The organism is Streptomyces sp. YGL11-2 (assembly GCF_050054615.1).
GTDB lineage: Bacteria > Actinomycetota > Actinomycetes > Streptomycetales > Streptomycetaceae > Streptomyces.
This window is the reverse complement of sequence record NZ_JBNHIN010000016.1, coordinates 113,155-168,426: the sequence shown is the minus strand read 5'-3', so window position 1 is coordinate 168,426 and position 55,272 is coordinate 113,155. Positions and strand designations below refer to the sequence as shown.

The window sequence follows — 55,272 nt, the reverse complement described above, 5'->3', positions numbered from 1 at the left end:
TCGGGCCCAGGGCGTCGCGCAGCGCCTGGTGGGTGAGGTGGGTGGCGCTGTGGGCACGGGCGATGGCACGCCGGCGGGTGACGTCGATGGCGGCGTACGCGGCGGCGCCGAGCACCACCTCGCCGACCTGGACGACGCCCTTGTGGACGGTCACGCCCGGCACCGGCTGCTGGACGTCGCGGACCTCGACGACGGCGCCGGAGTCCAGCTTGATCCGGCCGGTGTCGGCGAGCTGCCCGCCGCCCTCGGCGTAGAAGGGGGTGCGGTCCAGGACGACCTCGACCTCGTCGCCTTCATGGGCGGCGGGAGCCGGGACGCCGTTGACCAGCAGGCCGACCACGGAGGACTCGCCCTCGGTGGCGCTGTAGCCGGTGAACTCGGTGGTGCCGGCGGCGTCGGCGACCTCGCGGTAGGCGGACAGGTCGGCGTGGCCGTGCTTCTTGGCCTGGGCGTCGGCCTTGGCGCGCTCCCGCTGCTCCTTCATCAGGCGGCGGAAGCCGTCCTCGTCGACCGAGAGGCCCTGCTCGGCGGCCATTTCGAGGGTGAGGTCGATCGGGAAGCCCCAGGTGTCGTGGAGCAGGAACGCCTTGTCGCCGGGCAGGACCGTGCCGCCGGCGGACTTGGTCTCCGTGACGGCGCTGTCGAGGATGTTGGTGCCGGCCTTCAGCGTCTTGACGAAGGCGGCCTCCTCGGCGAGGGCGACCGTCTCGATGCGGCGGCGGTCCTCCAGCAGCTCCGGGTACTGCTGGCCCATCGTCTTGATGACGACGTCCAGCAGCTCGCCGACGACCAGCCCGTCGGCCCCGAGCAGCCGCATGTTGCGGATGGCGCGGCGCATGATGCGGCGCAGGACGTAGCCGCGGCCCTCGTTGCCGGGGGTGACGCCGTCGCCGATGAGCATCGTGGACGTCCGCATGTGGTCGGCGACCACCCGCAGGGAGACGTCGGAGGCGTCCGCGGCGCCGTAGCGGACGCCGGAGAGCTCGGTGGCCTTGTCGATGACGACGCGGAGGGTGTCCGTCTCGTACATGTTGCGCACGTCCTGAAGGATCATCGCCAGCCGCTCCAGACCGAGGCCGGTGTCGATGTTCTTGCTGGGCAGGTCGCCGAGGATCTCGAAGTCCTCCTTGCCGATGCCCGCTCCGCGCTCGTACTGCATGAAGACCAGGTTCCAGATCTCCACGTACCGCTCGTCGTTGACGGCCGGGCCGCCCTCGACGCCGAAGGCCGGACCGCGGTCGTAGTTGATCTCGGAGCACGGACCGCACGGGCCCGGGACGCCCATGGACCAGTAGTTCTCCTTCTTGCCCAGCCGCTGGATGCGCTCCTTGGGCACGCCGATGACCTCGTGCCAGATGCGCTCGGCCTCGTCGTCGTCCAGGTAGACGGTGATCCAGAGCCGCTCCGGGTCGAGGCCGTAGCCGCCGTCCGCATGGGAGCCGGTCAGCAGCTCCCAGGCGTACTTGATGGCGCCTTCCTTGAAGTAGTCGCCGAAGGAGAAGTTGCCGCACATCTGGAAGAACGTGCCGTGCCGGGTGGTCTTGCCGACCTCTTCGATGTCCGGCGTACGCACGCACTTCTGGACGCTGGTGGCGGTCTTGTAGGGCGGCTTGACCTCGCCGAGGAAGTACGGCTTGAAGGGGACCATGCCCGCGGGGACCAGCAGCAGCGTCGGGTCGTCCGCGATGAGCGACGCCGACGGCACGACGGTGTGCCCGCGCTCCTCGAAGAAGCGCAGCCAGCGGCGGCGGATTTCAGCCGACTCCATCAGTGGTCCTCTTTTCCAGTCGGTCCGGTCAGACCGTTCGGTCCGGTTGTTCTCGTGGTGCGGTACGGCGTTTCGAGCACCGCGCGGCGCGGTGCGGGCAGCTCGGGCACGTCGGCCGACGAGCTGAGACCGAGGGCGTCGTGCAGCTGCTCTTCACGGTCCGCCATTCCGGTCCGTACGTCCAATGCAAATTGGCGCAACCGGTGTCCGGTCTCGACGGCCTTGTCCGCGGCCTGCGCGGCGAGGCTGTCGGGCTGCAGCTTGCGCAGCTTTTGGTGGACCTTGTTGGTGGCCCACACTCCGGCGGCGGCGCCGGTGGTGAACCAGAATGCGCGGCGGAACATCGCTGTGATCAGTCCTTGGAGCGACGGTTGCGGCGCCCGCCGCGGCGGGCGCCGGGCAGGGTACGGCCGACGACGACGGTGCGCTGGGCGCGCCCGGCGGCAGGGGCCGCCTCGCCCTTCTTGCCGATCGCGCGGCGCACGCCGTAGCCGAACGCGGCCACCTTGACCAGTGGCCCGCCGAAGGCGGAGGAGACGGTCGAGGAGAGCGCCGAGGCGTTGGCGGTGACCTCCTGGACGTCGGCGGCGATGGCGTCGACGCGGGCGAGCTGGGTGTGCGCGGAGCGGACGGTCGCGGACGCGTCGGCGAGCAGCGGCACGGCCTGCTCGGACACCTCGGCCACCATCTTGGTCGTCGCCTTGAGGGTCTGTGCGAGCCTCACCAGCACGAGGGCGAGGAACGACACGAGGATTGCCCAGAAGACGGCCACGAGGATCCCGGCCACCTCTCCACCGGACACGCTGGCACCACTCTCCGACTGGTTCTTGGGTCTGGTCTCGTCCTGCTCGAACGGCAACCTTGACCTTATCGCGCCGTGACTGTCCGTCCGTACCCCGTTCCCGGTGCCGAGAGCGGCACCGGAAGGGGTGATTGTACGGTCCGCATCCCCCCGAGTACGCTCCGTGTGCCATGCGACGCTTCTCGCGCCCCGGTCCCGCTTCCCACCACTCCCCCGCCCGGGGGCGGGCGCCGGGCAACGTACCCGTGGAGCTCGACCGGTTCGTCGGCCGCGCGGACGAACTGGCCGCGCTGGAGCGGCAGCTGGCCGCCGCCCGGCTCGTCACCCTCACCGGTCTCGGCGGCGTGGGGAAGTCCCGGCTCGCCCTCCACAGCGCAGCGATCTTGCAGGATCGCTTCTGCGACGGGGTGTGGCTGGTCGAGCTGTCCGCACTGCGCGAACCGCATCTCCTGGACCACGCGGTCGCCGAGGCGCTGGCACTGGCCGACCACACCGGCCGCCCGCCCCGCGCCGCGCTCCGCGACCACCTCGCCGACCGCGAACTGCTGCTCGTCGTGGACGGCTACGAGCACCTGGTGGAAGCCTGCGCCGAGCTGACCGCCGAGCTGCTGTGCCACGCCCCCGGGCTGCGCGTGCTGGCCGCCGGCCGCCGGCCGCTCGGGCTGCCCGGTGAGTACAACCTGCCGGTGCCCCCGATGAACACCGCCGACGCCACCGCCCTCTTCACCGCTCGCGCCGTGTCCGTGCTCCCCGGTTTCACGACGGCCGAGGCGGCGGTCACCGCACTCTGCGACCGCCTCGACGGCATCCCGCTGGCCTTGGAGCTGGCCGCCGGGCGGCTGCGCGCGCTCTCCGTCGACCAGGTGGTGCACCGGCTCGACGACCGCTTCCGGCTGCTGACCGGCACGGTCCGCGGGGGGCTGCCGCGCCACCGGACGCTGCGCTGCGCCATCGGCTGGAGCCATGAGCTGTGCACCCCGGAGGAGCGGCTGCTGTGGGCCCGACTGACCGTCTTCGCCGGGCAGTTCGACCTGGACGCGGTGGAGTACGTCTGCTCGGGCCCGGAGCTGCCGGCCGATGAACTCCTCGATGTCGTCGGGGAGTTGGTCGCCCAGTCGGTGCTCGTACGGGAGGACACCGCGGCCGGGGTGCGCTACCGGATGCTGGACACCGTGCGGGACTACGGCGCGGGCTGGCTGGCGGCGACGCCGGACGGCGAGCGGCTGCGCCGCCGGCACCGCGACTGGTACGTGGGCCTGGCGACCTGGTGCGAGCTGGACTGGTTCAGCCCCCGGCAGGCGGAGATCGCGGCCCGGATCGACGCCGAGCTGCCCAATCTGCGCATCGCGCTGGAGCAGAGCCTGGAGAGCACGGACGACGTCCACCTCGGCCAGTACCTGGCCGGCACCCTGTGGTTCTACTGGGTGGGCTGCGGGCGGCTCTCGGAGGGCCGGCACTGGCTCGACCGGGCGCTGGAGCTGGAGAGCGGCCATGACGACGCCCGGCTGAAGGCGCTGTGGGTGACCGGCCATGTGGCCGTCCTCCAGGGCGACACGGTCGGCGCGCTCGGGGCGCTCCAGGAATGCCGCGAGGAGGCCGAGCGGACCGGCAACGCCACGGCCGCCGCCTACGCGCTGCACCGCACCGGCTGCCTCGCGCTGGTCTGCGACGACATGCCGCGCGCCGAGACGCTGCTGCGCGGGGCGCTCGCCCGCTACCGGGAGATGGGCGAGCTCAACAGCAATGTGCTGATGGGCCAGGTCGAGCTGGCGCTGGCGGTGGCCTTCCAGGGGCAGTTGGAGGACGCGGTTCGGCTGTGCGAGGACGTCCGGCAGGTGTGCGGGGACCACGGCGAGCGCTGGACGCTGGCGTACGCGCAGTTCGTGCTGGCCTTCGCGGCCTGGTCGCGCGGGGAGGATGGGCGGGCGCGGGCGCTGCTGGAGGAGTGCCTGGCCATCGACCACTCCTTCCACGACCTGCTGGGCGCGGTGCTGGCGATCGAGCTGCTGGCCCTGGTGACGCTCGGCGAGGGCGATGCGGAGGAGGCGGCCGTGCTCCAGGGCGCGGCCGGCCGGATCTGGCCTTCGGTGGGGCTGCCGCTCTTCGGCTCGCGCTACTACAACCAGCCGCACGAACTGTGCGAGCAGCAGGCCCGGGCCCGGCTCGGGGCGGCGCGCTACGAGCACTGCCTGCGGACCGGCGGGCGGCTGGACCTGGACGCGACGGTGGCCCGGATCCTCCAGCCCGGGAGCCCCGAAGGCACCGCCCCCGGGCCGCGCGGGGTGGTGCGGATCGCCGCGCCCCCGACGAACCAGCCCGCCGCCTCCCCCTCCGCGAGCGGCGGGGAGACGGCGGGCTGAGCGGTGCGTGCTGCGCCGGCCGGAGATCAGCGGGCGTAGTACTCGACGACGAGCTGCTCGTCGCAGATCACCGGGATCTCCTTGCGGTTCGGGTCCCGGTCCAGGCGGAACGCCAGCGCCTGGAGGTTGACCTCCAGGTAGCGCGGGGTCTCGCCGTCGGTGGCGTAGCCACCCTCGCGGGCAACCTGGAAGGGGTGCTTCTCGCGGCTGCGCTCGCGGACCATCACGACGTCGCCGGGGCGGACGCGGAAGGACGGCTTGTCGACCTTGCGGTCGTTCACCGAGATGTGGCCGTGGACGACCATCTGGCGGGCCTGGTAGATCGTCCGGGCCAGACCCGAACGCAGGACGAGCGCGTCCAGACGGCGCTCCAGCTCGACGATGAGGGCCTCGCCCGTCTTGCCTTCGACCTTCCGAGCGCGGTCGTAGGCACGGACCATCTGGCGCTCGCTGATGTCGTACTGGGCGCGCAGACGCTGCTTCTCCAGCAGCCGGACCTTGTAGTCGCTGCTCTGCTTGCGGCCACGGCCGTGCTCGCCGGGCGGGTAGGGACGGGCCTCGAAGTACTTGACCGCCTTCGGCGTCAGCGCGATGCCGAGCGCGCGCGACTTCTTGACCTTGGGACGCGACTGGTTCACGTGGAACGTTCCTCCATGTAAGTTAGGTGAGGCTTACCTTACCGCGAGGAGAACGCATGTTTCGACCTGGGATCCCCCTGCCCGGCGCGCACAGCACCAAGGCGGGTCAGCCGCGTCCCGTGGAAGACGCCCAGCGGCCCTCGGCGGCTGAGCGCATACGAACTCTCGTCGAATCCCATGGTATGGCGTCGCTGAACGTCCCCGGAGTCGAGGACCTCGACGAGACCGGCCTCTCCGCACCGGCCTGCCGGACCGTCACGGACGAGGGAGACGTGCTGTTGCTGGTTCCCGGCGACTCCGCGGCGGCCCGGGCGGCGGCCCACGCGCAGGACGACGACCTGGCGGCCGTGATGGAGATCACGGACGTGGCACCGGTCTCGGTGCCCCATCGCATCCGCGGACGCGCCTGGGTGGCCGGCTGGCTGACCCCCGTACGCAACGACGACCGCTCGGCGGCGGCGCTGCTGCTCGCCGAGCGGCACCCCGTCGGCGAACTGCTCGGCATCGGGGAGGCGCTGCGGCCCGACGCCGTGCCGGGACTCCACGGGCGGGCCGCCTGGATGATGCTGCGCCTGGAGGTCGGCGAGGGCGCGGTGGACGACCTGTGGGGCGCGGAGTCCGTGGAGCCCGACGCCTTCGCCGCGGCCGCGCCCGATCCGCTGGTCTCCCACGAGGCGGAGCTGCTCCAGCATCTGCACGCGGCGCACGGCGAGCAGGTCCGCGGACTGTGCGCGCTGCTGGGCGACCGGGGCGCGGTCTGCGGGCAGCGCGACCGGGCCGTGCCGCTGGGCCTGGACCGCTTCGGGCTGCGGGTCCGCTTCACCGACGAGGCGCAGCGGTCCTTCGACGCCCGCTTCGACTTCCCCGAGCCGGTCCGCGACATCGCGGAGCTGCGCCGGGCGATGCACACCCTCTTCGAGGCCGCGGCGCAGTGACACCGGGCCCCGGCGGACGGCGCCGCCCGCGCCCGCGTCAGTCGCCGCTCTCGCCGCGCAGCCGGGCGCGAACCCGCTCGGCGACATCGGCGTAACGCGCCTCGACGCCGTGCCGGGTCGGGGCGTAGTAGCGCTTGCCGTGCACCTCGTCCGGGGCGTACTGCTGGGCCGCGATACCGCCCGGCAGGTCGTGCGGATACTGATACCCCTGGCCGTGGCCGAGCTTCTGGGCGCCCTTGTAGTGGCTGTCGCGCAGATGCGGGGGGACCGCGCCGGCGTGCCCGGCCCGCACATCCGCCAGGGCCGCGTCTATCGCCATGTAGGCGGCGTTGGACTTGGGTGCCAGGGCGAGCGCGATGGTGGCCTGGCTCAGCGTGATCCGGGCTTCCGGGAAGCCGATCAGCGCCACCGCCTGGGCAGCCGCCACCGCGGTCTGCAGCGCCGTCGGATCGGCCAGCCCGATGTCCTCGCTCGCCGAGATCATCAGCCGGCGGGCGATGAACCGCGGGTCCTCCCCCGCCGCGATCATCCGCGCGAGATAGTGCAGCGCGGCGTCGACGTCGGAGCCCCGGATCGACTTGATCAGCGCGCTGGCGACGTCGTAGTGCTGGTCGCCGTCCCGGTCGTACTTCACGGCCGCGCGGTCGACCGACTCCTCCATCGTCTGAAGGGTGATCTCCGGCTCCCCCTTGGCCAGCGCGGCCCCGGCGCCGGCCTCCAGTGCCGTCAGCGCCCGCCGGGCGTCGCCGCCGGCGACCCGCAGCAGATGCGCCTCGGTGTCCGCGGGGAGCGTGACGGTCCCGGCGAGCCCGCGCTCGTCGGTCAGCGCGCGCTGCAGCAGCCGCCGCAGGTCGTCGTCGGTGAGCGGCTCCAGCGTCAGCAGCAGCGAACGGGAGAGCAGCGGGGAGATCACCGAGAAATACGGGTTCTCGGTGGTCGCGGCGATCAGCGTCACCCAGCGGTTCTCCACCGCGGGCAGCAGGGAGTCCTGCTGGGCCTTGCTGAAGCGGTGGATCTCGTCGAGGAAGAGGACGGTCTCCTTGCCGTAGCCCCCCGAGGCACGGCGGGCGCCGTCGATGACCGCCCGGACCTCCTTGACGCCGGCGGTGATCGCGGAGAGCTCGACGAAGCGCTTGTTCGTCGCCTGGCTGACGACATACGCCAGGGTCGTCTTGCCGATCCCGGGCGGCCCCCACAGGAACACCGACGACGGCCCGGCCGGCCCCCCGTGCCCCTCGCCCACCAGCCGGCGCAGCGGCGAACCGGGCTTGAGCAGATGCTGCTGGCCGACGACCTCGTCGAGGGTGCGCGGGCGCATGCGGACGGCGAGAGGGGCCCCCACGGGGTCCCTCTCCTGACGGTCTTCCGCGGCGGCGGTGAACAGGTCGGGCTCCACGGTCAGGAGCCTATGCCACACCACTGACAACGCCCCGGCCCGCCGTGATCGGCGGACCGGGGCGCGGTGCGGTTCCGTACGGGTCTCAGAGCAGGCTGCTCCAGTACGACCACCACCGGGTGAGGATCAGCAGCGCGATCACCCCGTACCAGAGCACCGGGACGACCCAGTGGAACTCCAGGACCGCGTTGCGCAGTCCCCGGGGGGCCGGGATGATGCCGTGCTTGATGTTGTGCACCGTCGTGTACCAGAACATCAGGATGGTGACGCACCAGGTCAGGGTGCACCACAGGCACAGCGCGTTGATCTCGTACAGCGACTGGGACATCAGCCACATGCAGAAGACGGCGGCGAGCAGCGTGCCGATGTTCAGGCCGATCCAGTACCAGCGGCGGAAGCGGGCGCCCGCCAGCAGGGCCATGCCGATCGCGATGACCACGCCGAACCCGACGAGCCCGGCCATCGGGTTGGGGAAGCCGAAGACGGCCGCCTGCTTGCTCTGCATGACGCTGCCGCAAGAGATGATCGGGTTGAAGCTGCAGGCCGGTTTGAAGTTCGGGTCCTTCAGCAGCTCGAACTTGTCCAGGGTGATCACCCAGGCCGCCAGGCCGCCGAGCGCACCGGTGATCACCAGCAGCAGGGCCAGGGCGCGCCCCGAGCCGATGGGGCCCGTGCCGCTCGCGTGATCGTCGTCGGTGGACACGTCGTCAAGCGCTGTCGTCGTCATATCGCCGTTCCGTCGGTCCCTTGGGGGATGAGACTCGGCCGGTGGACCCGGCCCGGTCCTTCATTGTGCCGCACCTCCCTGTGAGCCCGGGGTGTCCTGCGCGGATCCGGAGTGATTCCGCGTACCCGCCGTTGACGCGAGGGGCCCGGACGGCATTCCGTCCGGGCCCCTCGAAGTCGTCTCGCCGACGCGGTCAGCTCAGCGCGCGCCGGACCTCGTCGACCACCGCGTCCAGTGCGACGGCGGTCTGCTCGCCGCTCGTCAGGTCCTTGAGCTGGACGACGCCCTCGGCCAGGTCCCGCTCGCCGGCCACCAGCGCCAGCCGTGCGCCGGAGCGGTTGGCGGACTTCATGGCGTTCTTCAGGCCCTTGCCGCCGAACGCGAAGTCGGTGGCGACCCCGGCCCGGCGCAGCTCGGTGACCGCGCGGAACAGCACCCGGCGGGCCTCCTCGCCGAGCGGCACGGCGTACACCGCGGTGGCGGCCGGGATGTCGAGGGTGATGCCCTCGGCCTCCAGCGCCAGCACCGTGCGGTCGACGCCCAGCGCCCAGCCGACCGACGGCAGCGCGGGGCCGCCGATCATCTCGGAGAGGCCGTCGTAGCGGCCCCCGCCGCCCACCGCGGACTGCGAGCCGAGGCCGTCGTGGACGAACTCGAAGGTGGTACGGGTGTAGTAGTCCAGCCCGCGGACCAGCTTCTCGTCGTCCTCGAAGGCCACACCCGCCGCGGTCAGCAGCTCGCGGACCTGCTCGTGGTACGCCTTGCACGCCTCGCAGAGGTAGTCGCGGAGCAGGGGCGCCCCGGCGAGCTGCTTCTGGACCGCCTCGCGCTTGTCGTCCAGGACGCGCAGCGGGTTGATGTCGACCCGGCGGCGGGTGTCCTCGTCCAGGTCCAGCCCGCGCAGGAAGTCCTGGAGCGCGGCGCGGTAGACGGGGCGGCACTCCTTGTCGCCCAGGGAGTTGAGCAGGATCCGGAAGTCGCGCAGGCCCAGCGCGCGGTAGGACTGGTCGGCCAGGATGATCAGCTCGGCGTCCAGCGCCGGGTCCTCCGCACCGATCGCCTCGGCGCCGACCTGCGAGAAGTGGCGGTAGCGGCCCTTCTGCGGGCGCTCGTAGCGGTAGTACGAGCCGGAGTACCAGAGCTTGACCGGGAGGTTGCCCGCCTTGTGGAGGTTCGCCTCCAGCGCCGCGCGCAGCACGGACGCGGTGCCCTCGGGGCGCAGCGCGAGCCGGTCGCCGCCCTTGGTCTCGAAGGCGTACATCTCCTTGGTGACGATGTCGGTGGACTCACCGACACCGCGCGCGAACAGCTCGACGTTCTCGAAGCCGGGCGTCTCGATGTAGCCGTACCCGGAGTTCTTCAGGGGCGCGGCGATCGCCTCGCGCACCGCGAGGTACGTCGCGGAGTGCGGCGGGATCAGGTCGTAGGTGCCCTTGGGTGCCTGAAAGGTGCTCACGGAAGGTCTCGTCACATTCCTCGTCGCGGAGCGGCGTTCGGGATGCCGTCTCCAAGGCCGGCGGCCACCTGCCTCAGGAAGGGGTTGGTGGCGCGCTCACGGCCGATGGTGGTCTGGGGGCCGTGGCCGGAGAGGACCACGGTCGAGTCGTCCAGCGGGAGGCATACGCGCTCCAGCGACCGGAGGATCTCGGCGTGGTCGCCGCCCGGCATGTCGGTGCGTCCGATGGAGCCGGCGAACAGCAGGTCGCCCGAGAAGAAGACCGGCGGCACGTCCGCCTGCTCGGGCATCCGGAAGGTCACCGACCCCTTGGTATGGCCCGGGGCGTGCGCGACGGAGAACTCCATCCCGGCGAGTTCCAGGGCGGCGCCGTCGGTCAGCTCCTTGACGTCGTCCGGCTCCCCCACGGTCAGCTCGCCCATGAGCTGCTGCCCGATGGAGCGGCCCAGGGCCTTCTCCGGGTCGCTCATCATGTAGCGGTCGGCGGGGTGGATCCAGGCGGGGACGTCGTGCGCGCCGCACACCGGGACGACCGAGGCGACATGGTCGATGTGCCCGTGGGTGAGGACGACCGCGACGGGCTTGAGCCGATGCTTCCTGACCGCGTCCTCGACTCCCTGGGCCGCCTGATGGCCCGGGTCGATGATCACGCACTCCTCGCCGGCGGCGGGGGCGACCAAGTAGCAGTTGGTCCCCCAGGCCCCGGCGGGGAACCCGGCAATCAGCACGTTCGTCCTTAAAAATCGGTGGGGGCCGGTCCGCGGGACCGCGCCCGGAACATCCCGGCAGCTCCAGAGCCTACCGGCGCGACTCCCGACAGGGCGAACCCGTATACGGTACGGCCACGGCAGACGGCAGCGATCGATGCTCAGGACAAGGAGACGACCGGTGGTCAGCAACGATCAGCGGCGGCGGCAGCTCGCCCGGCAGAAGTACGAGCGCCAGCAGGAGCGCCGGGCCGAGAAGTCCCGCAGGCACCGGCGCCGCAACGTGATCATCGCGTCGTCCCTGGCCGTCGTGCTCGCCGCGGGCGTCGCCGCGTACGCCTCGGTGTCGCTGACCGGCAGCGTGCGCCAGGGGGCCTACAACGACGCGGTGTCCCCGGCGCCCTCCCAGGCCGCCGACCCGTGCGGCCGGCCCGCGAAGAGCGCGCCGTCGACGAAGACCTGGCCCAAGGAACCGGCGATGGACATCGACACCTCGGCGTCGTACACCGCGCGGCTGGACACCACCTGCGGCCGGATCACGTTCACGCTGGACGCCGGCAAGGCGCCGCACACCGTCAACTCCTTCGCCTTCCTGGCCGGTCAGGGCTTCTTCGACCACAGCCGGTGCCACCGCCTGGTCGACTCGCAGATCTACGTCCTCCAGTGCGGCGACCCGAAGGGCACCGGCGAGGGGACGCCCGGCTACACCATCCCGGACGAGAATCTCAAGGACCCCCGGATCAAGGGCGATGTCTATCCGGCGGGCACGGTCGCGATGGCCAACCGCTACGACGGCAAGGACGACAAGACCCGTAATTCCGGCGGCAGTCAGTTCTTCCTCGTCTATCAGGACAGCCAGTTGCCGCCGAACTACACGCCGTTCGGGAGGATCACCGGCGGTATGGACGTCCTGAAGAAGATCGCCGCCGCCGGTTCGCGACCCGATCCGGCGAACGGCAACACCGCGCCCAACGCCACCGTCGTGATCGACAAGGCGGCCGTCACCAAGTCCTGACCGCCGGCCGGAAGGGGCGGCGCCCGTCGTCCCATCTGGAATTTCGGTCGTGCTGGATGCGGACAGCCGACCGCCGGTCGCCTAGATTGGCGTTGTGTAGGGTGCCTGCTCCGACGGCCTGACCACCCTCACCCGCAAGACAGCCCGTCGGACCGGCCAGGGCGCTGCCCGGCCGGACAGAAACTGTGGACGATGCCGGGGGGCCGCACGCCCCGTCGGCATCATGTGGAGGAGGCGCTGTGAGCAGCGACCCATGGGGCCGCGTCGATGAGACGGGGACCGTGTACGTGCGTACCGCCGACGGCGAGCAGGTCGTCGGATCGTGGCAGGCGGGAACTCCCGAGGAGGCCCTTGCCTACTTCGAGCGCAAGTATGAGGGCCTGGTCGTCGAGATCGGCCTCCTGGAGCGGCGGGTCAAGACCACCGACCTCTCGGCGAAGGACGCCATGACCGCGATCGACCACCTGCGCGTGCAGGTGGACGAGCACCACGCGGTGGGCGATCTGGAGGCGCTGAGAAAGCGGCTGGACGCGCTCGTCGGCACGGTCGAGTCGCGCCGCGAGGAGCGCAAGGCCCAGAAGGCCAAGCAGAGCGACGAGGCCCGGCAGTCCAAGGAGAAGCTGGTCGTCGAGGCGGAGGAGCTGGCGGCCAGCGAGCAGTGGCGGGCGGCCGGTGAGCGGCTGCGGGCGCTGGTCGACATCTGGAAGGGCCTGCCGCGGCTGGACCGCAAGACCGACGACGAGCTGTGGCACCGCTTCTCGCACGCCCGCTCGGCGTTCTCCAAGCGGCGCAAGGCGCACTTCGCCTCGTTGGACGCGCAGCGCGAGGAGTCCCGCAAGGCCAAGGAGAAGCTGGTCGCCGAGGCCGAGGCGCTGTCCGGCTCGACGGACTGGGGCGCCACCGCCGCCCGCTACCGCGAGCTGATGACGGACTGGAAGGCCGCGGGCCGCGCGCAGCGCGAGCACGAGGACGACCTGTGGAACCGCTTCCGCGGCGCCCAGGACGTGTTCTTCCAGGCGCGCGGCGAGGTCTTCGCGGAGCGGGACACCGAGCAGCGGGAGAACCTGACCCGCAAGGAGGAGCTGGCCGTCGAGGCGGAGAAGCTGCTCCCGGTGACCGACCTGAAGGCGGCACGGTCCGCGTTCCGGGCGATCAACGAGCGGTGGGAGGCCATCGGCCATGTGCCGCGGGACGCCCGCCCGAAGATCGAGGGCCGGATGCACGCCGTCGAGCGCGCCATCCAGGACGCCGAGGAAGCCGAGTGGCGGCGTACCAACCCCGAGGCCCGGGCGCGGGCCGCGGGGCTGACCGGCCAGCTGCAGGACGCCGTCGACAAGCTCCAGAAGCAGATCGACGCGGCGCGGGCGGCAGGCAACGACGCCAAGGCCGACAAGCTCGGCCGCGAGCTGGAGGGCCGCAAGGCGCTGCTGGACCAGGCGCTCAAGGGCCTGGAGGAGTTCGGCGGCTGAGCACGCCGTGTCCGTACGCGACGGCCCGCCGGGGTTTCCCGGCGGGCCGTCGCCGTGCCGGGCCCGGCTCACCGCCGGCTGTGCCGCGCCGTCTCCATCAGGTCGAGAGCGTGCTTGAGGACCTCGCACGCCTGGATGTGGTTGCCGGACTCCTGGAGCAGATCGGCCAGCCGCCGGCAGACCAGCACGGCTTCCGGGCCGTAGACCTGGTGGGTCTGGTGGAACGCCTGCTCCAGGACCTCGATGGCCTCCTTGATCTGCCCGGTCTCGGCGAGGAGTTCGGAGAGTTCCAGCTGGACGGCGGGGAGGCTGCCCCGGCCGTCCGGTCCGCGCTCCCGGAGGGCGAGCCGCAGCACCGGGAGCGCGTCCCGGCTGTTGCCGGTCGCCCGCAGCATCCGCGCCAGGCTCAGGCCGGACGCCACCATGGCGGCGCGGACCTCGGCGTCGAGCACCGGCCCGGCTGGCGCGCGGCGCCGCGCCAGGGCCCGGTTGCGGGCCAGTGGCAGCCGTCCGACGCCGTTCTCCTGGGAGCGCTGCGGCAGCGGCCGGTTCTTGGCCCGCAGCCGCTCGTCCAGGGCCCGGTAGAGGGTGTCGAGGTCGATCAGCTCCGGGCCGTCGGTGATGCCGTGCCGCAGGATGCCGAGCAGTTCGCCGGTGAAGGCGGTGTGCGGCTCGCCGTCCGGTGCCAGGGCGACCCGGTCCCGCGGGGAGGCGGTCAGGACGTAGGCGCCGTCCACCGCGGCCTGGGCGGCCAGCACATCGGCGCGCCCGGCGAGCGTACGGGCGGCCCGGCCGCTGAAGCAGCAGTCCAGGACGATCACCTTGCGGCGGGCGCGGGCGGCGCGGATGGCGCCGCGCAGATGCTGGTAGGCGACCGCGGTGTAGCCGACGCCGTCCCGCGAACCGGTCAGGCCGAGATAGAGGTCGGCCGACTCGGAGTCCCGCATGCCGTGGCCCGCGTAGTAGACGACGAGGGTGTCGGTGGCCTCGTCGCCGGCGCGGTGCACGGGGTCGAGCATGGCGGCGGCGCTCCCCGGGTCGAGGACCACCTCGCAGTGCGGTGCGGGCAGTCCCCAGACCGTGGCGTCGCCGAGGGTCCCCGCGAGGTCCCGGAGGTTGGCCTCGACGGCCGGGAGCGCGTCGAGGTGGTGGTAGGAGGCGGTGCCGAGCAGCACGGCCCGGGAGGCGGCCGGATCAGGCAGTCCGGTCATCGCCCCCGGGCTCCTGGGGTTCGTCGAGCAGTGCGGCGATCCGGCGCAGCGTCTCCGGGTCGCCGGCCGCACCACGCGGGATCCTGACCTCCATCTCCCCCGAGCGCAGGGTGAGTTCGGGGGCGCGGCGGCGCGAGTCGCGCCACTGGAGGACCGAGACCGCGAGCGAGCCGCCGGACACCGCGGTGCCGATCGCCAGCTGGAGCAGGTCGAAGCCGGTGCCCATCTCGCCGGGCCGGGGCCCGCGGGCGGCGCCGAGCCGGCCGCGTACCCGGCGGCTCAGTTCCTCGTCGTCGTGCAGCCACCGCATCAGGGACCGGAGTTCGTCCTCCGCGTCGCCTCCCGGCTCCGTCGTCACCCGTACGTCGAGATCAGTCATGATCCCGCCCCCTCCTCTGCTCGGTCCGTGTGTTGACCCGTGAGAACAGTTCCAGTGCTTCCGCCCCGGCGCCCAGCCGCGCCAGGCACACCGCCTGCCAGTACTGGCTGGTCAAGGTGGTCGGATGGTCCGGTCCCAGGGCCGAGGCGCAGACCTGGGCGACCGCGGTGAGCATCCGCACCGCCTCCTGGAGGTCGCCGCGCAGGACCAGGTTGACCGCCTCGCGCTGCCGGGACCGGGCGTTGTCCGCCGTCATGCCGCTGAGCATCATCTGCAGGGTGCCGTCGCTCAGGGTCAGCGGCCGGTGGGCGTCCGGGGTGGCGGGCACCGGGCCGGGAATCGCCGCCCAGTCCAGCACTTCCGGCACCGAGGAGTCCTGGGCCGGCGGACTGTAGACGAACTCCACGGCCTGCTCGCGGACGCAGCGGGCCACCAGCTCGCGTAACGCGCGCTGGTCGTCCGCGGTCGGCAGCCCGGCCAACAGCCCCTCGACATCGGCGGCGGCCGGCCGGCGGTCGGCTTCCTGCCCGCACAGCGTGTCCACGAGGTGCGCCAGGGCATGCGGAATGCCGCTGCCGTGCCGCTCGGCCAGCCGCGGGATACCCGGCCCCACCGCCCGTTCCACCAGCACGCCGACGTCGACGGCGTCCGCGCCCAGCGGCAGCGTGCCGGTGAGCATCAGGTACAGGCAGGCGCCGAGCCCGTACAAGTCGACTTCCGGGCCCGGGAGTTCACCACGGATCAGCTCCGGGGCCATGTACTGCGGGGTGCCGAGCAGCGCGCCGGCCTGGGTGATGGCCTGTTCCTCGGCGAGCCGGGCCAGGCCGAAGTCCTGGAGCACCACCCGGCCGGCACGGGTGACGGTGACATTGGTCGGTTTGACGTCGCGGTGCAGGACGCCAGCGGTGTGCGCGGCGGCCAGCGCCCGGCACATGCCCAGCCCGATCTCGGCGGCCAGCGCCGGCGGCAGCGGTCCGTGGCCCTCCACCAGCGCCGCCGGCCCCACCCCGTCCAGCAGCTCCATCACGATGTACGGCGTGCCCTCGTGGACGCCGCTGTCGTAGACGTGCACCACTCCCGGGTGGCTGATCCGGGCCAGCGCCTGGGCCTCCCGCTGGAAGCGCCGCAGGGCCGTCGAGCCGGAGTCCGGACCGCCGGCGGCCAGCAGCCGCTTGACCGCCACCCGGCGGTCCAGCCCGGTGTCCACCGCCTCGTGGACGGCGCCCATCCCGCCGCGGCCGATCAGCCGGACGAGGCGGTACCGCCCGCCGAGCAGTTCCTCCCCCATCGTGTCCCCCGCCGCTCTCTCAGGGCCTGCGTGCCGAGGTCACCCGGTAGACGTCGTAGACGCCCTCAACTCCCCTGACGGCCTTGAGGACATGGCCCAGATGCTTGGGGTCGCCCATCTCGAAGGTGAAGCGCGAGGTGGCGACCCGGTCGCGGGAGGTCTGGACCGCCGCGGAGAGGATGTTGACGTGCTGGTCGGACAGCACCCGGGTGACGTCCGACAGCAGCCGGGAGCGGTCCAGCGCCTCGACCTGGATGGCGACCAGGAAGACCGAGGACTGGGTGGGCGCCCACTCGACGTCCAGGATCCGCTCGGGCTGACGGGACAGCGAGTCGACGTTGACGCAGTCCGCGCGGTGCACCGAGACGCCGCTGCCGCGGGTGACGAACCCGATGATGGGGTCGCCCGGCACCGGCGTACAGCAGCGGGCCAGCTTGACCCAGACATCGTCGACGCCCTTGACGACGACGCCCGGATCGGTGCTGGACCGGCGCTTGGAACGCGGCCGGATCGGCGTCGACTCGGCGATGTCCTCGGTGGCCTCGTCCTGCCCGCCGAGCGCCTGCACCAGCTTCTGGACGACGCTCTGCGCGGCGACATGGCCCTCGCCGATGGCGGCGTAGAGCGAGGAGATGTCCGGGTAGCGCATCTCGTGCGCGAGGGTGACCAGGGAGTCGCCGGTCAGGATCCGCTGGATCGGCAGGTTCTGCTTGCGCATGGCGCGCGCGATGGCGTCCTTGCCCTGCTCGATGGCCTCGTCGCGGCGCTCCTTGGAGAACCACGCGCGGATCTTGTTGCGGGCCCGCGGGGACTTGACGAAGCTGAGCCAGTCGCGGGACGGCCCCGCCCCGGCCGCCTTGGAGGTGAAGACCTCCACCAAGTCGCCGTTGTCCAGCGTCGATTCGAGCGGTACGAGCCGCCCGTTGACCCGCGCTCCTATCGTGCGGTGGCCGACCTCGGTGTGCACCGCGTACGCGAAGTCGACCGGGGTGGCGCCGGCCGGCAGCGCTATCACATCGCCCTTCGGCGTGAAGACGAAGACCTCGTTGCGCGAGAGGTCGAAGCGCAGCGACTCCAGGAACTCGCCCGGGTCCTCGGTCTCCTTCTGCCAGTCCAGCAACTGCCGCAGCCAGGCCATGTCGTTGACGGTGTCCTGGCCGGCGCCCTTGCCGGTGCCCTTGGGCACGTCGGTACGCACCTTGGAGGCCCCGGCGACCGCCTCCTGCTTGTACTTCCAGTGCGCGGCGATGCCGTACTCGGCGCGGCGGTGCATGTCGAAGGTGCGGATCTGGAGTTCGACGGGCTTGCCGCTGGGGCCGATCACGGTCGTGTGCAGCGACTGGTACATGTTGAACTTGGGCATCGCGATGTAGTCCTTGAACCGGCCGGGGACCGGATTCCACCGCGCGTGGATGGTGCCCAGGGCCGCGTAGCAGTCCCGGACCGTGTCGACGAGGACGCGGATGCCCACCAGGTCGTAGATCTCGGCGAAGTCGCGCCCGCGCACGATCATCTTCTGGTAGACGCTGTAGTAGTGCTTGGGGCGGCCGGTGACGGTGGCCTTGATGCGGGCGGCCCGGAGGTCGGCCTGGACCTCGTCGGTCACTATCGCCAGATACTCGTCCCGTTTGGGGGCGCGCTCGGCGACCAGCCGGACGATCTCGTCGTACATCTTGGGGTAGAGGATCGCGAACGCGAGGTCCTCCAGCTCCCACTTGATGGTGTTCATACCCAGCCGGTGCGCCAGCGGGGCGTAGATCTCCAGCGTCTCGCGGGCCTTCTTCTCCTGCTTCTCCCGCTTGAGGTAGCGCATGGTGCGCATGTTGTGCAGCCGGTCGGCGAGCTTGATGACCAGCACCCGCGGGTCCTTGGCCATCGCGACGACCATCTTGCGGACCGTCTCCGCCTGCGCGGCCTCGCCGAACTTGACCTTGTCCAGCTTGGTGACGCCGTCGACGAGCAGCGCGACCTGGTCGCCGAAGTCCCGGCGCAGGGTGTCGAGTCCGTACTCGGTGTCCTCGACGGTGTCGTGCAGCAGCCCCGCCATCAGGGTCGCCGGGTCCATGCCCAGCTCGGCGAGGATGGTCGTGACCGCGAGCGGGTGGGTGATGTACGGGTCGCCGCTCTTGCGCTTCTGGCCGCGGTGCCAGCGCTCGGCGACCTGGTAGGCCCGCTCGACCTGGCGCAGCGTGGCGGTCTCGATCTTGGGGTCGTTGCCGCGCACGGCCCGCAGCAGCGGTTCGAGGACCGGGTTGTACGGGCTGGAGCGCTGTACGCCCAGACGGGCGAGGCGGGCCCGGACGCGGTTGGGCGAGCCGGAGCGGCCCAGGGAGGCGGGCGGCAGCGGCTTGCCCCCGGCCGGCGGCTGCGCCGCTGGGGCCGGGCGGGGCCGGTCGGCGGGTGCCTGGGGCCCGGCGGGCCGGTCTGCGGTCGGCCGGGGCTTGGCGGTGCCGCCGGCCGCGCTCTGCCGCTCGGGCTTCGGCGCGGCGGAGGAAGCCGTGTCCGTCGGCTTCGGCTCGTCCGGGCGCGCGGCAGGGGTTCCCGCCGGACGCAGTCCGGGGGAGAGCGGCTGGGCCTCGTCTGGCAAGAGCACTCCTCATGCGGGTACGGACCCCAGGACCTCGAAGCGGCCGGGGTGCCATGGTATCGAGCCCATGGCCACGGCCGCCGCGCGGCCATGGCTCCGTACATGACACAGCAGCAGGGGCACCCGGAATGTTCCGGATGCCCCTGTCGCTCGTACCGTGCCGAAGACCGGCTCAGATCGTGATCAGCGCCTCCAGCGGAGCGCCCTTCAGGCCCGGCTCCAGCCGCTGCCGCCCGGCCAGGAAGCCCAGCTCCAGCAGCACCGCCAGACCCGCGACCTCGGCACCCGCACGCCGGATGAGCTGCATCGACGCGTCCGCGGTGCCGCCGGTGGCGAGGACGTCGTCGATCACCAGCACCCGGTCGCCTGGCGCCAGCGCGTCGGCGTGCATCTCGATCTCGGCGGTGCCGTACTCCAGCTCGTACGCCTGGCCGAGCGTCGTGCCGGGCAGCTTGCCCGCCTTGCGCACCGGTACGAAACCGATACCGGCGGAGACCGCGACCGGGGCGGCGAGGATGAAGCCCCGGGCCTCCAGGCCGACGACCTTGTCGGCGCGGTGGCGCTCGCACAGGTCGACGAAGGCGCCGGTCAGCGCGGCGAACGCGGCCGGGTCGGCGAGCAGCGGGGTGATGTCCTTGAACATCACGCCCGGCTTCGGGTAGTCCGGGACGTCGGAGATCCGGCTCAGCAGGAGCTCGCGCAGCTCCGGGGAAGCGGTCATCGGCGCTTCCCCGACGGGCCGCCGCGCCCCCGGCTGCGGGAGGTGGGCTGCTGCCGCGGGCCGACAACCGCGGCGTCCTCGGAGTCGTCGTCGGCCGGGGCGGTGGCCGGCTGCCCGTCCTCGCCCGCCTCCTTGGCCTCCGACGCGGCACGCTTCGCGAGGACCCGCCTGGCGAGCGCCTGCATCTGCGGCTCGCGGCCCTTGAAGTCGGCGACCAGCGGCGTCGCGATGAAGATCGAGGAGTAGGCACCGGCGGCCAGACCCACGAAGAGGGCCAGCGAGATGTCGTTGAGCATGCCGGCGCCGAGCACCCCGCCGCCGACGAACAGCAGACCCGCGACCGGGAGCAGCGCCACGACCGTGGTGTTGATCGACCGCACCAGGGTGCCGTTGATGCTGCGGTTGGCGATCTCGCCGTACGTGAAGCGGCTCTGCTTGGTGATGTCCTTGGAGGCTTCCTTCAGGCTGTCGAAGACGACGACCGTGTCGTAGAGGGAGTAACCGAGGATCGTCAGCAGACCGATGACCGTGCCCGGGGTGACCTCGAAGCCGACCAGGGCGTAGACGCCGACCGTGATCGTCAGGTCGTGGACCAGCGCGATCAGCGCGGCCAGCGCCATCCGCCACTCGAAGGCGATGGCCAGGTAGAGCACCACGAGGACCATGAAGATCCCCAGGCCCAGCCATGCCTTGTCGGCGATCTGCTGGCCCCAACTCGGGCCGACCAGCTGGGTGTTGACGTCCTTGGCCGGGACGTTGAGCTCCTTGGCGAGCTCTTCCTGGACGGGCAGCGCCTGCTTGGTGTCCAGACCGCTGATCTGGATGCGCAGCGCGCCGCCGCCGAGCTTCTGTGCCGTGGCCTGGTGGCCACCCGCCGCCGACTCGGCCCGGTGCCGGGCCTCCTCCGTCGTCACCGAGGTCTTGGGGGTGGTGAAGACCGCACCGCCGGAGAACTCGATGCCCATGTTCAGACCGCGCACCGACAGGCCGACGATGGCCGTGATGGTGATGAGGATCGAGACGCCGTACCAGATCATCCGCTTGCCGATGAAGTCGTAGCCGACCTCACCGCGGTAGAGCCGGGCGCCGATGTTGCCGAGCTTGGACATCTCACGCCTCCTTCGTCTGGGTGGGGGCGGTGCGACGGCGGCGCAGCGGTGGCTTGGCGCCCAGGCGCTTGGGATCGAGGCCGGACCAGGGGTGTCCCTCGGAGAAGAACTTCCGCCGGGCCAGCAGCGTCATCAGCGGCTTGGTGAAGAGGAAGACCACGACGACGTCGAGCAGGGTGGTCAGGCCCAGCGTGAACGCGAAGCCCTGCACCTTGCCGACGGTGACGATGAACAGCACCGCGGCGGCCAGGAACGACACGAAGTCGGAGACCAGGATCGTCCGGCGGGCCCGCGGCCAGCCGCGCTCGACGGCCGGGCGCAGCGTGCGCCCCTCGCGGATCTCGTCCCGGATGCGTTCGAAGTAGACGATGAACGAGTCGGCGGTGATACCGATCGCCACGATGGCGCCGCAGACCGCCGGGAGGTTCAGCGCGAACCCGATGGCCGGACCGAGCAGCGTCATGATCGTGTACGTCAGGATCGCCGAGACGACCAGGCTCGCCAGCGCGACCAGCGCCAGCCCCCGGTAGTAGGCGACCAGGTAGACGATGACCAGCGCCAGGCCGATGGCACCGGCGATCAGACCGGCGTGCAGTTGCTCGCCGCCGAGCGCCGCGGTGACCGTGGTCTCGTCGTCGATCTTGAAGGACAGCGGCAGCGCACCGTACGACAGCATGTTGCCCAGGTCCTGCGCCGACTGCTGGGTGAAGCCGCCGGAGATCGTGGCGTTGCCGCCGTTGAGCCGCTCGCTGACGCGCGGGTCGGAGACCACCGCGCCGTCCAGCACGATCGCGAACTGGTTCTGCGGCGGCGTCTTGGTGGCGAGCTTGCCGGTGATGTCCGCGAACTTCTTGCCGCCGCCGGAGGTGAAGTCCATCTGGACGATCCAGCCCTGGCCCTGCTGGCTGTCGAAGACCGCCTTGGCGTCCTTGACGTCCGTGCCCTCGACGCCGACCGGGCCGAGCACGTACTTCTGCGAACCGTCGTCCTTGCAGGCCACGACCGGGTCGGTCGGCTTGGCGCCCGCGGCCTGCTCACCGGCGGTCGCCCGGCTCTGCTTCGTGGAGCAGTCCAGCGCGCCGAGCTGCTTCTGCAGGGCCGGCGGGATGTCCGCGCCACCGGGAGCGGGCGGCGTCGGCTGGGCGGAGGGCTGGGTCGTCCCGGAGGCGGACGGCGGCGCGGACGGCTTCTTCAGGGCGTCCGTGACGGCGCGGCCCTGGGCCGTGGAGCTCGCACTGGGCGACGGCGAGGCGCTCTTTCCGCTGTCCTTGCCGGTGGCCTGCTCGCCGCTGCCCTTGCCGTTCTTGCCGCCCTGGGAGGGGCTGGGCTTGGGTGCCGGGGTCTTGGTGCCGGCGGTGGTGGTCAGCACCGGCCGGAAGCCGAGCTGAGCGGTGGTGCCGACCTGCTGGCGCGCCTGCTTCGCGTCCGTCCCCTTGGGGATGTTCACGATGATGTGGTCGCTGCCCTGCTTCTGGACCTCGGCCTCGGTCACACCGAGACCGTTGACCCGCCGCTCCATGATGTTCACGGCGGTGTTCATGTTGGTCTCGTTGATCGCGTTGGGCTTGCCCGGCTGGTTCTGCGCCGCCAGCGTGAAGCTGGTGCCGCCCGCCAGGTCGATGCCCAGTCGGGGGGTCAGCGTCCCGGTGGAGAACATGCCTCCGACCAGTCCCGCCATCGCGATCAGGACCAGGATCAGGGTGCGCCCTGGATGCCCCTGGTTAGCGGGCGCCCTGCGGCCCTTTTTCGGTGCTGCCACCTTGTCGTTTCTCCCTGTCCAACCCCTCGGCCTGGGATGTCTGCCGAGCGGCCACGAAGTCTTGTGGGGACGTGCCCCCGCCGGAGCCTAGACCGTCGGGGAACCGCGGTGCCGCCGATCGGGGGCGTGCCGCGGTTCCCGGAGAACGGACTACTTCGCGTCGGCGCCGCCGGCCTTCTTGTCTTCCTTGGCGGTGTCGGCCTCGGCCTTGGCGGGCTCCTCGGCCTTGTCGGCCTTGTCCGCCGTGTCCTCGTCGGCCTTCGCGGCCTCGTCGGCGGCGGGCTTGGCCTCGGCCTCGGTCTTGCCCAGGTCGATCTTGTCGGCCTTGTCACCCTTTTCGGTGGCCTCATCGGCACCGGCACCGGTCAGCGACGAGACATCGTCCGGGACGACCGGCTGCTCGTCGCCGACGATCGGATCGGCACCGTCCAGAATGCGGTTGTACTCCTCATCCGCGAGCACCGCGCCGATGGCGTTCTTGGCATAGATGGCGTGCACGCCGGGGGCGACCTCCAGGAGGACGGTTTCCTCGTGGATTTCCTTGACGGTGGCGTACATGCCGCCGATCGTCCGGACGCCGGTGCCGGGCTGCATTTCATCGCGCATCTGCTGGGCCGCCTGCTGCTTCTTCTTGGCGGACCGCGTCATCAGGAACATGGCCCCGATGAGGACGATGAACGGGAGGAGAGTCACGATACTCACGGGACGGAAATCCTTCGCACGACCGCGGCTCCGCGGTCTCATATACGGGGGTGGATACACCGCCCATACGGACGGCATCGGCGGAGTCTAAGCGAGTCTCCACCAGTGGAACAACGCCCAGCATCGCACCGCAGTTCCTCACCGGGCGAGTCTCCGCGCCGTCATGCCCCGAACAAGCCCTGCTGCCCGCTTCCACCCGTCTGCTGCTGCGGCGGGACCAGCCCCATGTGCGTCCAGGCGGCCGGGGTCGCGATCCGGCCACGCGGCGTACGGGCCAGCAGCCCCTCCCGTACGAGGAACGGCTCGGCGACCTCCTCGACCGTCTCGCGCTCCTCCCCCACCGCGACCGCCAGGGTGGACAGGCCCACCGGGCCGCCGCCGAACAGCTTGAGCAGGGCGGTGAGCACCGCCCGGTCGAGCCGGTCCAGACCGCGGCCGTCGACCTCGTAGACCCCCAGGGCCTGCGAGGCGATCTCGCGGGTGATCACCCCGTCCGCCTTGACCTGGGCGTAGTCGCGCACCCGGCGCAGCAGGCGGTTGGCGATCCGGGGCGTGCCCCGGGAGCGGCCGGCGATCTCGGCGGCGCCCTCGGTTTCTATGGCGACGTCGAGCAGACCGGCGGAGCGGTGGATCACGCGCTGGAGTTCGGCGGGGGCGTAGAACTCCATGTGGCCGGTGAAGCCGAAGCGGTCGCGCAGCGGCGGCGGCAGCAGGCCCGCCCGGGTCGTGGCGCCGACGAGCGTGAACGGGGGCAGCTCCAGAGGGATGGCGGTGGCGCCCGGGCCCTTGCCGACGATCACATCGACCCGGAAGTCCTCCATGGCCATGTAGAGCATTTCCTCGGCGGGCCGGGACATCCGGTGGATCTCGTCGAGGAAGAGGACCTCGCCCTCCTGGAGGGAGGAGAGGATCGCCGCGAGGTCGCCGGCGTGCTGGATGGCCGGGCCGGAGGTGATCCGGATCGGGGCGCCCATCTCGGCCGCGATGATCATCGAGAGGGTCGTCTTGCCCAGCCCGGGCGCCCCGGAGAGCAGCACGTGGTCGGCGGTGGCGCCGCGGGCGCGGGCCGCCTTCAGCACCAGGTCGAGCTGTTCGCGGACCCGCTCCTGGCCGACGAACTCCTCCAGGTCCTTGGGCCGGAGCGCGGCCTCGACGGCGGTGTCCTCGCCATCGGCGTCGGCCGCCACCAGCCGGTCGGCCGCGACGCCGGCGGCGTCCTCGGCGGTGGGCGGTGCGGTGTCGTCCCAGTTCACTGCGGATTGCCTCGCGGGGTCGGGGCGGCCGGGCCGCCTGCGTGGTCGTACGGTCGGGGGCGCGGGGCCCGGACGGCGGCGCGCCGGCCGCCGCCGGGGGCCGCCGGAGGCCGGGGCGTGCCGGTCATCGCGCCCGGTTCAGGGTCTGCAGCGCGGCCTTCAGCAGCTGCGGCACCTGCGGCTGACCGCCGGCGGCTGCCGCCGCCTCTGCCTGCGGGGTGACCGCGGCGACCGCCTCGTCCGCCTCGCGGGTGGCGTACCCCAGGCCGATCAGCGCGGCCTGGAGCTGATCGCGCCAGCCGGCGGTCACGGCGCTTCCGACGGCCGCCCGGCCGCCGCCGACCGGTGCGCCGAGCCGGTCCTTGAATTCCAGCAGCAGCTTCTGCGCGCCCTTCTTGCCGATGCCGGGCACGGCGGTCAGCGCCTTCTCGTCGCCCGTGGACACCGCGAGCCGCAGCGCGTCCGGGGAGTGCACGGCGAGCATGGCCTGGGCCAGCCGGGGGCCGACGCCGCTGGCGGTCTGCAGCAGCTCGAAGGTCTGCCGCTCGTCCTCGTCGGCGAAACCGTAGAGGGTGAGCGAGTCCTCGCGGACGACGAGGGAGGTGGCGAGCTTGGCCCGCGCTCCGACCCGCAGTCCGGACAGGGTGTTGGGCGTGCACTGGACGGCCATGCCGATACCGCCGACCTCGACGACGGCGGCGTCCGGAGCGAGGGCCGCGACCGGGCCGGAGACAAAGGCGATCATCGGGTGCCCTTCAGCGTGCGTACGGGTGCGGCGGCGCGGCGGGCCGCGGCGTGCGCCTGCTGGAGGCGGTTGACCGCGGGGGCGCGCCAGATGTGGCAGATGGCGAGCGCGAGGGCGTCGGCGGCGTCGGCCGGCTTGGGCGGTGCGTCCAGCCGCAGCAGGCGGGTGACCATCGCGCCGACCTGCGCCTTGTCGGCCCGGCCGGAGCCGGTCACCGCCGCCTTGACCTCGCTCGGGGTGTGCAGCGCGACCGGCAGCCCGCGGCGGGCGGCGCACAGCATGGCGACCGCGCTGGCCTGGGCGGTGCCCATGACCGTACGGACGTTGTGCTGGCTGAACACCCGCTCCACGGCGACGAATTCGGGGCGGTGCGCGTCGAGCCACTCGTCTATGCCACGCTCGATCAGCACGAGGCGGTGCGCGACATCCGCGTCCGCCGGGGTCCGTACGACGCCGACGCCGGCCATGGTGAGCGGCCGTCCCGCGACCCCGTCCACCACGCCGACCCCGCACCGCGTCAGCCCCGGGTCCACCCCCAGCACCTTCATCGGGCCCCGCCCCTCGCCGTTTTCGGTCGCCTGTTCCTGTGTTCCTGCAGGTTAGTGGCTGCCACTGACAAACGGACGGGCCGGCGGGGTGTGTCCCCGCCGGCCCGTCGTACGACCGTGAGTCGGCCCGCGCGTCAGGCGTCGACCTTCGCCATGACGTCATCGGACACGTCGAAGTTGGCGAAGACGTTCTGCACGTCGTCGCTGTCCTCCAGCGCGTCGATCAGCTTGAAGATCTTGCGTGCGCCCTCTTCCTCCAGCTCGACCTGCATGGTCGGGACGAAATTGGCGTCGGCCGAGTCGTAGTCGATGCCGGCCTCCTGGAGAGCGGTGCGCACCGCGACCAGGTCGGTGGCCTCGCTGAGCACCTCAAAGGACTCGCCGAGGTCGTTGACCTCCTCGGCACCGGCGTCCAGGACCGCGCCCAGCACGTCGTCCTCGGTCAGCTCGCCCTTGGGGACGATCACCACGCCCTTGCGGTTGAACAGGTACGACACCGAGCCCGGGTCGGCCATCGAGCCGCCGTTGCGGGTCATCGCGACGCGGACGTCGGACGCGGCACGGTTGCGGTTGTCGGTCAGGCACTCGATGAGCACCGCGACACCGTTGGGACCGTAGCCCTCGTACATGATCGTCTCGTAGTCGGCGCCACCGGCTTCGAGGCCGGCACCGCGCTTGAGCGCGGAGTCGATGTTCTTGTTCGGGACCGACTGCTTCTTGGCCTTCTGAATGGCGTCGTAGAGCGTCGGGTTGCCCTCAATGTCGGCGCCGCCCATGCGCGCCGCGACCTCGATGTTTTTGATCAGCTTCGCGAAGAGCTTGCCGCGCTTGGCATCGATCACGGCCTTCTTGTGCTTGGTCGTAGCCCATTTAGAGTGGCCGGACATCTGCCTGTCTCCTTCGCGTAACCCATGTCAGAAACGATCGCCTGAGATCCTACCGGGGATGCGTCAGGCCGCCGCACGCACCATGTCCACGAACAGCGCGTGGATCCGGTGGTCGCCGGTGAGTTCAGGGTGGAACGACGTGGCAAGGACGTTACCCTGCCGGACGGCCACCGTATGTCCACCGTACGTCGCCAGGACATCGACGGACGCCCCGATCGACTCGACCCACGGCGCCCGGATGAAGACGCCCTCGACCGGCCCGCCGGGGATGCCGGCGACCTCGACCGCGGCCTCGAAGGACTCGTTCTGCCGCCCGAAGGCGTTACGGCGCACGATCATGTCGACGCCGCCGAGCGTCTCCTGGTCGTCGCGGGCGTCCAGCAGCTTGTCGGCGACCATGATCATGCCGGCGCAGGTGCCGTAGACCGGCCGGCCCGCCTTCACGAACGCACGCAGCGGCTCCAACATGCCGAAGACGACGGCCAGTTTGGACATGGTGGTGGACTCGCCGCCGGGGATGACCAGGCCGTCGACCTCGGCCAGCTCCTCGGGGCGGCGGACCGGGCGTGCCTGGGCGCCGGCGTCCGCGAGCGCCTTGACGTGCTCGCGGACGTCGCCCTGGAGCGCCAGCACACCGATGGTGGGGGTGGTGCTCATCTCGGTAGGGGTCCTTACCAGCCGCGGTTGGCGTAGCGCTCGGCCTCGGGGAGGGTGTCGCAGTTGATGCCGACCATGGCCTCGCCCAGGTTGCGGGAGACGTCCGCGATGACCTTGGGGTCGTCGTAGAAGGTGGTGGCCTTCACGATCGCGGCGGCGCGCTTGGCCGGGTCGCCGGACTTGAAGATGCCGGAGCCGACGAAGACGCCCTCGGCACCGAGCTGACGCATCAGCGCGGCGTCGGCGGGGGTGGCGACACCACCGGCGGAGAACAGCACGACGGGCAGCTTGCCGAGCTCGGCGACCTCCTTGACCAGCTCGAACGGGGCGCGCAGCTCCTTGGCGGCGGCGTACAGCTCGTTGTTGTCGCAGCCGCGCAGCTTGGCGATCTCGCCCTTGATCTGGCGCAGGTGGCGGACCGCCTCGACGACGTTGCCGGTGCCGGCCTCGCCCTTGGAGCGGATCATGGCCGCGCCCTCGGCGATACGGCGCAGGGCCTCGCCGAGGTTGGTGGCACCGCAGACGAAGGGGGTGGTGAAGGCCCACTTGTCGGAGTGGTTGACCTCGTCGGCGGGGGTGAGGACCTCGGACTCGTCGATGTAGTCCACGCCGAGCGACTGGAGGACCTGGGCCTCGACGAAGTGGCCGATACGGGACTTGGCCATGACCGGGATCGAGACGGCTTCGATGATGCCGTCGATCATGTCCGGGTCGGACATACGGGCCACGCCCCCGTCCTTGCGGATGTCGGCCGGCACCCGCTCCAGGGCCATGACGGCGACGGCGCCGGCGTCCTCGGCGATCTTCGCCTCTTCCGGCGTGACGACGTCCATGATCACGCCGCCCTTGAGCTGCTCCGCCATGCCGCGCTTGACGCGCGCGGTTCCGGTCTCGGGGTTCTGGGGCGTGTTGGGCGTGCTGGACACGGTAGACCTCACTCAGTGCGGGTGGTTGCGCTTCGGCGCCCACACAACCGTTGGCCAGGGACCTGGGAAAAGGGCCAATTAGAGGCCGGTGGCTTGTCACGGGCCGGCGCACCGCGGTCCAGGCACACCGGCTCCCCGCCGCGCGGTGCCGGACCGGGCCGTCTCTTGGCCGGTCAGCTCCCCGCCGGCCGGCCGTCCATTACGGCCGGCGGCTCGTCGTCCATCTCGAAGGCCAGCGGGAACGGCGCGTGGCCGGCCAGCCGGAAATAGCGGACCACCCGGTGGCGGCGGACCGCGCGCGCGGCCCGTACGGCGTCGTTGTGGAACCGCCGCGCCATCGGGACCCGCCGGACCGCGGCGGTCAGCTCGGTGACCGTCCGCTCCCCGCCCGGCGCCTCCCGTACGGCCTCCAGCTGCGTCTCCTCCTCGAAGACGGCGCGCAGCGCCTGGCTCAGCTCGCTCTCCGCGACCTCGCGGTGGTCCTCCTCGGCCTGCCGGGCCTCGTGCGCGGCCTGGTAGAGCACGATCGACGCGGCCGGATCCAGCACGCCCGAGGTCCCGACCTCCTGCGCCACGGAGGCCCGCCGGAGCAGCTGGGCGTCCAGTGCCGCCCGGGCCGCGTCGATCCGCGCGTGCAGGCGGTCCAGGCGGCCCGCCGTCCAGCTCAGGTAGACGCCGATGAGGACGATCGCGGCGGCGATCCAGATCATGGTGGTCACGCCCCGTCACGTTACCCGCACGACGGCGCCCCGCCGTCCGCCCCCACCCGCCGAGGGACGCTCAGTCCTTGGCGAGCCACCTCCGGGCGCGCAGCCCGACCCGCTCGTCGGTGGCCACCGCGGACGCCCCCGTCGTCACCGTCTCGTACACCGCGAGGATGTCCGCGCCGACCGTCGTCCAGTCGAAGCGCCGCACGTGCTTGCTGCCGCGCTCGCGGAGTTCGGCCAGCCGCTCGGGACTGCCCAGCAGCCGCACCGCCGCGTCGGCCAGCGCCCGGGCGTCCTCGTTGGCGAACAGCTCGCCCGCCTCGCCCTGGTCCAGGACCTGGGAGAACGCGTCGAGGTCGCTGGCGAGCACCGGCGCGCCCGCGGACATCGCCTCCACGAGGATGATGCCGAAGGACTCGCCGCCCGTATTGGGGGCAACGTAGACGTCCACGCTGCGCAGCAGGCGCGCCTTGTCCTCGTCGCTGACCATGCCCAGGAACTCGACCCGGGAGCGCAGCTCGGCGGGCAGGCCGGCGACCGCCTCCTCCTCGTCGCCGCGGCCGGCGACCAGCAGCCGGGCGTCCGGGACCGCGTCGAGGATCGCCGGGAGCGCCTTCATCAGGACCGGCAGGCCCTTGCGGGGCTCGTCGATCCGGCCGATGAAGCCGAGGGTCCGGCCCTGCCACTCGGCCTTGGGCTCGGCCCGGGCGAAGAAGTCGACGTCCACGCCGTTGGGGATGACCACCGCGTCGCCGCCGAGGTGTTCGACGAGGGTGCGGCGGGCGTACTCGCTGACCGCGATGCGCGCGCTGATCTTCTCCAGGGCGGGCTGGAGGATCGGATACGCGGCGATCATGGCCCGGGAGCGCGGGTTGGAGGTGTGGAAGGTCGCCACGATCGGGCCCTGGGCCGCCCAGCAGGCGAGCAGGCCGAGGGACGGGGACGCCGGTTCGTGGATGTGGATGACGTCGAAGGCGCCGTTCTGGAGCCAGCGGCGGACCCGGGCGGCGGACAGGAAGCCGAAGTTGAGGCGGGCCACCGAGCCGTTGTACGGAACGGGGACGGCGCGGCCGGCCGAGACGACGTACGACGGCAGCGGGGTCTCGTCGTCCGCGGGGGCGAGGACCGAGACCTGGTGGCCGCGCCGGATCAGGTGCTCGGCCAGGTCCCGGATGTGGAACTGGACGCCACCGGGGACGTCCCAGGCGTAGGGGCAGACGATGCCGATTCTCACGGCGTCTCCGTTCCGGACGGCTCGGCCGCACGCGGCTCCAGGTCGGCGAGCCAGAGGCGCTGGAGCATGTGCCAGTCCTCGGGGTGGTCGGCGATACCGGAGGCGAAGGCGTCGGCGAGCTGCTGGGTCATCTGGGCGGCCTTCTCGGTACGGGTGCCGTTCTCCGGCACCTCGATCTCCGGGTGGACCCGGCCGCGCATGACGGGGGTGTCGTCGTACCAGAGGGTGACCGGCAGCAGCATCGCGCCGGTCTGGACGGCGAGCATCGCGGGACCGACCGGCATCTTCGTCGGCTCGCCGAAGAACTTCACCGGCATCCCGGAGCTGGACAGGTCACGGTCGGCGACCAGGCAGACCAGCCCGCCGGCCCGCAGCCGCCGGGCCAGGGTGCCGAAGGCGGCGCCGCCGGTGTGCGGCAGCACCTCCATGCCCAGGCCCTCCCGGTAGGCGACGAACCGGTCGTAGAGGCTCTCCGGCTTGAGGCGCTCGGCGACGGTGGTGAACGGGACGCCGAGCTTGGTGGTGACCCAGACGCCCGCGAGGTCGTAGTTGCCCATGTGGGGCAGCGCCAGGATCACGCCGCGCCCGCTCTTGAGCCCGTCCTCCAGGTAGTGCACGTCCTGGGGGGTGAATCCGGCCTTTATCCGCTCCTTGCTCCACGCCGGCAGCCGGAACGACTCCATCCAGTACCGCATGTACGAGCGCATCCCGGCCCGGGAGAGGGCGGCCAACCGCTGCGGGGAGGCGTCCGGGACGACCCGCGCGAGGTTCGCCTCAAGGCGCAGGACGCCCTTGCCGCGGCGCTTCCAGACCGCGTCGGCGATCTGCTGCCCCAGCCGTACGGCGACGCCTTCCGGCAGCTTCTTGACCGTGCTCCAGCCCAGGCCGTACAGCCCGTCGGTCAGCTTCCCGGTGTCGATCAGCGGTCCGCGTCCCATCAACCGTTCCCCCCTTGAGCGATGGCGTCGGCCTCGGCCGACTCCCGGCGTACCGTCACCACGCGCTGGCCGAGGGTGACCGCACTGCCGGCGGCGACGATCCACAGGGCGACCGGCAGCAGGACCTCCACGCCGGGCACCCCGAACTTGTGCAGCCCGGACAGACCGCAGGCGACCAGCGAGATGACCAGCCGCTCGGCGCGCTCCACCAGGCCGTTGACGTTCACCGGCAGCCCGATCGCCTCGCCGCGCGCCTTGGTGTACGACACGACCTGGCCGCTGGCCAGGCAGAAGATCGCGATCGCGCAGAGCGTCAGGTTGTCACCGCGTCCGGCGTACCACAGGGCCAGCCCGCCGAAGATCGCCGAGTCGGCGACCCGGTCGAGGGTGGAGTCCAGGAAGGCGCCCCACCGGCTGGACCGGCCCAGCTGTCGCGCCATGTTGCCGTCGACCAGGTCGGAGAAGACGAACAGCGTGATCACGACCGTGCCCCAGAAGAACTCGCCCTGGGGGTAGAAGATCAGGGCACCGGCCACCACACCGCCGGTCCCGACGAGGGTGACCGCGTCCGGGCTGACCCCGAGACGGATGAGCAGGGCGGCGAACGGTGTGAGAACACGCGTGAAGAACGCACGCGCGTACTTGTTCAGCATGACCTTCCCGGAGGGTCGATACGGGCCGCGCGGTCAAGGGGCCACCGGCTGGCCCATCGTAGCCAGGAGGCAACGGGGCACCGCGAACGCATCGCGGCGCGAGGTGCATGCCACGGCTCGGGCCCGCCGCCGCGCGCCGCGGCACGCACCCGCGGGCCCCGCAGGACGGCCGGACCGCCTCCTTGGAACGACGCGTCCGGTGTGCCATCTATGGACGCATCATGACCACGGTGGAAAGCTCGAATCACCGCAAAGTGTCGACCTGGAGGCGAGACACATGAGCGAGAAGTCGGGTACCAACCCAGGAGCCGCCGGAAGGGCGCCGGCGGCCGACCGGCCCACGGCCCTGCGCAATGTGGTGCTGGTCGGCCACAGCGGATCGGGGAAGACCACCCTCGTCGAGGCGCTCGCGCTGGCGTCCGGCGCGGTCAACCGAGCGGGACGCGTCGAGGACGGCGGCTGTCTCTCGGACTACGACGAGATCGAGCACCGCCAGCAGCGCTCCGTACAGCTCTCCCTCGTCCCGGTGGACTGGGGCGGGATCAAGATCAATCTGTTGGACACCCCCGGATACGCGGATTTCGTCGGGGAGCTCAGGGCCGGTCTGCGCGCGGCGGACGCGGCCCTCTTCGTTGTCTCGGCGGCCGACGGTGTGGCCGGCGCGACCCGGATGGTGTGGGACGAGTGCGCCGCGGTCGGGATGCCGCGCGCCCTGGTCGTCACGCATCTGGAAGCCGCCCGCTCCGACTTCGACGAGATGACCCGGCGCTGCGCCGCCACCCTCGGCGGCGAGGACCCGGACGCCGTACTCCCCCTCTACCTCCCCCTGTACGGCACACCGGGCGCCGACGGCCACGCCCCCGTACACGGCCTGATCGGCCTGCTCTCCCAGCGGGTCTTCGACTACTCCTCCGGCGAACGCACCGAGCGCGCGCCCACCGACGACGAGCTCCCGCTCATCGCGGCGGCCCGCAACCGCCTCATCGAGGGGATCATCGCCGAGAGCGAGGACGAATCCCTCATGGACCGCTATCTGGGCGGCGAGGAGATCGACATCAAGACGCTGATCGGCGACCTGGAGACGGCGGTCGCCCGCGGCTCCTTCCATCCCGTACTGGCCGCCGCCCCGGCCGCCGACGGCGCCAGGCAGGGGCTCGGCACCGTGGAGCTGCTGGAGCTGATCACCGGCGGCTTCCCCACCCCCGCCGAACGCGAGGCCCCCGCCGTCACCGGCACCGACGGCGCCCCGCGGCAGGCCCTGCGCTGCGACCCCGAGGGCCCGCTCGCCGCCGAGGTGGTCAAGACCTCCTCCGACCCGTACGTGGGCCGACTCTCCCTCGTCCGGGTCTTCTCCGGCACCCTGCGCCCCGACGAGACGGTGCACGTCTCCGGCCACGGCCTCCAGGACCGCGGCCACGAGGACCACGACGTGGACGAGCGGATCGGCGCGCTGTCCGGACCCTTCGGCAAGCAGCAGCGCCCGGTGTCCCAGGCGATCGCCGGCGATCTGGCGTGCGTGGCCAAGCTGACCCGTGCCGAGACCGGCGACACCCTCTCCGGCAGGGACGACCCGCTCCTGATGGAGCCCTGGACGATGCCGGACCCACTGCTGCCGGTCGCTATCGAGGCGCACAGCAAGGCCGACGAGGACAAGCTCTCCCAGGGCCTGGCCCGGCTCGTCGCGGAGGATCCCACGATGCGCCTGGAGCACAACCAGGACACCCGCCAGGTGGTCCTGTGGTGCCTGGGCGAGGCGCACGCCGATGTGGCGCTGGAGCGGCTGCGCTCCCGTTACGGCGTCCAGGTCGACACCGTCGCCCACCGGGTCCCGCTCCGGGAGACCTTCGGCGCGCCCGCCGCGGGCCGCGGCCGGCACGTCAAACAGTCCGGCGGGCACGGCCAGTTCGCGATCTGCGAGATCCAGGTCGACCCGCTACCCGGCGGCTCCGGCATCGAGTTCGTCGACAAGGTCGTGGGCGGCGCGGTCCCCCGGCAGTTCATCCCGTCCGTCGAGAAGGGCGTCCGCGCCCAGGCGGCACGCGGGCTCGCGGTCGGGCACCCGCTCGTCGACATCCGCGTCACGCTCCTCGACGGCAAGGCGCACTCGGTCGACTCCTCGGACGCCGCGTTCCAGGTGGCGGGCGCGCTGGCGCTGCGCGAAGCCGCCGCGGAGACCCGGATCGACCTCCTCGAACCGGTCGCCGAGGTACGCGTCCTGGTACCGGACGACTTCGTCGGCCCGGTGATGAGCGATCTGTCGGGCCGCCGCGGCCGGGTGGTGGGCACCGAGCAGTCCGGGCCCGGGCGCACTCTCATCCGCGCCGAGGTGCCCGAGATCGAGATCGGGCGCTACGCCGTCGATCTGCGCTCCCTCTCGCACGGCACCGGACGCTTCGGCCGCGGCTACCTGCGGCACGAGCCGATGCCCCCGCAGCTGGCCGCCAGGATGCGCGAACAAGCCGAGAACGGCGCGTAGTTAACGGTCAATCAGCCGCTGTCCGGCGCCACCCCCCTGGGCTGGACGGCGGCTGTACGCTGGGACTCTGCCGTAGAGCGCCGCGTTCCGCGACGGGAGCGTGCGGTCCGCGGCTCAGCAGGTGTGCCGTTAGCGGTAGTCGGGTAAAGAGCCGCATCACGGATGCGCGCGGTGAGGGGGGCGGTAGTGGCAGACGGCTATGACTTCAGTCCGGGGGCGCAGGTGCCGATCTCGGGCGGCGCCGGCCAGACGGCGGCGACCCAGGCACTGGCCTCGGCCGCCTACCGGGACAGCCCGCTCGCCGACATCTCCAAGGCCGACTCCGACTCCGGCGCCTCCGGCATCAAGAAGCCCAAGCTCTCGCTGTTCGCGCCGAACCTCGGCGAGGCGTTCTCCCGCGCCGTCCAGGTCCGGATGCTCGGCGGCGGGCGCAAAGCGCTCATCCAGTCCTTCGGGACGGAGCCGCAGACCATCGTCGAGCACTGCCTCTCGGCCACCCGCGTCCGCAAGCAGCGCGACACCCGGCTGACGCTCCTGATGGTGCTGTTCGGCCTGCTCTTCCTGCCCGGTGTGCTGCTGTGGCTGGGCGCCTTCCAGCTCCGCAAGATGTTCTCCAAGGACGGCGAGGGCAACGGCATCTCGCTCCTCGGCGGCGCCCTGCTGGTCCTGCTCGCCGGCGCCGCCCTCTTCTTCATGGTCAAGCTGCCGTTCACCGGCTTCTGGCCGCTGTACGCCCGCGGCATGATCGTCGCCCCGGTGGTCGGCTGGTGGTGGGCCAAGCAGATCTGCGAGAAGACCGCGGTGGACATGCGGGAGGCGTGGAAGGGGCTGCTCGAAGGCGGCGGCGTCGCCGCCAAGATCCCCGAGGCGGTGCCGCAGGACCCGAACCACACCTCCGCCGAGACCCTCCGGCACAATCTCGCCAAAGTCTCCGCCGAGCAGCGCAGCAACGTCGTCTTCTACGCCGGCCCCAAGGGCATACTCGGCATGGGTACCCGCTGGGGCAGCTGGCAGCTCGCCGAGGAGCTCCGGCCGGCCGAGGAGGGTACCGAGATCCACCCCTTCCGCAGCTGGGACGTCATCCGCGCGATCCACGACCGGCTGCGCCTCCTGGAACGCAGCCCGCTGCACACCGGCGGCTTCCAGCAGCCGCCCTCCGTGCGCCACTGGATCGTCGTCCCCGTGGGCGAGAAGGCCGGGGCGGTCGCCCGCCCGGAGGGCAGCCACGTCGAGGGGTACGAGGTCCGCGGCCACGAGATCGAGCGGATCTGCAACGAGCAGCAGTTCGGCGCCGGCAACCGCCACTACCTCGGCGTCCAGTTCGTCCTGTGGGACGGCCAGCTGGTGCTCACGCTCCTGATCACCGTCACCGTGCTGCACGAGACGCTGCGCATCGAGGTCAGCGGTCACGCCCTCGGTCCGGTCAACTCGCTCTTCACCAGCAAGCCGGAGCCCAAGACCAAGGACGTCGCCAAGGTCGTCCGGTTCTGGGAGACCAAGACCCAGACGCTGCCGCTGATCGAGCCGTTGGAGGTGGTCCGGCTCGCCGCCCGCGCCCCGCTGACGTGGTTCCCGCCCGTCCTGGACTTCCTCGGCGGCAAGCTCACCCTCCCCGAGCCGTTCGGCCTGCGCCATGTCTGGGCCGACAAGCCCTGGCGGCACCGCTTCATGGCGGACGACGCGCTGCGTGCCGCGACCCCGGTCCTGCGGGCGGTGCACGCCGCGGCCATGAGCGTCCTCAGGGAGAACGGCGTCGACACCGAGCGCTTCGACAACCGCTCGCTGGTCCTGAGCGGCATGGTGCAGGGCGTCGAACCGAGGAAGGCCGACGAGTACAACGCCTAGCGGAGCAGCCCCCCGCACGGACGGGCGCGGGCACGGCGGTGAACCGCCGTGCCCGCGCCCGTCCGGCGTTCGCCCCCTCGCCTAGCGGAAGATCCCGGTGTGCCCGAGNCCCCCCCCCCCCCCCCCCCCCCCCCCCCCCCCCCCCCCCCCCCCCCCCCCCCCCCCCCCCCCCCCCCCCCCCCCCCCCCCCCCCCCCCCCCCCCCCCCGTCCGGCGTTCGCCCCCTCGCCTAGCGGAAGATCCCGGTGTGCCCGAGCGAGTACCGCCCCGGCTGCGGGTACACCGCCAGTCCGTGCGGCCCCAGCCCCACCTTGATCTTCGCCAGGGTCTTCCCGGTGTGGGTGTCGAGCGCGTACACCTCGGAGTTGTAACGCCCGGACAGCCACAGCACGTTGCCGTCCGCCGAGACGCCGCCCATGTCCGGGCTGCCGCCGCCGCGGATGTGCCACTTGTCGACCAGCTCGCCGGTCCTGAAGTCCAGCAGCGAGATGGACCCCTCACCCCGGTTGGAGATGTACATGGAGCGCGAATCCCGGCTGACGTAGAGGCCGTGCGTCCCCTTGCCGGTCGGCAGCAGCTTCGGGCGGCCGAAGGTGTCGCCGTTCAGGACCCAGACGCCGTCGGCCATCATGTCGGCGACGTACCAGGTCTTGCCGTCCGGCGAGATCTTCACGTCCTGCGGCATCGCCCCCTCGAACGGCAGCTTCTGCTGGCCGACCACCTCCATCTTCGCGGTGTCGACCTTGAGCAGCTCACCGGAGAACTCGCAGGAGACGATGAAGTACTTGCCGTCCGGCGAGAAGTCGGCGTGGTTGACACCCGCGCAGCTGACCGGGAGGGCCTTGCGGACCTTCATGGTGTGCGGGTCCCGGAAGACCAGCTGCCTGTCCATCGAGGCCATCACGACCGCGTACTTCCCGTCGGGCGTGAAGTACAGGTTGTACGGGTCGTGGACCTTCACCGGCTTGCCGGCCTTGCCGGTCGCCGGGTCGATCGGGGTCAGGTCGTGCCCCCGGTCGTTGTTGACCCACAGCGTCTTCATGTCCCAGGACGGCACCACGTGCTGCGGTTGCACCCCCACCGGGATCGTCTCGATGACCTTGTACGTCTTCGGATCGATCACGCTGACCGTGTCCGAGCCGGTGTTGGGCACGTACACCCGCGAGGGGAAGTCCTTGACCTGCGGTGCCAGCCGGTTGGGCCGGTCCGCCGCGTACAGGTCGCGCGCGTCCAGCGGCGGCGGCATCCCCGGCAGCCCCTGCTGGACGGCCTGGCGCGGCGCCTGCCCGGCGGACTGCGGGGTTTCGCCGGCGGACCCCTCGCCGCCGCTGCCGCAGCCCGCCGCCAGCAGCGCGCAGGCCACGGCGAACAGTGCGGCCCGGCGCACGGGGCGGGCCGCCCGGGAGCCGGTCGTGCGGACGGGGATACGGTTCCGGTCAGCCATCAGGTCACTAGCTCCGTTGTCGTCACCGCGCGCAGACCGCGCCGGCGGAGGCCGTCGAGGATCGGGGGCAGCGCGGCCACCGTGCCGGCGTGCCCGAGATGGAGACTCACGATCGAGCCCGGCCGCACGCCGTCCAGGACCGTGCGCCGGACCGCCGCGGCACCGGGGTCGTTCGCGTCGAGGGAGTCCAGGTCGTACGACAGGACGTGCGGATAGCCCACCTTGCGGGCCAGCCGGATCACCTGCTGGGTGGCCCGCTGGGTCTGCGAGGGGCGGAACCAGCTGCCGATGCTGCCGGTGAGCTTGCGCAGCCGTTCGGCGCACTGACTGATCTCGGCGTAGGCGGCGGCCTCCGGCAGCGCACAGATCGCGCGGTGGTGCATCGTGTGGTTGCCCAGCTCATGGCCGCCGTCCAGAATCCGGCGGGCCATCGCCGGCTGCTCGTCGAGCCAGTCGCCGACGACCAGCACGGTGACCTTGGCGCCGGCTCGTTCGACCTCGCCCAGCAGCGCGTTCGCCAGCTTGGGGTCGCCTCTGCCGTGGAAGGTCAGGGCCACGGCGCGGCCGTCCCGCGGCCCGTTCTCGATCTCGACGGGCCGGCCCGGCGCGCGGGTCGGCGGCCGGGCGGCGGGTACCCGGGCGGATCCGGACCGGCCCGCTCCGGAGGGTCCCGGTCCGGCGGAGGACCGGGGGGCGGACGACGAGGTGTCCGTCCCCCGGTGCGGGTCACAGCCCGACGCGAGCGCACCGGCGGCCGCGGCGGAGGCGGCCGCGCGCAGCACGGAGCGACGATCTAGGGAAGTCACCACCCCATTAGAGAGGCAAATTTTCCCAATCGGGGCGATCTATAGGATTCATCCGGGTGCGTGTCGCCTCGTTCACCCGGCGCGCACGGCGCCTACGCCGGCCAGGCCGCGGCGAGCATCGCGCGGGTGTCGGCGAGGAGTTGGGGCAGTACCTTGGTGTGCCCGACCACCGGCATGAAGTTGGTGTCTCCGCCCCAGCGGGGGACGACGTGCTGGTGCAGGTGGGCCGCGATCCCGGCGCCCGCGACCGCCCCCTGGTTCATGCCGATGTTGAAACCGTGCGCCCCGGACGCCGTGCGCAGCGCGGTCATCGCCCGCTTGGTGAACTCGGCCAGCTCCGCGGTCTCGGCGCCGTCCAGCTCGGTGAAGTCGGCGACGTGCCGGAACGGGACGACCATGAGGTGCCCGCCGTTGTACGGATACAGGTTCAGCACCGCGTAGACCCGCTCGCCGCGCGCGACCACGAGCCCGTCCTCGTCCGACTTCGCCGGAATCGCGCAGAACGGACAGCCGTCGTCGGCCCCCGGGCCGCTCGGCTTGTTCTCCCCCTGGATGTACGCCATCCGGTGGGGCGTCCACAGGCGCTGAAAGGCGTCCTGCGTCCCGACTCCGATCTGCTGCTCCGGCTCACTCGTCATGTTGGGAAGCATATTCTCCCGCGGCCAGGGGGGAAGCGGCGAGGGGCGGTCCCGACCGGGACCGCCCCTCGTGAAGACCGCTGCGTCACACCTGGACGCGACGCTCCACCACGTCCAGGAGCTTGGCCAGCGCCTCGTCCTTGGGGATGCCGTTCTCCTGCGACCCGTCGCGGTAGCGGAACGACACCGCCCCGGCGGCCAGGTCCTCGTCACCGGCCAGGATCATGAACGGCACCTTGGCCTTCTGCGCGTTCCTGATCTTCTTCTGCATCCGGTCCGAGGAGGAGTCCACCTCGACCCGCAGCCCCTTGGCCTTCGCCTCTGCGGCGAACTCCTCCAGGTACGGGACGTGGGCGTCGCCGATCGGGATGCAGGTGGCCTGCACCGGCGCCAGCCACGCCGGGAAGGCGCCCGCGTAGTGCTCCAGGAGCACGCCGAAGAACCGCTCGATCGAACCGAACAGCGCGCGGTGCAGCATGACCGGCTGCTGCTTGGAGCCGTCGGCCGCCGTGTACTCCAGACCGAACCGCTTCGGCTGGTTGAAGTCGACCTGGAGGGTCGACATCTGCCAGGACCGGCCGATCGCGTCCTTGGCCTGCACGGAGATCTTCGGCCCGTAGTACGCGGCGCCGCCCGGGTCGGGGACCAGCGGCAGGCCCTGCTTCTCGGCCGCCTGGCGCAGCGCCTCGGTGGCCTCCTCCCAGTCCTCGTCCGAGCCGATGAACTTGTCCGAGTCGTCGCGGGTGGACAGCTCCAGCTCGAACTCGGTCAGGCCGTAGTCACGCAGCAGATCGAGCACGAAGGTCAGGAGCGTGTCGAGCTCCTGCGGCATCTGCTCCTTGGTGCAGTAAATGTGCGAGTCGTCCTGGGTGAAGCCACGCGAGCGGGTCAGGCCGTGCACGACGCCGGACTTCTCGTAGCGGTAGACCGTGCCGAACTCGAAGAGGCGCAGGGGCAGTTCACGGTAGGAACGGCCACGGGACTTGAAGATCAGGTTGTGCATCGGGCAGTTCATCGCCTTGAGGCGGTAGTGCTGCTCGTCGAACTCGATGGCCGGGAACATCGAGTCGCCGTAGTGCGGCAGATGCCCGGAGATCTCGAAGAGGCGCTCCTTCGAGAGGTGCGGGGTGTTCACGAACTCGTAGCCGGAGACCTCGTGCCGCCTGCGGGAGTAGTCCTCCATCACCTTGCGGACGACGCCGCCCTTGGGGTGGAAGACGGCGAGACCGGGGCCCAGCTCCTCCGGGAAGGAGAACAGGTCCAGCTCGGCGCCGAGCTTGCGGTGGTCGCGCTTCTCGGCCTCGGCGAGGAACTCCAGGTACGCCTTGAGCTCGTCTTTGGTCGGCCACGCGGTGCCGTAGATCCGCTGCAGCTGCTTGTTCTTCTCGCTGCCCCGCCAGTACGCGGCGGCCGAGCGCATCAGCTTGAACGCGGGGATGGCGCGGGTGCTGGGCAGGTGCGGACCGCGGCAGAGGTCCTTCCAGCACAGCTCGCCGCTCTTGGCGTCCAGGTTGTCGTAGATGGTCAGCTGGCCGGCGCCGACCTCGGCGGAGGCGCCCTCTGCGGCGTCCGCGGCGGAGCCCTTGAGCCCGATCAGTTCGAGCTTGTAGGGCTCGTCGGCCAGCTCCTCGCGCGCGGCCTCGTCGCTGACCGCCCGGCGCGCGAACTTCTGCCCACGCTTCTGGATCTCCTGCATCTTCTTCTCGATGCGCTTGAGATCGTCCGGGTGGAAGGGGGTCTCGACGTCGAAGTCGTAGTAGAAGCCGTCCTTGATGGGCGGGCCGATGCCGAGCTTGGCCTCGGGGAAGAGCTCCTGCACGGCCTGCGCCATCACGTGCGCGGTGGAGTGCCGGAGGATGTTGAGACCGTCCTCGGAGGTGATCTCGACGGCCTCGACGACATCGCCCTCGGCGAGTTCGTAGGCCAGGTCCTTGAGCTCGCCGGCCACCCGCGCGGCGACGACGCTGCGCTCGCCCTGGAAGAGGTCGGCGGCCGTAGTGCCCGTGGTCACCACGCGTTCGTCCCGCTCGGAATCGCGTTGGATGGTCACACGGACGTCTGACACCGGTCGCTCCTGACTCATGTCTCTCTCGCGGCAGCGATTGCTGCGCCCACGAATCGTACCGAGCCGGTGGACCACACCGCGAAACGGTTTCCCCGCCGCCCGTTCACCCGTCGGCCGACGGACCGCCGCACGCCTCCTCGAAGGTGTCGAAGTTCTCCTGGAGGGACTTCAGCAGCCGGTCCCGATCGGCCTCGTCGACCTGGACGGGCGTGACGTCCCGGCCGCCGGTGATCCGGCGGAAGCCGCCCCGGCTCTCCAGCCGCCCGCTGACCCGGATCGGCAGCCCCACCAGATGCGCATGCGCCGCGATCCGGTAGTCCTCCTCCCCCAGGGCGACCCGCACCTGCCCCACGTCCGCCCCGTTGACCACGCGCAGCCGCACCGCGCCCGGACCGCCCGGCCGCTCCCTGCGCAGCCGTACGACGGCGCCGGTCACCTGCACCGGCAGCGACGGCTCCTCTCGGACATAGCGCCGCGCGGCCTGCTGGAGCGCGGGCAGGTCGCCGGGGGAGAACTCGACCGGTTCGGGGTGTGCCGGGCAGCCGGCCGGGGCGCCGGCCGCCGGCGACCACTCGACCGTGATCCGCACCCCCTCCGCGTCCCGCACCAGCGCGATCAGCGCCTGCGCCAGCTCGTGGCAGACGCCCAGTCCCACGGCCGCGTCGAACGCCTCCATGCCGCCGGTCGCGCGCTGGTAGTCGGTGGCGTCACGGGCCGCGTGCAGCGCCCGCTGGAGGCCGGCCACCGCTCCGCGGCCGGCCTCCACGGGGACGAACGCGGCCAGGTGCCGCCCGGCCGGCGCCGGACCGACCAGCACCTGGCCCAGGAACCCCTCGGCCTGCCGCTTGTGCCGCGCGCCGTAATAGCCGGCCCGGGCGTACGTGGCCAGCGCGCCGGCGGTCAGCATGGCGCGCGCCGCGCCGCGCAGCTGCTCCTGCGCCACCCAGTGCGCCGTCCCCGAGCCGTCGTCGGGGATGTCGCGCTCCCAGCGGACCTCGTCGCTGGGCACCGCGAGCCCCACCAGCACCTCGCGGGCCGAGGGCGCGGCACTGCGCTCCAGCGCCGCCAGCGCCTCGGCCAGCAGCTCGGCACTGTCGGGGAAGCGGCGGTCGTGCGGCACCAGCAGGCTGGTGCCGGCCACCTCGCCCGGGGGCGTCCACCGGGCGTAGTGACCGAGCGCGCCGCCCCTGCGCCGCCAGCCGTGCCGGGCCAGCAGGGCGCTCAGCACCGCGGGGTCGAGCTGTGCGGCGTCCAGGGGCCGCACGCCGTATTCATCGGTCGGCCGGTACATCAGGGTCTCCCTCCCGCCCCGACCCGCGTCATGATCTCGCAGAGCGCGCGGTCGTCGAAGATCCGCGTGGTCGGGATCCGCACAGTGGTCCTGCGCCGGCCGGTCACCGGATGGCCGGCGAGATTGATCCAGTAGCAGCAGTGCCGCAGTTCGAGGTGGTCGTGCCCGGCCCGGAGCCAGTTCTCCGGCTGCCGCGGGACGAGCATCACGACCAGGATCTTGTGCACCGATACGGGCGTGCGGGCCAGCTTTCTCAGGTGGTCGTTGTCGAGCGTGAACGCGAACGTCGGCCCCGGCGGGCGCGGGGCGGTCTGGTAGGTGCACTTGAGCTGGACCTTGATGGTCACCTCGTCGTCGACGGTGTGGCCGGGCGCGCCGTGGCTGACGTGCCAGTCGATTCCGTTGTCCGGGAAGGGCTGCGCCAGCGAGCATCCGGAGGCGGCGGCGATCGCGTGCAGGTAGCCGACCTGGAGGGTCTCCATGCAGGCGGTGGTGGCGAGTCCACCGCGCTGCGGTGCGGTCGCGGGCCGGGGGTACCTCTCGGTTGCCGGGGTGAGCCCGCCCGGTTCGGGCTGCGCGAGCGTCATCGCAGGGGCCTTCCGGGCTGTGCTGTTCGCTGCGTGGGATGACGGGGAGGCGGCCGGTGCGTACCGGGCCACCGGACCGCGCGGTCGGCGGCGGCCCGTCCCTGTGGTTGTCTCCGCGTCAAGTGGTCCGCAAACCAGGACGGTTCGAGCACCGTACGGCTCGGGTATCACCAGCTCGGGTGGCGTGCACCGTCATCCCCCGCACGACCGGGAGGAGTTGGCATGACACCGAGCTGGTACGACGGTCCGCTCGCCGCCTTCGACACCGAGACGACGGGCATCGACGTGGAACGCGATCGCATCGTCTCCGCCGCCCTGGTGGTCCAGGAAACCCCGCGCTCCGCCCCGCGCGTGACCCGCTGGCTGATCAATCCGGGCGTCGAGATACCGGCAGCCGCGATCGAGGTGCACGGTCTGACGGCCGATCATCTGGCACTGTACGGCCGGTGGCCGGCGCCGGTGCTGGAGGAGGTCGCCCGCGCGCTGGCCACCCAGTCGGTGGCCGGCCGCCCGCTGGTGGTGATGAACGCCCCGTTCGATCTCACGCTCCTGGAACGGGAGTTGAAGCGCCATCGCGCCAGCTCGCTCGCCGCCTATCTCGGCGCGCACCCGCTGCACGTCCTCGACCCCCGCGTCCTGGACAAGCACCTGGACCGCTACCGCAAGGGCCGCCGCACCCTCACCGACCTGTGCGCGCACTACGAGGTCGAGCTGACCGACGCCCATGAGGCGGCAGCGGACGCGCTCGCCGCGCTGCGCGTCGTCCGGGCCCTGGGCCAGCGCTTCGCCGACCGGCTGCAGGGCATCCAGCCGGCGGAGCTGCACACCCGCCAGGCGCTCTGGTACGCCGCCCAGGCGCGGGGGCTCCAGGCGTGGTTCGCCCGCAGCGGCTCCCCGGAGACCGTCGATCCCCATTGGCCGCTGCGCCCCGAACTCCCCGCCGCGGCCTGACGCCGGTACGGAATTCCGAGCCGCTCCGCGCCGGCGCCGCAGCGGAATTCCAGCTCCGCGGCACCCGCCGTCCGGCGCCCGAAAAACAGAAAAGGGCCGCCTGTTGGCGGCCCGATTCATGATCCCGGTGGGCGATACTGGGTTCGAACCAGTGACCTCTTCGGTGTGAACGAAGCGCTCTCCCACTGAGCTAATCGCCCGGGCGTCGGCGGGGTTTCCCTCGCGAACGACCTGAACGATACAGGTCGCCACGGCCTTCCTTCAAATTCCCTTCCCCACTCCCCTCACCCCCGGGCGAGCCAGGCCGCCAGTCCGCGCCGCCCGGCCCGCATCATCAACGCGTGATTGACCAGGAACAGCGGCCGTCCCAGCAGCGCCCAGCGCCGCAGCAGCGGTTTGCAGACCTCCACGTCCTGCTCGAAGACCGCCCGGGTGCCACCCTCCCCCGGTACGACCGTCCAGCGCGCCCAGCCGTCCAGGTCCCCGCGCATCGCTATCTCCAGCACCCCGGCCCCGGGGTCCCGCACGACCTCGGAGGCCACCACCTCCAGTTGGTACGGCAGAAAGGACCGGAACCGGGCCGTCCCACTCCGCTCGTCGATCGGAGCCACCTCCCGCACCTGCGGCCACCAGTGGGGATACGCCTCGGCGCGTTCCAGCACGGCGTAGACGACGGCGGGCGGGGCGTTCAGCAGCCATACGCTGCGGAAGCGGTAGCGATGCAGACGGCGCGGACGGCCGGACCAGTCGGGCATGATCCCAGTGTGCGCCCCGCGGCCGCCGAAAAGGCTCAACAACCGCAACGGCCCGGAGACTTGATGTCTCCGGGCCGTCGTCCGGGGTGGGCGATACTGGGTTCGAACCAGTGACCTCTTCGGTGTGAACGAAGCGCTCTCCCACTGAGCTAATCGCCCGGCGCATCGCCAACATTACCCCACGTCGGGAGGCACTTCCGACCACCGCCGGAGCGGCTCCCCGTCCGCCACGCCGCGGCGACCGGACGGACCCGAACGACATCCGGCACCCGCATCCCGTCACCCGAATCGCCCAACCCGCGAAGATCACCGTCCGACCGGCCCCGCCTCCCATTACGCTGCGTATTTGGAGCGCACACTTACCGGGCAGGACCGCGCCAACGAAATACGTCCGGGGACGATCACGCAATCCGCCGTAAGAGGTACCTGAAGCCACCCAAAACCGTCAGAGGGGTTTACAACGGCACCGTAGGTGGCATGTCGATTTCGCCGACGTGCGAATCCCCGAGCGCACACTGAGCGAAAGGCCCTGGCGCTTATGAACACCACGGTCAGCTGCGAGCTGCACCTGCGCCTCGTTGTGTCGAGCGAGTCCTCACTGCCTGTACCCGCGGGCCTGCGGTATGACACGGCCGATCCGTATGCCGTGCATGCCACCTTCCACACCGGAGCCGAGGAGACCGTCGAGTGGGTTTTCGCCCGCGACCTCCTCGCCGAGGGCCTGCACCGGCCCACGGGCACCGGAGACGTCCGCGTATGGCCGTCCCGGAGCCACGGGCAGGGCGTTGTCTGCATCGCCCTGAGCTCCCCCGAAGGGGAAGCCCTTCTGGAAGCCCCGGCGCGGGCGCTCGAATCCTTCCTCAAGAGGACCGACGCCGCCGTACCGCCCGGTACGGAGCACCGCCATTTCGATCTCGACACCGAGCTCTCCCACATCCTTGCGGAGAGCTGAGGCGCGGCACAGATACCCACCGCACCCACCCGCTCACACTTGCGACCGTCCGACTCGGGGAGACGGCGCAGGACCGACAAGTTCATACGGCACGCTCCGGCGCCGTCGCCGCGGACCCACCGCGGAGACGGCGCCGAGGCTTGTTCCAGGCGCTAGAGTCGGCGACCATTCGCCAACGACACCGGGGCGGCACCCGTCCGACCCCACCCGGCCAGGGAGCGGAACCGTGCTGATCACCCATGACACCCGGTGCGCGCTGGACGCGGTCGTCGATCTGCTGAACACCGCGCCGGAGGGCGAGGCGCCCGGCGCACCGGACAGCCTGACCGACCTCGCGGCCCTCCAGGACTTCGTACGGCGCAACGACGTCAGCGGGGTCGGGGACCTCGCGACGAGCGACCTGGCGTCCGTACGTGCCGTACGGGCACGGTTCGCGCAGATCTTCGCGGCCGGGGACGACCGCGCCGCGGCCGAGCAGCTGAACGCGCTGGTCGCCTCCGCGGGCACCACCCCGCAGCTGACCGATCACGACGGCTACGACTGGCACGTCCACTACTTCGCCCCGGACGCCTCGGTGGCCGACCACCTCGCCGCGGACGGCGGGATGGCGCTGGCCTTCATCGTCGTCGCCGGGGAGCGGGAGCGGCTGCGGCGGTGCGAGGCGCCGGACTGCCGGCACGCCTTCGTCGACCTGTCGCGCAATCGCTCCCGGCGCTACTGCGACAGCCGTACCTGCGGCAACCGGCTGCACGTCGCGGCGTACCGTGCGCGGCGGCGGGAGGCGGCGGGCTGAGCCGGCGGCGGGCGACGCACCGTCTCGCCCGCCTCACAGGATGTAGAGGTCGTGTACGGCGCCCAGGAGAAGCAGGAAGCCGATGACGGCCAGGAAGAGCATCAGCGGCGGCTGGGACAGCGCGAACAGACAACCGCGGGGTTCGGGGCACGGGGCGTTGTCTTGGGCGAGGGCGCACTCATCGTTCATCTCGCGCGCATCATCGCGCAGATGATCGTCCCGGAAGCGCCAATAACCCTCTCAGCAGCGGGAGTTCATCAGATCCCGTGCTTTTTCAGGATCGCTTCGATGTCCGAGAAGTCATCCTTGGGTGCCAGATCCCTGCCCGGGGCCTGCTTGCCCTTGGGCGCCTGCTGAGGGGCACGGCCCGCGCCGAGGGACGGCGCGGAGGCGGCCGGTGCCACCGCGTCGGGCCGGGAGGCCGCCGCGGCCTTGCGCTCCTTGCGACCGCCTATCCCGCGGCGGCGCTCCACGACCCGGCTGATCATGAACAGCACCGCGGAGAGCGCGAGCACGCCGAAGCCGGCCCAGACCGTGGGCTTGAGGACGATGCTGGTGACCCAGTCGATGACACCCGTCATCACCAGGCCGACGGGGATCAGGGCGAAGGCGGCGATACGGGTCGCGGCCAGGAACCGCTTGCGGTACGCGGTCAGCGCGGCGATGCCCAGGCCCGCTGCCGAAACCGCGGCACACACTGTCGAGGTCAGCATCCGGTCCTCCTGCCGGTCGAGGGACGAGCGGGCGATCCGCGCTCCCTTCCATCCTGCCCCCTACGGCCCCGCCCGAGCCACGTTCGGGCCGGACCTCAGGGAGATCTCCGGGTCGCTCTCCTCCGCAGGTCCGGGTTCCGGCCCGGGGAGGCCGACTGGGAGACTGGCCCCATGAACGACGCCGCCATCTCCGGCTCCCCGGCCCCCAGCAACTCCGTACGCCCCCAGCTCGATGTCTGGTGCGATCTGCAGTGCCCGGACTGCACCGCCGCGCTGGCGGACGTACGGGCGCTCCGGGAGCGCTACGGGGACCGGCTGGACATCCAACTGCGCCACTTCCCCCTGGAGAAGCACAAGCACGCCTTCGCCGCCGCCCAGGCCGCCGAGGAGGCCGCCGTGCAGGGGCGGGGCTGGCCGTACGTCGAGGCGGTGCTGGCACGCACCGAGGAGCTCGGCACGCACGGCGAGAAGCTGCTGCTGGACGTCGCCGGGGAACTGGGGCTGGACGCCGAGGAGCTGGACACCGCGCTGATCGACGGGCGGCATCTGCTGGTCGTGGACGCGGATCAGGCCGAGGGCAAGGCGATCGGGGTGACCGGCACCCCGACGTATGTGATCGGCGGTGAGCGGCTCGACGGCGGGAAGAGCCAGGAGGGGCTGCGGGCCCGTATCGAGGAGATCGCCGACCGGCTGCTGACCGGGCAGGACGGCGGGCAGGGCTAGGACCCGCCCCGCAGGCCGGTCCGGCGGGCGGAGTCCGGGAGCCGCACCGGCCGCGCGGAGGACCGGTCCTGCGGAAGGACCCGCAGCGCTCAGAGAATCGGCTTCCAGAGGCGGTACGCGGTGATGCGGTAACCGAGCGAGCCGTAGAGGCCGAGCGCGGGGGCGTTGTCCGGGTGGACGTTCAGGGCCAGCGACGAGCGGCCCGCGGCCAGGCAGGCGCGTTCGGCGACGAGCATCAGGGTGCGGCCGTGGCCCTCGCCGCGGTGCCCGGGCACCACCCGCACGTCGAGGACATAGCCGCCGGGCTGCCCCGGGAGGCGCAGCGCGAGCCACAGCGTGCCGACGTCCGTGCCCTCGTGGGCGAGGACGCGCAGCGCGTGGTGGGGCGTGGCCGCGCCGTCGGGGAGCAGGACGTCGTGCGCGGCGGCCGAGGTCTCCTCGGCGCGTTCGCGGGACATCCCCTGGGCGATCTCCGAGCGGATGTGCTCGGCGATCGCGGCGTCCCGCCAGGCCGGGTACGCATCCGCGCCCAGCGGCCGGTCGACGCTGCCCTCGGGGAGCCGGGGCGGGCCGCTCAGCGCCCTGGCCATGATCCGGCTGCGTTCGGTGTAGCCCAGCGCCGCCGCGAGCCGTACGGCCGCCTCGGCGTCGGTGGGCACGGTCACCTCGATCTGCCGGCAGCCCCAGCCGCGCAGTACTTCCTCGGCCGCCAGCGCGGCGACCGTGGCCCGCCCGCGGTGCCGGTCCGGGGCGTCGACCGCCAGGGCCTCGATCCGGCCTGCCACCGGGCCGAACCGGGCGTCCGTGGCGAGCTGGATCCCGCCGACCCGGCGGCTGTTGACGCAGATGTCGTAGGGACGGGACCGGCGGCCGTCGTCGTGTCGAACTTCGGGGCCCGCGGGGCGCAGCGTAGTGGTCACGGAAGACTTTCTACTCGCCCGCCCACGGGCCCGTCATCATCAGCGCGGGTCGAAGTCCGCGGCCGACCGCTCGTCGAAGACCCGCATCGCCTCGGCGGTCACCGGGCCCGGCCCGTCGGCGAGTTGGCGGTCGTCGACACGCGTCACGGCCTGGACGTCGCGGAGGGTGGAGGTCAGGAAGATCTCCTCGGCGCTCTCCAGGGCGTCCAGCGGCAGGTCGGTCTCCTTGGCGCCGGCCCAGGCGACGGTCAGGGCGCGGGTGATGCCGGCCAGGCAGCCGGAGGACAGCGGCGGGGTGTGCAGTTCGCCGTCCAGCACGACGAAGACGTTGGAGCCGGTGCCCTCGCAGAGCGCGCCGACGGTGTTGCCGAACAGCGCCTCGGAGGCGCCCCGTTCGCGCGCGCGGGCCAGGGCGACGACGTTCTCGCCGTACGAGGTGGTCTTCAGGCCGGCGAGCGCGCCGCGTTCGTTGCGCGTCCAGGGGACAGTGACGGCGGCGGTGGTGTCGGGGCGGCGCCGGGTCCCGGAGAGCGCGACGACCAGGGTGGGGCCGGCCTCGCCGCGGTCCGAGCCGAGCGGGGAGACGCCGCCGGTGTAGGTGATCCGCAGCCGGCCGAGCGCCATCGGATTGGCGTCCAGGACGGCTTCGCAGCCGCGCCGCACCTCGTCGAGATCGGGGGCGGGCAGGCCGAGCCCCCGGGCGGAGGTGGTCAGGCGCTCCAGGTGGCGGGTGAGGGCGAAGGCCCGGCCGTGGTCGGCCTTGATGGTCTCGAAGACTCCGTCGCCGACCGTCAGGCCGTGGTCGAAGACCGAGACCCGGGCGGTCTCGGCGTCCCGCAGTCCCCCGTCGAGCCAGATCTTCATCGCTGTGTTCCTCCGCTCACTTCGTGCACACCCGACGCTACCGCCAGCAGTCGCCGCGCCTTCAACTCGGTCTCCGCCCACTCCCGCTCCGGATCCGAGTCCCAGATGATCCCGGCCCCGGCGCCGAAGCGGAGGACCGGGCCGCCGGGCGGGGTGCGGTCGATCCAGAACGTGCGGATGCCGACGTTCAGCTCGCCGGTGCGGCGGTCGGCGTCGACCCAGCCGATACCGCCGCAGTAAGGGCCGCGGGGTGCGGTCTCCAACTCGTCGATGATCCGCAGTGCGCTGGACTTGGGGGCGCCGGTGACCGACCCGGGCGGGAAGGTGGCGTCGAGCAGATCCGCCCAGGCCGTCTTCTCGTGCGTCTCGGCCAGTTCGCCGCGCACGGTGGAGACGAGGTGGACCAGGCCCGGGTGCTCCTCCACGGCGCAGAGGGCGGGGACGGTGACGGTGCCCGTGGCGCAGACCCGCCCCAGGTCGTTGCGGACCAGGTCGACGATCATCACGTTCTCCGCCCGGTCCTTCTCCGAGAGGTCCGCGGCGATGCGGCCGGTGCCCTTGATGGGGCCGGACTCGACGGTCCGGCCGGCGCGCCGCAGGAACAGCTCCGGGGAGGCGGTGGCGACCTCGACGCCGTGGTCCGGCAGCCGGACCGTGCCGGCGTAGGGCGCGGGGTTACCGCGGGCCAGTACGGCGGAGAGCGCGTCCACGTCGGCGCGGTCGCGGTCCGGCAGCGGCGCGGTCAGGACCCGGCAGAGGTTCACTTGATAGACCGTTCCGGCCGCGATGTGTTCACGGACGCGCCGCACACCGGCGGTATAGGCGGCGCGGTCCATGGAACTGCGCCAGTCGCCCGGGAGGGGGCCGCGCCACCGGTCGGGGGCGGGGGCGTCGGCCGCGGTCGCGGGGCGTACGTCGGCGAAGCGGGCGCAGACCACACCTCCTTCGAAGCCGGCGGTCACCGCCCACCAGCCTGCGGAATCCAGGGCCGCGGGATCGCTGGTCACATCGCGCAGGCCGGTGGCTATCAGGCCGCCGAAGCGGGCCATGGGAGCGAAGTCGTGCACGTCAGTGAGTCTATGGCCGCGCCCCGACAACCGCCCGAGCCGAGCGAGCAGCGCAGCACGCAGCACAAACGCGTTTTTGTACTGGCCTCGGAATCCGCTAGAGTTCAACACGTCGCCGGGACGCGGAAGCGCCCCGGAGGCCCGGTAGCTTCCCGACGTAGTCTGGGAGAGTCACCTGCGGACGTAGCTCAGTTGGTAGAGCACCACCTTGCCAAGGTGGATGTCGCGAGTTCGAGTCTCGTCGTCCGCTCGATGTGGGGGATCTTCCCGACCCCCCTTCACTCCTGGTGGAGTGGCCGAGAGGCGAGGCAACGGCCTGCAAAGCCGTCTACACGGGTTCAAATCCCGTCTCCACCTCCAAGGACGATTAGCTCAGCGGGAGAGCGCTTCCCTGACACGGAAGAGGTCACTGGTTCAATCCCAGTATCGTCCACTGGCCCGGCTCGACCGGGCTCCCGCGCGATTAGCTCAGCGGGAGAGCGCTTCCCTGACACGGAAGAGGTCACTGGTTCAATCCCAGTATCGCGCACGCAGCACCCGCGGAGATCATCGATGTCCGCGGTCCCGAGGACGATTAGCTCAGCGGGAGAGCGCTTCCCTGACACGGAAGAGGTCACTGGTTCAATCCCAGTATCGTCCACACGGATCCCGAGGGCCGGAGCGTTCGCTCCGGCCCTCGGTCGTTTGTACGGGACGCCTCGCCACTCAACTGTCTTGGGCGGCAGGCCGCTTGCGCACACAGCTCGATGGCCGGGCATCTCCCCAGATGCCCGGCCATTCGTGCCGTCCGCCGCACCCCCGTCCCCACGGGGTTGTCGACCGGAAATCCCCCGTCCCGGGCCGCTCTCCCGGGACCGGGGCGCCCGTTCAGCGCCCCAGCATTCCGGCCACGGACGACGCCTGTGTGATGACGGCTTCCCAGCCGCCGAAGACCACGGCCAGGAGGAACACCAGCGGCAGCACCATGGCCACCGCTATGAGGGGATGGCGGGTCCCGGAGGCCCGGCGGCCGTCGAGCGCGGCGGCGGCCCTGCGCCCCTGCGCCCGAAGGGCCGTCCGTGCCGTGGTCTCCGCCATCGCCCCGCTCCTGTCGTGTCTGGGGCGGCGGGCGTCTGACCTCGGGGGACGAGTGCTGCACCCGCCGCTTGACCTCAAGACTAGGCACCCGGGCGGCGCCGGGCGTCATGCCCTCGTACCGCTTGACGGGCCTCCGCGAGGATGACGGGAGGGCGCCCGGCGTACTCCCCTGGGTGGAGAGCGCGGGAGCCGGACCCGGGGACGTCCCGGAGGGCGGAGGGCGGTGGACGGACCGGCCCGGAGCCGTGGTCGGCCGCTTACCTCCCCGCGTGATCGCGAAACGGTGACTTCGATCACTTCCCGTGCTCCCCCGCGTCCCGGCGTCGCGGCCCCGGGGCCGGTTTCGCGACGTCCGGGAGCGCAGCGGGACATTTGCCTTTCGTACCGTCAAAGTCCGTTCCAATAGGGATCATTGGGGTCCGGGGTGGGTAGCCGGACCGGGGCGCGGCGGGATTTCCCTGCGCGGTCCGGGAATCGCGGCGACCGCCGACAAACCGGTGGCCGACGCATGCGCGGCCTATCGGCACAGCGAGCCGTCAATCCGTAAGCTGTGCCACGTCAGACGGTTGAGCGGAGTGGGGCCTCCCCACCGCAGGCAGGGGACGGACATGGCGATGATGCGGCTCCGACGCGAGGACCCGCGTGTCGTCGGGACGTTCCGGCTGCACCGCCGGCTCGGCGCGGGCGGGATGGGCGTGGTCTACCTCGGCTCCGACAAGCGCGGTCAGCGGGTCGCATTGAAGGTGATCCGGCCGGATCTGGCGGAGGATCAGGAATTCCGGTCGCGGTTCGCGCGGGAGGTCTCGGCGGCCCGGCGGATCCGCGGCGGCTGCACGGCACGGCTGGTGGCGGCCGATCTGGACGCGGACCGCCCGTGGTTCGCGACCCAGTACGTACCGGGGCCCTCGCTGCACGACAAGGTGAACGAGGAGGGGCCGCTGTCGCCGGCGCAGGTCGCGGCGGTCGGCGCGGCGCTGTCCGAGGGGCTGCTGGCCGTCCACGACGCGGGTGTGGTGCACCGGGATCTGAAGCCGTCCAACATCCTGCTGTCGCCCAAAGGGCCGCGGATCATCGACTTCGGGATCGCCTGGGCGACCGGCGCCAGCACGCTCACGCACGTCGGTACGGCCGTGGGGTCGCCCGGCTTCCTGGCACCGGAGCAGGTGCGCGGGGCCGCGGTGACGCCGGCGACGGACATCTTCTCCCTGGGCGCCACGCTCGCGTACGCCTGCACCGCGGACTCGCCCTTCGGGCAGGGCAGTTCGGAGGTCATGCTCTACCGCGTCGTCCATGAGGAGGCGCAACTGGCCGGGGTGCCGGACGCGCTGGCGCCGCTGCTCGCGGCCTGCCTCGCCAAGGACCCCGCGGACCGCCCCAGCACCCTGTCGCTGTCCCTGCGGCTCAAGGAGATCGCGGCCCGTGAGGCTCATGGTGTGACGGGTGGTCCGCTGGAGAACGGGGCGGGCGGCGGCGCCGGTTGGGGGCGCGTCGAGCGCCCCCCGTCGGACCGGCCGACCGGGCAGCGGGCCGAGGAGTACGCGCGGCAGCGCACCGAGCGGCGGCCGGCGGGCGCTCCCACCCCGCGTCCGAAGCCGTCCCGGCCGCCGACGCCGCGGGATGCGTCGTCCCGGCCCGGGGGCCCGGCGTCGGGCACCGGTCAGCGGACCGGCGGGCGGGGGCCGGCACGCCGTCCCGCGGGGCGAAACGGTTCACGTGCTCCGGTGCGTACCGGATCCGGCGCGCGCCGACCGGGTCCCGACCGGCGGCTGCTGCGGCAGCGGGTGGTCGTGTTCGTGGTGGTGACGCTGCTGGTGGCGCTGGGGATCACGGCGGCCCAGGGCTGCCAGGGACCGGCCCACGGGATGGGCACGCAGCGGCCGGTGCCGGTCACGGCGTACGGCGGCGGGAGCGCGTCGGAGGACGCGCCGGCGCCTGGGGCGTGAGCGGGCATCGGGATGCGGTCCCTCGGGCCGAGGGGCCTGGGGACGCGCCCTGGGGGCAGGGGCCCGGGGACGGGCGGATGATCATCGCAAGCCCTTGATCCACTTCTGGAACACACACCGGCGGCCAGGGCTCCGGTGAACCGTACGCCTTCTCCAACGGCTTTGCCCTGGTGGTGAGTTCGCGTCTCCGGTGTTGACGTCTCGCCGGCCGTGTACGCGGCGCCCCGATCGACCGCGAGGTCGCGGCGGGGATGCTGCGGAGCGCGGTCGAGCACGGGGGGAACCACATCGACACCGCCGCGTTCTCCTCCTCGCCGTTACGTTCCGCCGACGAGCCGATCAACCGGGCGTTGGCGCCCTGTCCCGACGGCCTGGTCATCGTCGCCAAGGTCGGACCGGAGCGGGAGCCGTCCGGCGCATGGCTGCCCATGGCCGGGCCCGGGCAACTGCGCGGGCAGGTCGAGGAGAACCCGCGCCAGCTCGGCCGGGACCGCCTCGACGTCGTCAACCTCCGCCGGACCGGCCGCAGGTCGCTCGCCGAGCACTTCGGCGCACTGGCGGAGCTGCGGGAGGCCGGGCTCGTCCGCCACCTGGGCCCGTCCAGTGTCACGCCCGGACATCTCGCCGAGGCCCAGGCCATCGCCCCCGTGGTCCGCGTGCAGAACTCGTACAGCCTGGACCGGCGCATCGCGGACGCCAACGGTCTGGTGGACGGTTGCCGCCGGCAGGGCATCGGCCCTCGTGCCGTTCTTCGCGATCTCGGGCCGGCGACGCGAAGCGCCCGCCGACGACACCCACGACGACCGGCTCCACGCGGTCGCGCACGCACACGGCGCGACGCCCGCACAGGTCCGGACGGCCTGGACGGCTGCACCGCGGGCCGCACGTACTGGCGATCCCCGGCACGTCCGACCCCGGCCACCTGACCGAGAACATCGCCGCCGGCGCGCTGCGGCTGTCCCGGGCCGACCTGGACCGTCTGGAGGCGCCGGCCCAGCCGGTACTTTCGCGATACGCCCCGGACAGTGCCTCAGGCGGACGGGCGGCCCGCGGACACCGCGTAGAAGGCCACCGCGGCCGCGGCTCCTACGTTGAGGGAGTCGATGCCGTGGGCCATCGGGATGCGCACCCACTCGTCGGCGGCGCGGAGGGCGCCCGTCGTCAGGCCGCCGCCCTCGGCGCCCAGCATGAGGGCGGCGCGCTCCAGCGTGTGGGGGGGCGGCGGTGTCGATGGCGGTGGCCTGGTCGGCCGGGGTGAGAGCGAGCAGCTTGAAGCCCGCCTCCCGTACGACGGCCAGGTCGCGCGGCCAGCTCTCCAGGCGGGCGTACGGGACCGAGAACACCGCGCCCATGGAGACCTTCACCGAGCGGCGGTAGAGGGGGTCGGCGCAGTCCGGGGAGAGCAGGACCGCGTCCATCCCGAGGGCCGCCGCGCTACGGAAGATGGCGCCGCCCATCTTCCGTCTTTCGGTCTACGACGGAAGACGAGCAGGAGGACCCTGCCTGGCCGCTACCCCCCGCAGGCGACACTCCTGCCTTACTCCTTCGGCTTGAAGTCATAGACAAGGCTCTGTACTGCTTTCCTGATCCCTGTCAGGGACACGTTGCCGCTTGATCGGACGGCGAGTTGATGCTCGATGTCTGCGGCCGGGAACGCCGCCTGGTGACGCGGACGAAAGAGCGGTACGCCGCCGTACAGCAGCTCCTGGCCGACGGCAGTTCGCTGGAGGGGATCTGCCGCACTCTCCGGCTGGACCGGTCCACCGTGCGCCGCTTCGCCCGCGCC

Annotated in this window: 51 protein-coding genes, 7 tRNA genes and 2 pseudogenes (2 of these 60 cut by a window edge); 18 read left to right on the top strand and 42 right to left on the bottom strand. The window is 71.9% G+C overall.

The genetic code is table 11. From position 1 onward, the window contains the following. The 3 genes in view from alaS to ACO1BR_RS20255 are tightly spaced (at most 8 nt apart) and all read right to left on the bottom strand, a layout consistent with a single transcriptional unit that may run on beyond the window. Positions 1–1,768, bottom strand: partial view of an alanine--tRNA ligase gene (gene alaS / locus ACO1BR_RS20265; RefSeq protein ID WP_426796470.1) — the 5' portion only. Its footprint begins 902 nt before the window's first position; 1,768 of the gene's 2,670 nt are visible here — the first part of the coding sequence; its start codon is at positions 1,766–1,768; the stop codon falls past the left edge of the window. Then, positions 1,768–2,112: a DUF6167 family protein gene (locus tag ACO1BR_RS20260; RefSeq protein ID WP_426796469.1), complete on the bottom strand. Its 345-nt coding sequence runs from the start codon at positions 2,110–2,112 to the stop codon at positions 1,768–1,770. The genes alaS and ACO1BR_RS20260 overlap by 1 nt, the downstream gene beginning before the upstream one ends. Positions 2,113–2,120: 8 nt before the next feature. After that, on the bottom strand, positions 2,121–2,570 hold the full coding sequence (locus ACO1BR_RS20255) for a DUF948 domain-containing protein (protein ID WP_236572994.1): 450 nt from the start codon (positions 2,568–2,570) through the stop codon (positions 2,121–2,123). 170 nt (positions 2,571–2,740) lie between these two features. Here ACO1BR_RS20255 and ACO1BR_RS20250 point away from each other — a divergent pair, with 170 nt between their 5' ends. Continuing rightward, a complete protein-coding gene (locus ACO1BR_RS20250; RefSeq protein ID WP_426796468.1) occupies positions 2,741–4,930 on the top strand; it encodes an ATP-binding protein in 2,190 nt (729 codons plus the stop codon). 26 nt (positions 4,931–4,956) lie between these two features. On the opposite strand, the gene rpsD is transcribed toward ACO1BR_RS20250, so the two are convergent. Next, complete coding sequence (gene rpsD, locus ACO1BR_RS20245) at positions 4,957–5,568, bottom strand: 30S ribosomal protein S4 (RefSeq protein WP_039638011.1); 612 nt, start codon at positions 5,566–5,568, stop codon at positions 4,957–4,959. Positions 5,569–5,750: 182 nt separating this feature from the next. On the opposite strand from rpsD, the gene ACO1BR_RS20240 reads away from it, so the two are divergent. Further along, positions 5,751–6,503, top strand: coding sequence for a DUF2470 domain-containing protein (locus tag ACO1BR_RS20240; protein WP_426796467.1), 753 nt, complete (start codon positions 5,751–5,753; stop codon positions 6,501–6,503). A gap of 37 nt (positions 6,504–6,540) precedes the next feature. Here ACO1BR_RS20240 and ACO1BR_RS20235 read toward each other — a convergent pair whose 3' ends face one another. The 4 genes from ACO1BR_RS20235 to ACO1BR_RS20220 all read right to left on the bottom strand — a co-directional run bounded on the left by ACO1BR_RS20235 (position 6,541) and on the right by ACO1BR_RS20220 (position 10,810). Then, positions 6,541–7,899, bottom strand: a complete 1,359-nt coding sequence (locus tag ACO1BR_RS20235; RefSeq protein ID WP_426796466.1) for a replication-associated recombination protein A — start codon at positions 7,897–7,899, stop codon at positions 6,541–6,543. Between the two features lie 85 nt (positions 7,900–7,984). Then, positions 7,985–8,626 carry a vitamin K epoxide reductase family protein gene (locus ACO1BR_RS20230; RefSeq protein ID WP_426796465.1) on the bottom strand — a complete coding sequence of 214 codons (642 nt, stop codon included), beginning with the start codon at positions 8,624–8,626 and terminating at the stop codon, positions 7,985–7,987. Positions 8,627–8,819: 193 nt separating this feature from the next. Next, the gene (hisS, locus tag ACO1BR_RS20225) at positions 8,820–10,082 is read right to left on the bottom strand and encodes a histidine--tRNA ligase (protein ID WP_426796464.1); all 1,263 of its coding nucleotides are present in this window, start codon (positions 10,080–10,082) and stop codon (positions 8,820–8,822) included. A gap of 11 nt (positions 10,083–10,093) precedes the next feature. Then, the gene (locus ACO1BR_RS20220) at positions 10,094–10,810 is read right to left on the bottom strand and encodes an MBL fold metallo-hydrolase (protein ID WP_159504826.1); all 717 of its coding nucleotides are present in this window, start codon (positions 10,808–10,810) and stop codon (positions 10,094–10,096) included. Between the two features lie 160 nt (positions 10,811–10,970). On the opposite strand from ACO1BR_RS20220, the gene ACO1BR_RS20215 reads away from it, so the two are divergent. Further along, positions 10,971–11,804 (top strand): peptidylprolyl isomerase, encoded by an 834-nt coding sequence (locus ACO1BR_RS20215; protein WP_426796463.1) that lies wholly within the window; start codon positions 10,971–10,973, stop codon positions 11,802–11,804. A 239-nt stretch (positions 11,805–12,043) separates the two neighbouring features. Further along, positions 12,044–13,273 carry a DUF349 domain-containing protein gene (locus ACO1BR_RS20210; RefSeq protein ID WP_426796462.1) on the top strand — a complete coding sequence of 410 codons (1,230 nt, stop codon included), beginning with the start codon at positions 12,044–12,046 and terminating at the stop codon, positions 13,271–13,273. 68 nt (positions 13,274–13,341) lie between these two features. On the opposite strand, the gene ACO1BR_RS20205 is transcribed toward ACO1BR_RS20210, so the two are convergent. The 18 genes from ACO1BR_RS20205 to pgsA all read right to left on the bottom strand — a co-directional run bounded on the left by ACO1BR_RS20205 (position 13,342) and on the right by pgsA (position 31,577). After that, positions 13,342–14,484 (bottom strand): caspase, EACC1-associated type, encoded by a 1,143-nt coding sequence (locus ACO1BR_RS20205; protein WP_426796461.1) that lies wholly within the window; start codon positions 14,482–14,484, stop codon positions 13,342–13,344. Then, on the bottom strand, positions 14,468–14,863 hold the full coding sequence (locus tag ACO1BR_RS20200) for an effector-associated constant component EACC1 (RefSeq protein WP_426796460.1): 396 nt from the start codon (positions 14,861–14,863) through the stop codon (positions 14,468–14,470). The genes ACO1BR_RS20205 and ACO1BR_RS20200 overlap by 17 nt, the downstream gene beginning before the upstream one ends. Next, the gene (locus ACO1BR_RS20195) at positions 14,856–16,151 is read right to left on the bottom strand and encodes a protein kinase domain-containing protein (RefSeq protein ID WP_426796459.1); all 1,296 of its coding nucleotides are present in this window, start codon (positions 16,149–16,151) and stop codon (positions 14,856–14,858) included. Before ACO1BR_RS20195 ends, ACO1BR_RS20200 begins: the two co-directional genes overlap by 8 nt. Positions 16,152–16,170: 19 nt before the next feature. Beyond that, on the bottom strand, positions 16,171–18,738 hold the full coding sequence (locus tag ACO1BR_RS20190) for a RelA/SpoT family protein (protein ID WP_426796458.1): 2,568 nt from the start codon (positions 18,736–18,738) through the stop codon (positions 16,171–16,173). A 172-nt stretch (positions 18,739–18,910) separates the two neighbouring features. Continuing rightward, positions 18,911–19,459, bottom strand: coding sequence for an adenine phosphoribosyltransferase (locus ACO1BR_RS20185; RefSeq protein ID WP_426796457.1), 549 nt, complete (start codon positions 19,457–19,459; stop codon positions 18,911–18,913). Next, positions 19,456–20,568 (bottom strand): protein translocase subunit SecF, encoded by a 1,113-nt coding sequence (gene secF / locus ACO1BR_RS20180; RefSeq protein ID WP_426796456.1) that lies wholly within the window; start codon positions 20,566–20,568, stop codon positions 19,456–19,458. Before secF ends, ACO1BR_RS20185 begins: the two co-directional genes overlap by 4 nt. Position 20,569: 1 nt before the next feature. Beyond that, positions 20,570–22,327: a protein translocase subunit SecD gene (gene secD, locus ACO1BR_RS20175; protein WP_426796455.1), complete on the bottom strand. Its 1,758-nt coding sequence runs from the start codon at positions 22,325–22,327 to the stop codon at positions 20,570–20,572. Positions 22,328–22,477: 150 nt separating this feature from the next. Further along, positions 22,478–23,029 (bottom strand): preprotein translocase subunit YajC, encoded by a 552-nt coding sequence (yajC, locus tag ACO1BR_RS20170; protein ID WP_426796454.1) that lies wholly within the window; start codon positions 23,027–23,029, stop codon positions 22,478–22,480. Positions 23,030–23,190: 161 nt separating this feature from the next. Further along, on the bottom strand, positions 23,191–24,282 hold the full coding sequence (ruvB, locus tag ACO1BR_RS20165; RefSeq protein ID WP_426796453.1) for a Holliday junction branch migration DNA helicase RuvB: 1,092 nt from the start codon (positions 24,280–24,282) through the stop codon (positions 23,191–23,193). Positions 24,283–24,406: 124 nt separating this feature from the next. Beyond that, complete coding sequence (ruvA, locus tag ACO1BR_RS20160; protein WP_426796452.1) at positions 24,407–25,027, bottom strand: Holliday junction branch migration protein RuvA; 621 nt, start codon at positions 25,025–25,027, stop codon at positions 24,407–24,409. Further along, complete coding sequence (gene ruvC, locus ACO1BR_RS20155) at positions 25,024–25,575, bottom strand: crossover junction endodeoxyribonuclease RuvC (RefSeq protein WP_426796451.1); 552 nt, start codon at positions 25,573–25,575, stop codon at positions 25,024–25,026. The genes ruvA and ruvC overlap by 4 nt, the downstream gene beginning before the upstream one ends. Positions 25,576–25,709: 134 nt before the next feature. Then, complete coding sequence (locus ACO1BR_RS20150) at positions 25,710–26,462, bottom strand: YebC/PmpR family DNA-binding transcriptional regulator (protein ID WP_426796450.1); 753 nt, start codon at positions 26,460–26,462, stop codon at positions 25,710–25,712. 63 nt (positions 26,463–26,525) lie between these two features. Next, on the bottom strand, positions 26,526–27,119 hold the full coding sequence (gene pdxT, locus ACO1BR_RS20145) for a pyridoxal 5'-phosphate synthase glutaminase subunit PdxT (protein ID WP_426796449.1): 594 nt from the start codon (positions 27,117–27,119) through the stop codon (positions 26,526–26,528). Positions 27,120–27,133: 14 nt separating this feature from the next. Continuing rightward, entirely contained in the window at positions 27,134–28,045 is a 912-nt protein-coding gene (gene pdxS, locus ACO1BR_RS20140; RefSeq protein ID WP_159504810.1) for a pyridoxal 5'-phosphate synthase lyase subunit PdxS, read from the bottom strand. A 173-nt stretch (positions 28,046–28,218) separates the two neighbouring features. After that, positions 28,219–28,764, bottom strand: a complete 546-nt coding sequence (locus ACO1BR_RS20135; protein WP_426796448.1) for a hypothetical protein — start codon at positions 28,762–28,764, stop codon at positions 28,219–28,221. Positions 28,765–28,825: 61 nt separating this feature from the next. Then, a complete protein-coding gene (locus ACO1BR_RS20130) occupies positions 28,826–29,986 on the bottom strand; it encodes a glycosyltransferase family 4 protein (protein ID WP_426796447.1) in 1,161 nt (386 codons plus the stop codon). After that, positions 29,983–30,924: a phosphatidylinositol mannoside acyltransferase gene (locus ACO1BR_RS20125; protein ID WP_159504807.1), complete on the bottom strand. Its 942-nt coding sequence runs from the start codon at positions 30,922–30,924 to the stop codon at positions 29,983–29,985. The genes ACO1BR_RS20130 and ACO1BR_RS20125 overlap by 4 nt, the downstream gene beginning before the upstream one ends. Beyond that, a complete protein-coding gene (pgsA, locus tag ACO1BR_RS20120; RefSeq protein ID WP_426796446.1) occupies positions 30,924–31,577 on the bottom strand; it encodes a phosphatidylinositol phosphate synthase in 654 nt (217 codons plus the stop codon). Before pgsA ends, ACO1BR_RS20125 begins: the two co-directional genes overlap by 1 nt. Positions 31,578–31,854: 277 nt before the next feature. On the opposite strand from pgsA, the gene ACO1BR_RS20115 reads away from it, so the two are divergent. After that, positions 31,855–34,053 carry an elongation factor G-like protein EF-G2 gene (locus tag ACO1BR_RS20115; RefSeq protein WP_426796445.1) on the top strand — a complete coding sequence of 733 codons (2,199 nt, stop codon included), beginning with the start codon at positions 31,855–31,857 and terminating at the stop codon, positions 34,051–34,053. 162 nt (positions 34,054–34,215) lie between these two features. Beyond that, a complete protein-coding gene (locus ACO1BR_RS20110; protein ID WP_426796444.1) occupies positions 34,216–35,898 on the top strand; it encodes a hypothetical protein in 1,683 nt (560 codons plus the stop codon). Between the two features lie 228 nt (positions 35,899–36,126). Here ACO1BR_RS20110 and ACO1BR_RS20105 read toward each other — a convergent pair whose 3' ends face one another. From ACO1BR_RS20105 to ACO1BR_RS20080, 6 genes are all read right to left on the bottom strand, one after another. After that, positions 36,127–37,341 (bottom strand): hypothetical protein, encoded by a 1,215-nt coding sequence (locus ACO1BR_RS20105; RefSeq protein ID WP_426796443.1) that lies wholly within the window; start codon positions 37,339–37,341, stop codon positions 36,127–36,129. Beyond that, the gene (locus ACO1BR_RS20100; RefSeq protein WP_426796442.1) at positions 37,341–38,147 is read right to left on the bottom strand and encodes a polysaccharide deacetylase family protein; all 807 of its coding nucleotides are present in this window, start codon (positions 38,145–38,147) and stop codon (positions 37,341–37,343) included. Before ACO1BR_RS20100 ends, ACO1BR_RS20105 begins: the two co-directional genes overlap by 1 nt. Positions 38,148–38,239: 92 nt before the next feature. Then, positions 38,240–38,797 carry an HIT family protein gene (locus ACO1BR_RS20095; RefSeq protein WP_426796441.1) on the bottom strand — a complete coding sequence of 186 codons (558 nt, stop codon included), beginning with the start codon at positions 38,795–38,797 and terminating at the stop codon, positions 38,240–38,242. Positions 38,798–38,870: 73 nt separating this feature from the next. Continuing rightward, a complete protein-coding gene (thrS, locus tag ACO1BR_RS20090) occupies positions 38,871–40,850 on the bottom strand; it encodes a threonine--tRNA ligase (protein ID WP_426796440.1) in 1,980 nt (659 codons plus the stop codon). Between the two features lie 103 nt (positions 40,851–40,953). Continuing rightward, positions 40,954–42,141, bottom strand: a complete 1,188-nt coding sequence (locus tag ACO1BR_RS20085) for a hypothetical protein (RefSeq protein ID WP_426796439.1) — start codon at positions 42,139–42,141, stop codon at positions 40,954–40,956. After that, positions 42,141–42,728, bottom strand: coding sequence for a DUF4365 domain-containing protein (locus ACO1BR_RS20080; protein ID WP_426796438.1), 588 nt, complete (start codon positions 42,726–42,728; stop codon positions 42,141–42,143). The genes ACO1BR_RS20085 and ACO1BR_RS20080 overlap by 1 nt, the downstream gene beginning before the upstream one ends. 222 nt (positions 42,729–42,950) lie before the next feature. Here ACO1BR_RS20080 and ACO1BR_RS20075 point away from each other — a divergent pair, with 222 nt between their 5' ends. Further along, positions 42,951–43,679, top strand: coding sequence for an exonuclease domain-containing protein (locus ACO1BR_RS20075; RefSeq protein ID WP_426796437.1), 729 nt, complete (start codon positions 42,951–42,953; stop codon positions 43,677–43,679). A 128-nt stretch (positions 43,680–43,807) separates the two neighbouring features. Here the strand turns inward: ACO1BR_RS20075 and ACO1BR_RS20070 are convergent. The 3 genes from ACO1BR_RS20070 to ACO1BR_RS20060 form a co-directional block, all read right to left on the bottom strand. Next, positions 43,808–43,879: transfer RNA gene (locus ACO1BR_RS20070), tRNA-Val, on the bottom strand. A gap of 84 nt (positions 43,880–43,963) precedes the next feature. Then, positions 43,964–44,434 (bottom strand): SRPBCC family protein, encoded by a 471-nt coding sequence (locus ACO1BR_RS20065; RefSeq protein ID WP_426796436.1) that lies wholly within the window; start codon positions 44,432–44,434, stop codon positions 43,964–43,966. Between the two features lie 87 nt (positions 44,435–44,521). Beyond that, positions 44,522–44,593: transfer RNA gene (locus tag ACO1BR_RS20060), tRNA-Val, on the bottom strand. Between the two features lie 379 nt (positions 44,594–44,972). On the opposite strand from ACO1BR_RS20060, the gene ACO1BR_RS20055 reads away from it, so the two are divergent. Both ACO1BR_RS20055 and ACO1BR_RS20050 read left to right on the top strand, forming a co-directional pair. After that, the gene (locus tag ACO1BR_RS20055) at positions 44,973–45,386 is read left to right on the top strand and encodes an SsgA family sporulation/cell division regulator (protein WP_003959770.1); all 414 of its coding nucleotides are present in this window, start codon (positions 44,973–44,975) and stop codon (positions 45,384–45,386) included. Between the two features lie 226 nt (positions 45,387–45,612). After that, positions 45,613–46,179 carry a CGNR zinc finger domain-containing protein gene (locus ACO1BR_RS20050; RefSeq protein ID WP_426796435.1) on the top strand — a complete coding sequence of 189 codons (567 nt, stop codon included), beginning with the start codon at positions 45,613–45,615 and terminating at the stop codon, positions 46,177–46,179. A 33-nt stretch (positions 46,180–46,212) separates the two neighbouring features. Here ACO1BR_RS20050 and ACO1BR_RS20045 read toward each other — a convergent pair whose 3' ends face one another. Together ACO1BR_RS20045 and ACO1BR_RS20040 are read right to left on the bottom strand one after the other, a co-directional pair. After that, the gene (locus tag ACO1BR_RS20045) at positions 46,213–46,368 is read right to left on the bottom strand and encodes a hypothetical protein (protein ID WP_426796434.1); all 156 of its coding nucleotides are present in this window, start codon (positions 46,366–46,368) and stop codon (positions 46,213–46,215) included. Positions 46,369–46,436: 68 nt separating this feature from the next. Continuing rightward, positions 46,437–46,892: a hypothetical protein gene (locus ACO1BR_RS20040; RefSeq protein ID WP_426796433.1), complete on the bottom strand. Its 456-nt coding sequence runs from the start codon at positions 46,890–46,892 to the stop codon at positions 46,437–46,439. Positions 46,893–47,063: 171 nt separating this feature from the next. Here ACO1BR_RS20040 and ACO1BR_RS20035 point away from each other — a divergent pair, with 171 nt between their 5' ends. Further along, positions 47,064–47,615 (top strand): DsbA family protein, encoded by a 552-nt coding sequence (locus tag ACO1BR_RS20035; protein WP_426796432.1) that lies wholly within the window; start codon positions 47,064–47,066, stop codon positions 47,613–47,615. 89 nt (positions 47,616–47,704) lie between these two features. Here ACO1BR_RS20035 and ACO1BR_RS20030 read toward each other — a convergent pair whose 3' ends face one another. The 3 genes from ACO1BR_RS20030 to ACO1BR_RS20020 are packed head-to-tail and all read right to left on the bottom strand — an operon-like array spanning position 47,705 to position 50,448. Further along, entirely contained in the window at positions 47,705–48,535 is an 831-nt protein-coding gene (locus ACO1BR_RS20030; RefSeq protein WP_426796431.1) for an N-acetyltransferase family protein, read from the bottom strand. A gap of 39 nt (positions 48,536–48,574) precedes the next feature. Next, positions 48,575–49,399 (bottom strand): aminotransferase class IV, encoded by an 825-nt coding sequence (locus ACO1BR_RS20025; RefSeq protein WP_426796430.1) that lies wholly within the window; start codon positions 49,397–49,399, stop codon positions 48,575–48,577. Then, on the bottom strand, positions 49,396–50,448 hold the full coding sequence (locus ACO1BR_RS20020) for a chorismate-binding protein (RefSeq protein WP_426796496.1): 1,053 nt from the start codon (positions 50,446–50,448) through the stop codon (positions 49,396–49,398). The genes ACO1BR_RS20025 and ACO1BR_RS20020 overlap by 4 nt, the downstream gene beginning before the upstream one ends. 195 nt (positions 50,449–50,643) lie before the next feature. Here ACO1BR_RS20020 and ACO1BR_RS20015 point away from each other — a divergent pair. The 5 genes from ACO1BR_RS20015 to ACO1BR_RS19995 all read left to right on the top strand — a co-directional run bounded on the left by ACO1BR_RS20015 (position 50,644) and on the right by ACO1BR_RS19995 (position 51,106). Next, positions 50,644–50,716: transfer RNA gene (locus ACO1BR_RS20015), tRNA-Gly, on the top strand. A 36-nt stretch (positions 50,717–50,752) separates the two neighbouring features. Then, a tRNA-Cys gene (locus ACO1BR_RS20010) sits at positions 50,753–50,826 on the top strand. A 1-nt stretch (position 50,827) separates the two neighbouring features. Continuing rightward, a tRNA-Val gene (locus ACO1BR_RS20005) sits at positions 50,828–50,899 on the top strand. A 24-nt stretch (positions 50,900–50,923) separates the two neighbouring features. Beyond that, positions 50,924–50,995, top strand: a tRNA-Val gene (locus ACO1BR_RS20000). 39 nt (positions 50,996–51,034) lie between these two features. Next, positions 51,035–51,106, top strand: a tRNA-Val gene (locus ACO1BR_RS19995). Positions 51,107–51,333: 227 nt separating this feature from the next. Here ACO1BR_RS19995 and ACO1BR_RS19990 read toward each other — a convergent pair. Continuing rightward, a complete protein-coding gene (locus ACO1BR_RS19990; protein ID WP_189301619.1) occupies positions 51,334–51,543 on the bottom strand; it encodes a hypothetical protein in 210 nt (69 codons plus the stop codon). Between the two features lie 608 nt (positions 51,544–52,151). Here ACO1BR_RS19990 and ACO1BR_RS19985 point away from each other — a divergent pair. Together ACO1BR_RS19985 and ACO1BR_RS19980 are read left to right on the top strand one after the other, a co-directional pair. Then, positions 52,152–53,486, top strand: a complete 1,335-nt coding sequence (locus ACO1BR_RS19985) for a protein kinase domain-containing protein (protein ID WP_426796429.1) — start codon at positions 52,152–52,154, stop codon at positions 53,484–53,486. 227 nt (positions 53,487–53,713) lie between these two features. Then, positions 53,714–54,474: pseudogene (locus tag ACO1BR_RS19980) on the top strand (aldo/keto reductase); the annotation flags it as partial. A 42-nt stretch (positions 54,475–54,516) separates the two neighbouring features. Here the strand turns inward: ACO1BR_RS19980 and ACO1BR_RS19975 are convergent. Continuing rightward, a pseudogene (locus tag ACO1BR_RS19975) lies at positions 54,517–54,937 on the bottom strand (TrmH family RNA methyltransferase); the annotation flags it as partial. 212 nt (positions 54,938–55,149) lie between these two features. Between ACO1BR_RS19975 and ACO1BR_RS19970 the strand changes: the two are divergent. Beyond that, positions 55,150–55,272, top strand: partial view of a hypothetical protein gene (locus tag ACO1BR_RS19970; RefSeq protein ID WP_426796428.1) — the 5' portion only. Its footprint extends 66 nt past the window's final position; only the first 123 of its 189 coding nucleotides appear in the window; the start codon lies at positions 55,150–55,152; its stop codon lies beyond the right edge, outside the window.

What these genes read in the sequence shown, in the direction of transcription:
- ACO1BR_RS20195 (WP_426796459.1), bottom strand. Translation starts at nt 16,151, where the DNA reads ATGGGGGAGGAACTGCTCGGCGGGCGGTACCGCCTCGTCCGGCTGATC.
- ACO1BR_RS20075 (WP_426796437.1), top strand. Translation starts at nt 42,951, where the DNA reads ATGACACCGAGCTGGTACGACGGTCCGCTCGCCGCCTTCGACACCGAG.
- ACO1BR_RS20045 (WP_426796434.1), bottom strand. Translation starts at nt 46,368, where the DNA reads ATGAACGATGAGTGCGCCCTCGCCCAAGACAACGCCCCGTGCCCCGAA.
- ACO1BR_RS20085 (WP_426796439.1), bottom strand. Translation starts at nt 42,141, where the DNA reads ATGTACCGGCCGACCGATGAATACGGCGTGCGGCCCCTGGACGCCGCA.
- ACO1BR_RS20065 (WP_426796436.1), bottom strand. Translation starts at nt 44,434, where the DNA reads ATGCCCGACTGGTCCGGCCGTCCGCGCCGTCTGCATCGCTACCGCTTC.
- ACO1BR_RS20020 (WP_426796496.1), bottom strand. Translation starts at nt 50,448, where the DNA reads ATGGCCCGCTTCGGCGGCCTGATAGCCACCGGCCTGCGCGATGTGACC.
- ACO1BR_RS20185 (WP_426796457.1), bottom strand. Translation starts at nt 19,459, where the DNA reads ATGACCGCTTCCCCGGAGCTGCGCGAGCTCCTGCTGAGCCGGATCTCC.
- ACO1BR_RS20025 (WP_426796430.1), bottom strand. Translation starts at nt 49,399, where the DNA reads ATGAAGATCTGGCTCGACGGGGGACTGCGGGACGCCGAGACCGCCCGG.
- ACO1BR_RS19985 (WP_426796429.1), top strand. Translation starts at nt 52,152, where the DNA reads ATGGCGATGATGCGGCTCCGACGCGAGGACCCGCGTGTCGTCGGGACG.
- ruvA (WP_426796452.1), bottom strand. Translation starts at nt 25,027, where the DNA reads ATGATCGCCTTTGTCTCCGGCCCGGTCGCGGCCCTCGCTCCGGACGCC.
- ACO1BR_RS19990 (WP_189301619.1), bottom strand. Translation starts at nt 51,543, where the DNA reads ATGGCGGAGACCACGGCACGGACGGCCCTTCGGGCGCAGGGGCGCAGG.
- ACO1BR_RS20230 (WP_426796465.1), bottom strand. Translation starts at nt 8,626, where the DNA reads ATGACGACGACAGCGCTTGACGACGTGTCCACCGACGACGATCACGCG.
- ACO1BR_RS20200 (WP_426796460.1), bottom strand. Translation starts at nt 14,863, where the DNA reads ATGACTGATCTCGACGTACGGGTGACGACGGAGCCGGGAGGCGACGCG.
- ACO1BR_RS20080 (WP_426796438.1), bottom strand. Translation starts at nt 42,728, where the DNA reads ATGACGCTCGCGCAGCCCGAACCGGGCGGGCTCACCCCGGCAACCGAG.
- pdxT (WP_426796449.1), bottom strand. Translation starts at nt 27,119, where the DNA reads ATGAGCACCACCCCCACCATCGGTGTGCTGGCGCTCCAGGGCGACGTC.
- ACO1BR_RS20150 (WP_426796450.1), bottom strand. Translation starts at nt 26,462, where the DNA reads ATGTCCGGCCACTCTAAATGGGCTACGACCAAGCACAAGAAGGCCGTG.
- pgsA (WP_426796446.1), bottom strand. Translation starts at nt 31,577, where the DNA reads ATGCTGAACAAGTACGCGCGTGCGTTCTTCACGCGTGTTCTCACACCG.
- ACO1BR_RS20110 (WP_426796444.1), top strand. Translation starts at nt 34,216, where the DNA reads ATGCGCGCGGTGAGGGGGGCGGTAGTGGCAGACGGCTATGACTTCAGT.
- ACO1BR_RS20035 (WP_426796432.1), top strand. Translation starts at nt 47,064, where the DNA reads ATGAACGACGCCGCCATCTCCGGCTCCCCGGCCCCCAGCAACTCCGTA.
- ruvC (WP_426796451.1), bottom strand. Translation starts at nt 25,575, where the DNA reads ATGAAGGTGCTGGGGGTGGACCCGGGGCTGACGCGGTGCGGGGTCGGC.
- secF (WP_426796456.1), bottom strand. Translation starts at nt 20,568, where the DNA reads ATGTCCAAGCTCGGCAACATCGGCGCCCGGCTCTACCGCGGTGAGGTC.
- ACO1BR_RS20125 (WP_159504807.1), bottom strand. Translation starts at nt 30,924, where the DNA reads ATGGGACGCGGACCGCTGATCGACACCGGGAAGCTGACCGACGGGCTG.
- ACO1BR_RS20250 (WP_426796468.1), top strand. Translation starts at nt 2,741, where the DNA reads ATGCGACGCTTCTCGCGCCCCGGTCCCGCTTCCCACCACTCCCCCGCC.
- ACO1BR_RS20240 (WP_426796467.1), top strand. Translation starts at nt 5,751, where the DNA reads ATGGCGTCGCTGAACGTCCCCGGAGTCGAGGACCTCGACGAGACCGGC.
- ACO1BR_RS20205 (WP_426796461.1), bottom strand. Translation starts at nt 14,484, where the DNA reads ATGACCGGACTGCCTGATCCGGCCGCCTCCCGGGCCGTGCTGCTCGGC.
- ACO1BR_RS20105 (WP_426796443.1), bottom strand. Translation starts at nt 37,341, where the DNA reads ATGGCTGACCGGAACCGTATCCCCGTCCGCACGACCGGCTCCCGGGCG.
- ACO1BR_RS20115 (WP_426796445.1), top strand. Translation starts at nt 31,855, where the DNA reads ATGAGCGAGAAGTCGGGTACCAACCCAGGAGCCGCCGGAAGGGCGCCG.
- ACO1BR_RS20095 (WP_426796441.1), bottom strand. Translation starts at nt 38,797, where the DNA reads ATGCTTCCCAACATGACGAGTGAGCCGGAGCAGCAGATCGGAGTCGGG.
- ACO1BR_RS20040 (WP_426796433.1), bottom strand. Translation starts at nt 46,892, where the DNA reads ATGCTGACCTCGACAGTGTGTGCCGCGGTTTCGGCAGCGGGCCTGGGC.
- ACO1BR_RS20055 (WP_003959770.1), top strand. Translation starts at nt 44,973, where the DNA reads ATGAACACCACGGTCAGCTGCGAGCTGCACCTGCGCCTCGTTGTGTCG.
- ACO1BR_RS20260 (WP_426796469.1), bottom strand. Translation starts at nt 2,112, where the DNA reads ATGTTCCGCCGCGCATTCTGGTTCACCACCGGCGCCGCCGCCGGAGTG.